Here is a 57671-nt window from a genome sequence, read left to right as displayed (position 1 = left end):
CAAAAACAATTTCTAATATACATACGTTTCAAAAGTTGTTAAACGATGTGAAGGACAAGGCAAATATTCAAAAGTGGGAAGTAGAGCAATCTCCAGATGGATATAAAGCTACATCCTATAAAAAGTTTGCTTCTCATGAAGAACGAGTAGTAGTAACTTGGAGTAAAGAAAATACTAAAGAAAACACTTTCATTATCTTTGAAGTAAGTGGGGCGAAATGGGACCCGAAGTATGTTCAAAAAGTAAATAAAATTTTTAGTGAAAAACCTATAATTTACACTTGTGTTCAAGGTGTACTGAATGATAAGATTGAAGGTGTTTTGCAAAATAAAACCAATCAGGTTTTGAAAGATCTTTCAGCAAGAGCGATCGAACAAGTAGAAGAAAGAGCATTTGTGTCAGTCTCCGCATACAATAAAAAGTGGGATGACGCTCTTTCAACAAATAGAGAGAAAATAAATGTGCAAATAGCAATACGTTCTACAGACAACAAAGATACAATTGTGGTTGGCACACCGATCATAACTTCTGAGTATTGAGTGAATAGATACTGAAAAAAGGACACGGAGGGGAATAATTTGGAAAAGATCATCGTCCGTGGCGGAAAGCGGTTAAACGGCACAGTGCGTGTTGAGGGCGCAAAAAATGCTGTATTACCTATAATCGCTGCAGCCCTATTAGCGAGTGATGGAAAGAATGTACTATCTGAAGTACCAGTTTTGTCTGATGTATACACAATTAATGAGGTATTACGTCATTTAAATGCTGAAGTCGTATTTGAAAATAATCAAGTAACAATCGATTCTTCTAAAGAACTAAACATTGAAGCACCATTTGAATATGTACGTAAAATGCGTGCATCTGTTCAAGTAATGGGACCATTATTAGCACGTAACGGTCGTGCTCGTATTGCACTTCCTGGTGGATGTGCAATCGGTTCACGTCCAATTGACCAACATTTAAAAGGCTTCGAAGCAATGGGAGCAAAAGTACAGGTTGGTAACGGTTTTGTTGAGGCATATGTTGAGGGAGAACTAAAAGGAGCTAAAATCTACTTAGACTTCCCAAGCGTAGGCGCGACAGAAAACATTATGTCTGCAGCTACATTAGCAAAAGGGACAACAATTCTTGAAAACGCAGCGAAAGAACCAGAAATCGTTGACTTAGCTAACTTCTTAAATGCGATGGGAGCGAAAGTACGCGGAGCTGGAACTGGAACGATTCGTATCGAAGGCGTTGATAAATTATATGGTGCAAACCACTCTATTATTCCTGACCGTATTGAAGCGGGAACATTCATGGTTGCAGCAGCAATTACTGGTGGAGACATCTTAATTGAAAATGCTGTACCTGAACATTTACGCTCAATTACAGCGAAAATGGAAGAAATGGGTGTTAAAATTATTGAGGAAAACGAAGGTGTACGTGTTATCGGCCCAGATAAGTTAAAAGCGGTTGATATTAAAACTATGCCTCACCCAGGTTTCCCAACAGACATGCAATCACAAATGATGGCATTATTACTACAAGCTGATGGAACAAGCATGATTACAGAAACGGTATTCGAAAACCGCTTTATGCACGTTGAAGAATTCCGTCGTATGAATGCTGATATTAAAATTGAAGGTCGTTCTGTTATTATGAACGGTCCAAACAGCTTACAAGGTGCTGAAGTAGGCGCAACTGATTTACGTGCTGCAGCTGCATTAATCTTAGCTGGTTTAGTATCAGAAGGTTATACTCGTGTAACTGAGTTAAAACATCTTGACCGTGGTTATGTAGATTTCCATAAGAAATTAGCTGCATTAGGTGCAACTATTGAACGTGTAAACGAAAAAGTAGAAGAAGTGAAAGAACAAGAAGTTTCTGATCTTCACGCTTAATTGAAATAGTCTCTATGTCTTTTGACATAGGGGCTATTTTTTTTGGGTTATTACTGTTATAGTCAATAAATTCTATACTTATGCACGTACCAGTAAAAATATTTAGAAAATTTCCGTTTTATGCTCTTCCCCTTAAGTGTGTTCTAAAAGAAAGAGTTGTTCCATAAGAATGAATGGAGTAAAGCTTTTATATTGGGGGAAAAATAGGATGAAATTTTCAAAGCCACTTTTTATTACAGTAGCGCTCTTAATAGCGCTCGTTATCATTGTACCTGCAGCTCTTGTTATCCCATTTGCGAAAGCAAAAGTAGGGGAAGAAACGGCCTCTAAAACTCCTCCAGCGATAGAAAGTATACCAGCTCCAGGAAAAGTAGATACAGCGGTTCAAGTTGCTGTATATCGTGAGAAACAAAAGAAGGTAGAATCATTACCTATGGAGGAGTATGTGACAGGTGTAGTAGCTTCTGAGATGAATGCCAGTTTTGAAATAGAGGCACTAAAGGCACAGGCATTAGCAGCAAGAACATTTGTAGTACAACGTATGCTAAGTGGAGGAAAGAAAAATAATGCAGACGTGACAGATACGGTGAAAGATCAAGTGTACAAAAGCAAAGATGAATTGAAGAAGCAATGGGGCAATAACTACGAAAATAATTTGAAGAAAATCGAAGAAGCTGTTTCGAAAACAGCAGGACAAGTTTTAACGTATGATGGAAAACCAATTTCAGCATCCTTCTTTTCAACGAGTAATGGTCGAACAGAAAATGCAGCTGACTATTGGGGAAATGATTATCCGTACTTGAAAAGTGTAGATAGTCCGTGGGATCAAGCCTCACCAAAGTTTACGAGCGAGCAAACATTTACAGTAGCTGATTTTCAAAAACGTCTCGGTGTGAAAGTGCTAGCAGACGGGAAGGTTGGAAACATTAAAGACCTTACGGAAGGAAAGCGTGTAAAGGATGTAGCTTTTCAAGGAAAAACATTAACAGGAAAAGAAGTTCGTGAAAAGTTAGATTTACGTTCTTCTGATTTCACGTGGAAACAACAAGGAGATAAAATCACCGTTACGACGAAAGGCTTCGGTCACGGCGTTGGTATGAGTCAATACGGGGCGAACGGCATGGCAGCGGAAGGAAAGAAATATACAGATATCGTCGCTCATTACTATAAAGGCGTTGAAATAAAGACGATGAATGATTATGAAGGAAAATTGATGGTGAAGAAATAGGTGTCAGAACTCTGGCACCTATTTTTTTCTGTTTAAAATATCATAATTTTCCATTAACTGTTTGATATAATAGGATAAAAAGGCATTTGGGGGAAATGAAATGGCGTTACTAGAGTTGAAACAATTAGGGAAGGCGAACCAGTTACCGGCAATTGAGCTAGAGGTGGAGAAGGGACAATGTATTGTTTTGCAATGCAATAATCATACAGCTAAAGTGTTACACCGCATCATTATTGGTGAAGAAGAGGCGTCGACTGGCAATGTACTGTTTGAAGGGGAAGCAATTGGAAAGAAAAATTATTCCCGCATCGGTTTTTGTTTTTTGAATGATGAGGCATATGATCGTTTGAAGGTGAAAGAATACTTCAAATTTTTATTAGGGCTTTATGAATCAAAGATAAGTATAGGAGAAGTTGTGCAGTCTGTTGGTCTCCTAGATAAACTAAACGTTAAAATAGAAAAATTATCATTTTCAGAGAAACGCCGTCTTCATATCGGGCGAGTGATGATTCATAATCCGGATTTAGTTATTTTGGAAGAGCCAGAGCAAAATGTAGATATAGAGAGTACGGTTATTATTCGAAAAGCAATCATGAAAATGAAAGAACAAGGAAAGGCGATTTTTATTACGTCATCTTTCCTATCGGATGCCCTTTCGTTAACGGAAGATGTATATATACTAAACAATGATGGTGTGAAAAAAGTAGAAATTGAACAAGAGGAAGCAGAAAAAGTCGATGAAGAGAAGGTCGTTAAAATAATTCCGCAAATGAAGTTAGAAAGAATACCTGCGAAAGTGAACGATAAAATCATTTTACTTGATCCGATGGAAATCCATTTCATTGAAACACAAAACGGAGTGACACATATTCACGTTCGTGAAGGGGATTTTGTATGTGCATTAACATTAAGTGAACTAGAAGCGAGATTAACAGGTTTTGGTTTCTTTAGATGTCATCGCTCGTATCTTGTGAATTTACAAAGAGTGCGAGAAGTGATTACTTGGACTCGTAACAGTTTTAGCTTAATTTTAGACGACGAAAGAAAAAGTTCAATTCCACTTTCAAAAGGACGAATGGATGAATTAAAAGGCGTGATTGGGCTATAAAAAGTGCTCCAATAAGCTCAACATGCGATTCATTCACCGGTAAAAATACTCCTTTTACCGGTATTTTACTGCGTAAACCCTTTGTTTTTCATATGATTGAGTCAAGAAAAGCGAAACAAACGAACGAAAAGCGCTAAAGCGACTTTCATCTATAAAGAAGAAAAAAAAAGGGGATGAAGAAATGACATTGGCAATTGAAATGAAAGATGTAATGAAAAGTTTCAGTGGAAAAACGGCACTTCGAAATGTAAATATTGAGGTGAAGCAAGGAGAGATATTTGGATTCCTCGGACCGAGTGGATCTGGTAAGACGACAACAGTAAAAATTTTAACTTCTCAATTGCTTCATAGTGTTGGAACGGTAAGAGTATTAGGGAAAGATATTACAGGACCAAGTAGCATCGATTACAAACGAATTGGTATTTTAACAGATAACAGCGGCTTATATGAAAGACTTAGTATTTATGATAACTTACTATTATTTTGTGACTTATACGATTGTAAAAAAGAACGAATCAATGAAGTACTAGCACAAGTAAATTTATTAGATGATAAAAAAACACCAGTAAAGAAACTATCAAAGGGAATGAAGCAACGCGTCACACTGGCAAGAGCAATCCTTCATAAACCAGATATCCTCTTCTTAGACGAACCAACATCTGCACTCGATCCAGTAAACGTACAAAACATTCATAAAATCTTAAAAGACTTAAATGAAGAAGGAACGACGATTTTCTTAACGACTCACAACATGGATGAAGCAGAAACGCTTTGTAACCGTATTGGCTTCCTTTGTGGCGGAGAAATTGTAGCGCTGGATACGCCAGAGAACCTACGCTTACAATACGCTAAGGATCAAATACAGGTCGTATTAAAAGATAAACAAAAAGCAGTAGTGCAAAAAGATGAATTAGGTGCAAAACGTATTTCAGAATGGATGAACAAAGGAGAATTACTATCCATTCATTCAAACGAACCAACGCTAGGTGATATCTTTATTGAAGTTACTGGGAGGGGATTATAATGACTTTTTCAATGAGACGTGTATCAGCTATTTTTAGAAAAGAAGTACAAGATTTTAAGACAAATTCACAAGTGTTGTTAATGGCATTTTTACCAATTATACTTTCATTTTTGTTTAGCAGATTTGGAGTGGGAAAGGAAATGTTAGGCATTACTACTATAACGGCCTTCCTATTTGTCGCAGGCTTTGTTCAATCTATGGTAATTGCAGAAGAAAAAGAAAAACATACACTGCGTGTGTTGATGTTATCCCCAGCATCTTCTGTTGAAGTTCTTCTTGGAAAGAGTTTATTAACATCGGGTCTGACGATGGTCATTTGTATTGCAAATTTATTCATTTTAGATCAGTTAAATATTAATCTTCCATTGGTAGGATTGGTATTCTTATGTGGAACTATTTTGTTTATCGTGCTTGGAACAATGATTGGATTACTTGCATCTTCTGTACCACAAACATCTTTAATTGGTATGCCTATTTTAATGACGATGTATTTAGCTGTACAATTTGAGCCGATGGTTGAAAATAAAGTAATTAAGACACTAATTGAGTATCTTCCAACATCTCATATTGTAAAAGCAATCAAAAGCTTAGTAGATGGAGCTGGGTTTAGTAGTATTAGTGGGCATGTATTAAATGTTGGAGTGTGGCTTATTATTGCGCTTATTGCGTGTTTAATCGTATATAAGAAGAAACAAATGGACTAAAAACTGAGCCGAAACGCTCAGTTTTTTCTTTTTTCTATCATTTCCTCGGAAATTTTACAGTTCTTATACATATTTTTACAAATTTTGTCGAAAAGTAATTAGTTATACGTTGTATAGGATACGTGAATATTGTTCAAAATGATTGCTGAGGTGATGATGGAATGCGAGGAAGAAATAATAAAAAGTCGCAAAAGGTAGTACATTTATTTCAAAAAAGATGGGTGTTTCCGGCACTATACATTGCTTGTGCAGCGGTAATCTTAATGGTTGCGCTATGGTTCCAAGGAGCTAATCCGAAGAAGACTCCAAACCACGATCAAGCAACACCGTATACACAATCGGAAGATCCAGCAGTACCAGTAACGAAATCTTCAGAAGTAGTGAAAATGCCAGCTGCCGCGAATGCGGAAGTAGTCGTACAAAAGAAATTCTATGAAGATGCAGCAACTGAGGCGGAACAAGAAAAAGCACTTGTCTTTTATAACAACACATATTCCCCAAACAAAGGAATTGACATTGCTGCGAAGAATGGAAAAGAATTCAATGTTGCCGCTGCTTTAAGTGGTACAGTAACGAAAGCTGAAAAAGATTCACTTCTTGGTTATGTTGTAACAGTTGATAGTGGAAATGGTGTAGCGGTATCTTATCAAAGCTTAGGCAGTGTGAAAGTAGAAAAAGGTGCAAGAGTTGCACAAGGTGAAGTATTAGGAACATCCGGTCTAAGTGCAATGAATAAAGAGGCAGGCTCTCACGTTCACTTTGAAGTACGTAAAGACAATGTGGCTGTGAACCCTGAACGTTACTTAAATAAATCAGTAACAGAAATTAAAGCTGATGCAGGTGCTGCAAAGGCTACGAATGCTTCTGGTAAAAAAGCTGAAGACAAATCTCAAAAAGAAGAGAAGTCAACGAGCACGAAACCAGAAAATAAAACAGAAGACAAGTCTCAAAAAGAAGAGAAATCAACAAGCGGTTCAACTAGTGACAAAAAAGAAGAACCGAAGAAAGAAGAAAAATCAACAAACGGTTCTACAGAATCATCTAACGATTCTTCTTCACAAGAATAATAAAGTGAAAAAATCAGTTCTCATCAAGAGAATTGATTTTTTTATTTTTATATAAAAATAATCAATTTCGAGAAAAAAGTTGTAAAAACAAGGAAAAATGACGAGATTCTCGAATATATATTACAAAAGGGAGGGGATACTGTGTCATTTTTGTTTGTTCTGTCGACTGCTATTATTTTATTGTTTGTTTTATTCACTTTATATTATTATATTGCCGGTAAGAAAGAGGTTCCCCACCATCAGTTGTTAGAAGAAGAATTGGAACGAGAAGAATGACGCCTTTTATACAAGGTGTCATTTTTTTTTTGCCATAATAGTCAGTTTTAACGTATTTCTCACAAAAAAACGTAATTTTTCTTAACTTAGTCCGCAAAAATAGTGAACATGTAGCATATATCAGTAGTGCGGGCAATACAATGGTATAAACCAAAGCAAAGAGAGTGTTTGAGGTGAGAAATCGTGAATCATTTCATTATAAATCCAAGAATGTTTAACGCTTACAAACAGCACTCACACTTACTTCTTAGTCATATGCAGCGAGGCTCATTTCACCCTTCTCACATCCAAATTAGGGAGGCGAGTGGTGTGCACGATTACATCAAAGAGAGAACTATCAAGATTGGTAAGTATATCGTGGAGACAAGAAAGACAGTGCGTGTCATTGCAAAGGAATTTGGGGTATCAAAGAGTACAGTCCATAAAGATTTAACAGAACGTCTACCAGAGATTAATCCAGAGCTCGCAAATGAAGTAAAAGAAATTCTTGATTATCATAAGTCTATTCGTCATTTAAGAGGTGGAGAAGCAACAAAACAAAAGTATAGAAAAGAAGATGTAGAGAAGCCTGTACGTCAATAATGTTACAGTAGCAAACATTCCGTTCACATTCGGTAATATTTTTCAGAAGAATTCTTTTTGCGAATATTACGTTTCTGTTAAATTTATGATAAAATCAGAAATTAGGTGAAAAGAATTCGGGTGTAACCTGATTTTGAATATCGAGGAGGAAAAAACGGGAATGTTTGCGCGAGATATCGGAATTGACCTAGGTACGGCTAACGTATTAATTCATGTTAAAGGTAAGGGTATTGTATTAAATGAGCCATCTGTTGTGGCCATTGATCGTAATAGTGGTAAAGTATTAGCAGTCGGTGAAGAAGCGAGAAGTATGGTGGGACGTACGCCTGGTAATATTGTAGCAATTCGTCCACTTAAAGATGGTGTAATCGCAGATTTCGAAATTACAGAAGCAATGTTAAAGTATTTCATTAACAAATTGGACGTAAAGAGCTTCTTTTCAAAACCTCGTATTTTAATTTGTTGTCCAACAAATATTACATCAGTAGAACAAAAAGCAATTCGTGAAGCTGCTGAACGTTCAGGTGGTAAAACAGTATTTTTAGAAGAAGAACCAAAAGTAGCCGCAGTTGGTGCTGGTATGGAAATCTTCCAACCAAGCGGTAACATGGTTGTTGATATTGGTGGAGGTACAACAGATATCGCTGTACTATCTATGGGTGATATTGTTACCTCTTCCTCTATCAAAATGGCTGGCGATAAGTTTGATATGGAGATCTTAAACTATATTAAACGTAAGTATAAGCTATTAATCGGAGAACGTACTTCAGAAGATATTAAAATTAAAGTTGGTACAGTATTCCCAGGTGCACGTAGCGAAGAACTTGAAATTCGCGGACGTGACATGGTAACAGGCTTACCACGTACAATTACAGTATGCTCTGAAGAAATTACAGAAGCATTAAAAGAAAATGCAGCTGTTATTGTACAAGCTGCAAAAGGCGTATTAGAGCGCACACCACCAGAATTATCTGCAGATATCATCGATCGCGGTGTTATTCTAACAGGCGGTGGAGCTTTATTACACGGTATTGATATGCTTCTAGCAGAAGAACTAAAAGTACCAGTATTAATTGCTGAAAACCCAATGCACTGCGTTGCGGTTGGTACAGGTATTATGTTAGAGAATATCGACAGATTACCAAAGCGTGCTCTGAGATAATTTGAAAGAACTAAGGCTAATGCCTTAGTTCTTTTTTTCGTTTTTATATTTTTTTATTTTGTTTTTTTGCGAAAATGGAAGGAAAATAGAGAAATATGAAGGAAACAGGTAAAATATTCATATATATGGTTAAATTTAATATTTCCTTAATTGAAAACGTTTATAATATAATGAGTCGAATACGACATTAAGGCAAATAATGTTTCAATACATATTGCCTTTCCCTAATTTGGGCATACACTCTTTTCCACCTCCGTGTCAGTTGCAAAAATGTGCAACTATTTTAATGGAATAGAGTGTGTGCATTTTTTTTAAGGAAGTTGTGCTAAATATAAAATGTTACTTTGTAATGACAAACAATAAACAAAATGGGATAATAGCAATATGTCCAAGTGGTAAGACCAATATTACAAAAGGGGCGATTGTTACATGCTAAATATAGAACAAATTAAAGAAATCATTCCTCACCGCTATCCATTTTTACTTGTTGATAAAATATTAGAAGTAGATGAAGGCAAAAGAGCGGTTGGGATTAAAAATGTATCCGCAAACGAAGAATTCTTTAACGGACATTTCCCTGACTATGCAGTTATGCCTGGTGTACTTATTGTAGAAGCATTAGCACAAGTCGGAGCAGTTGCAGTATTAAAGAAAGAAGAAAACCGCGGAAGACTTGCTTTCTTTGCAGGTATCGACAATTGCCGTTTCAAAAAACAAGTACGCCCAGGTGATCAGCTTCGTCTAGAAGTAGAAATGACACGCGTACGCGGCCCGATTGGAAAAGGAAAAGCAATCGCAACAGTAGATGGTGAAGTTGCATGTGAGGCAGAAATTACATTTGCGATTGGTGATAAAAAAGAATAGATAGTACTAAAAAATCTCCTTGTAAAAAGACAAGGAGATTTTTTTAATTTCTGCTATATAACGATGAAACGATAATATACAAACTAATCAGAAAATTACTTGTAAATAGATGGCAATTACCATATACTTACTTTATTGTTTATCTAGAAAACAGGATAAGTGATAAAGGTAATAAAGAAATAAGGGCATTGTCATATTGTTAAGGTACTTAAATAAGACAAAGTAGAATGTTATTGATTATGATGAAATGTGGGGAAATCAGCAAGAATATTAATTAGACGTATGAAATCGAGCATAAGAGAGAGAAAAGGGAAATGTCGCATTTCACAAAAGGAGATTATGAATATGTTCGGGAGAAAGAAAAGAAAACCATTACGACAATTAATTACACATAAAGAGCCTAAATCGCGTATTACAGAACAATACCGTAACATTCGTACAAACATTGAGTTTACATCTGTAGATAATCATGTTCGTTCTATTATTGTTACTTCAGCAGATCCAGGTGATGGGAAAACAACAACAATCGCAAACTTAGCAGTTGTTTTCGGACAACAAGGAAAGAAAGTTTTATTAATTGGAGCTGACTTGCGTAAGCCGACGATACAAAACTTATTTGCCATTCATAGTTCAAATGGGTTAACGAACTTATTATCAGGACAAGCAAAACTTATGCAATGCATTCAAAAAACAGATATAGAGAACGTATACTTAATGGCAGCAGGTCCAATCCCTCCAAACCCAGCAGAACTATTAGGGAGCCGGGCAATGGACGAGTCGTTGCTAGAAGCATATAACATGTTTGATATTATATTAATCGACACGCCACCTGTCCTTGCGGTTACAGATGCACAAATACTTGCGAATAAATGTGATGGAATCGTACTCGTTGTACGAAGTGAAAAGACGGAAAAAGATAAAATCGTAAAAGCGAAACAAATATTAGATAAAGCATCAGGCAAACTACTAGGTGTTGTTTTGAACGATAAAAGAGAAGAAAAAGAACAGTATGGTTATTACTAAAATAGGAAAAAGCCAACAAGGAAATACTTGTTGGCTTTTTCCTCATTTTGAAATTTATTTCTCAAGTTACATAGCATAAAAAACATGATAAAATAAAAACTTTGGAAAATGATTGGAATGTGTTGTCATATTTAAGATTATTTTGTAAGATTAAACTTGTTTCTTGTGAACAAATATAGAACTGAATTATTAAAAATAAAAAATGTAAGATTTATATGTTATAATTTTTCCTATGTGTAAATTTTAGAAAGTTGGAGGAACCTATGGAAGAAACAATTAGTTTAAAAGAGTTATTTCATATCTTAAAAAAACGTTTAGCAATGATCCTCGTAATCGCCTTTGGTGCAGCTATTGTAAGTGCTATCATTAGCTTTTTCTTCATGACACCAATCTATCAATCTTCGACGCAAATTCTTGTTAACCAGAAGAAACAAGAGGGTGCAATGTTCCAAGCTGGTGAAATTCAAACGAATATTCAATTAACGAATACATATAAGGTTATTATTAAAAGTCCAGTAATCTTAGAACAAGTGAATGAAAAATTAAATTTAAATATGACATCTCAAGCGCTAACAGGAAAGATTAATGTTGCGAATGAAAAGGATTCACAAGTAATCTCTGTAACAGCTGAGGATAAAGATCCAAAACTAGCTCGTGATATTGCGAATGCAACTGCAGATGTATTTAAAGGTGAAGTTGCAAAAATTATGAACGTTGATAACGTAACAGTGCTATCTAAAGCAGAAGTTGCAGAAAATCAATCTCCAATTAAACCACGTCCAATGTTAAATGTGGCAATTGCTTTCGTTGTTGGTTTAATGGCTTCAGTTGGTCTTGCATTCTTACTAGAGTACTTAGATAACACAGTGAAAAAAGAAGAAGATGTGGAAAACTTACTTGGCTTACCAGTATTAGGAATTGTAGCTCGTATGGATGAAGAAACAATGAACGTGAAATCACACGCTCCATCATCAAGAAAAGTGAGGGGACAAACAATTGGCTCTTAATTTATTTAAAAAGAAAAAGAATCATCGTCAACGTCGTCAATTAATTGCTCATCAACAGCCGAAATCACCAATTTCAGAACAATATCGTAATATTCGAACGAATATTGAATTTGCAGCTATTGATACGAATTTACATTCATTAATGGTCACGTCTGCAAACCCAAGTGAAGGGAAAACGACAACGACAGCGAATATGGCTGTTGTGTTTGCTCAACAAGGAAAAAAAGTATTATTAATTGATGCAGATATGCGTAAACCAGCAATGCATCAAATGTTCCAAGTAGACAATATTTTTGGACTAACGAATGTATTAACAAATAGTGAACGTTTAGAGAAATGTGTGCAAACAACACTAGTTGATAATCTACACTTTTTAGCTTGTGGTCCAATCCCCCCAAACCCAGCTGAATTGTTAGGTTCAAAATCAATGAAAGAACTTCTTGGACAAGCATACAGCATGTACGATCTAGTTATTTTTGATATGCCACCAATTTTAGCTGTTACCGACGCGCAAATTATGGCAAATGTATGTGATGCTTCTATTCTTGTTGTTCGTAGTGAATCAACAGAAAAAGAAACAGCAGTAAAAGCAAAAGGATTGTTAGAATCGGCTAAAGGTAAATTGTTGGGCGTTGTTCTGAACGATCGTGAACGTGAAGAAGGCTTATATTATTATTACGGTGCAAACTAATTAAAAGAGTGAGATATGGTAGAAACATATCTCCTTTTTTCCCTTGAATATGAGCGATATCTCATATTCAAGGGAAAAAAGATCTTTATAGGAGAGAGGGAGGATGAAACAAATGATAGATTTACATTGTCACATTTTACCTGGTATCGATGATGGTGCACAGACAGTCACCGATAGTTTAGCGATGGCACAGCAAGCAGTGTCAGAAGGAATACATACAATTGTCGCAACGCCGCACCATCAAAATGGAAAATATGTAAATGAACGTACCTCAATTATTCATCATGTAAACCAACTAAATAATGAACTACAACAACATAATATTCCACTTACCATTTTACCTGGGCAAGAAGTCAGATTATATGGTGATTTATTAGAAGACTATGAAGCTGGTAAAATCGTTACTTTAAATGAAACAAATAAATATATATTCATTGAATTTCCATCGAATCACGTACCACGTTATGCCGAACAATTATTATACGAATTACGTGTAAAGGGAATGATTCCAATTATTGTTCACCCAGAACGTAATGCCGAGTTAATCGAGCGGCCAGATAAGTTATATAACATTGTAAATAAAGGTGCATTAACACAAGTAACAGCAGGTAGTTTGCTTGGGAAATTTGGTAAAAAGATTAAAAAATTCTCATTACAGCTTGTGGAACATAATTTAACACATATGATCGCATCAGATGCACATAACACGACATCAAGAGGATTTCATTTAGCAGAAAGCTATGAACTAATTGAGAAAGAATTTGGAATGAATGTTATGAGCGATTTGAAAGAGAATCCGTACTTATTAATTAGCGGCAAAGCAATTTATAAAGAAGATCCAGAACAAATTCGTCGTAAAAAATTGTTCGGTATTTTTTAAATAAAGAATTGGTGATGTCTCCTAACCGTTATCAATGGGGGCACTCGGTCGTGCTGTGGGTAGAAATTTTTATTTCGAACCTACCTTAGACGCTTGTCGTCGGGAGTATGACGTGAGGATGGGTTAGATGCCCATAGTTTATTTATGTTAGAAACTCTACTTATGGAGTTGTAAAGACGACCCTATAAGTAGGGTTTTTGTTATTGTTACATATGGATATAATAATGTATTTGGGGGTACTAGATTTGAAAAAAGTAAGAAAAGCAATTATTCCAGCTGCGGGACTGGGGACAAGGTTTTTACCAGCAACGAAAGCGATGCCAAAAGAAATGTTACCTATCGTTGATAAACCAACAATTCAATACATAGTAGAAGAAGCGATAGAATCAGGAATTGAAGATATTATTATTGTTACTGGAAAAGGTAAACGTGCCATTGAAGATCATTTTGATCATTCCTTCGAATTAGAACAAAACCTTTTAGAAAAAGGTAAGTATGAAATGCTTGAAAAGGTACAAGCTTCTTCAAAAATTAACATTCATTACATAAGACAAAAGGAACCAAAAGGTTTAGGACACGCAGTATGGTGTGCACGTAAATTTATTGGAAATGAACCATTTGCGGTATTACTTGGTGATGATATTGTGCAAGCAGAAACGCCATGTTTGCGTCAATTAATGGATCAATATGAAGATACACAGTCGTCAGTTATTGGTGTACAAACAGTACCTGAAAATGAAACACATCGTTACGGTATTATCGATCCTGTTGAACAAAGCGATCGCCGTTATCAAGTGCGTCAATTTGTTGAAAAACCAGCAGAAGGTACGGCACCATCAAATTTAGCAATTATGGGACGTTACATATTAACACCAGAAATCTTTATGCTCCTTGAAGATCAACAAACAGGTGCTGGTGGGGAAATTCAATTGACAGATGCAATTCAACGTTTAAATGAAATTCAGCGTGTGTTTGCTTATGATTTTGAAGGAACTCGTTATGATGTTGGGGAGAAGTTTGGGTTTATTAAGACGACGATTGAAATGGCACTTCAAAATGAAGAGTTAAATGAAGAGTTGATGAAGTATATGAAGGAACTTGTAAAAAAGGAAGAGGTACATTCATAAGAGAATGTCCTTTTTTATTATGGATAAGAATTATATAAAGAAGGGAACAGGTATATTGAGTTATCGAAGACGGCTCTCATTATTGATTTTATTAGATTCATTTATCGTATTAACTGCCGTGTATTTAAGTTATTGGTTTATACATCCAAATGTATTAAACAAAATTCCTATGACAGTAGTTATTAGTTCTATTACATTATTGTGTAGTCATCATGTTTTTGCAGCTATTTATAAGTTGTATAACAAGGCGTGGGAATATGCAAGTATTGGAGAATTAAAACAAATATTTAAAGCAATTACGTTATCAATTTTAGTAACAGCAATTGTTCAACAAATTATTAATCACGATATTTATGTTCGAATTTTAGCAATCGCATGGATGCTACATTTACTATTAATCGGCGGTTCTCGCTTCGTATGGCGTATGTTCCGTGATACGTATATTACAAAAGCTACTGATAAAAAACGAACATTAATTATCGGTGCTGGTTCAGCAGGAACGATGGTAGTACGTCAATTACAACATAATAAAGAAGCAGATTTATATCCAATTGCGTTTGTTGATGACGATAGGAATAAGCAAAAATTGGAAATTTATAATGTGCCGGTTGTTGGTACAACAAATCACATTCAAGAAATTGTAGAAGATAATGATATAGAACATATTATTATCGCAATCCCTTCATTAAATAGAGGGCAAATAAATGAAATCTTTGAGAAGTGTAGAAAAACGAAGGCAAAAACGCAAATTGTACCGATGCTTGAAGATCTTTTAGATGGAAAAGTTTCTGTAAATGAATTCCGTGATGTACAAGTGGAAGATTTATTAGGAAGAGAACCAATCAAATTGGATGATGCAGGAATTGGGGAAAAGATTAATGGTAAAACAATTTTAGTAACAGGTGCTGGTGGATCAATTGGATCAGAAATTTGTCGTCAAGTAATGAAATACAAACCAGCTAAAATTGTCCTTCTAGGACATGGTGAAAACAGCATTTATAATATCGAAATGGAAATGAGAGTTACATATAAAGAAGCGGTTGAAATTACAACAGAAATTGCTGATATTCAAGATCGTCATAAAATCTTTGAAATAATGAAAAAGCATCAACCGTATATCGTGTATCATGCAGCTGCACATAAGCATGTTCCTTTAATGGAGCGTAATCCAGAAGAAGCTGTTAAAAATAATATTTTTGGTACGAAAAATGTAGCTGAAGCGGCAGATACGTTTAAAGTGAATACATTTGTTATGGTTTCTACAGATAAAGCTGTAAATCCGACAAATGTAATGGGAGCTACAAAACGATTTGCAGAAATGATTGTGCAGCATATGGCATCTGTTAGTACGAATACACGTTTTGTTGCTGTTAGGTTCGGTAATGTCCTTGGGAGTAGGGGAAGTGTAATTCCTCTGTTTAAGAAACAAATTCAGAAAGGTGGACCTGTAACAGTTACTCACCCTGATATGATTCGTTACTTTATGACAATACCTGAGGCCTCGAGATTAGTTATTCAAGCTGGTACGCTAGCTAGAGGTGGAGAATTATTTGTTCTCGATATGGGAGATCCAGTGAAGATTGTTGATTTAGCCAAAAATCTTATTACACTTTCGGGTTATTCTGTTGAGGAAATTGGAATCGAATTTACTGGATTAAGACCAGGAGAGAAAATGTATGAAGAGCTATTAAATGAAGGGGAGATTCACCCTGAACAAATATTCCCTAAGATTCACATTGGAAAGGCAGTTTTAATGGATCAAGATATCTTAATGCAGTTTATGGATGATTTTGAAAAGATGAGTAGGAAGGATATTAGAGATAGATTATTAAGAATTGCTAATGATTCTTTGGAAAGTCAATTTAACTGACATTCCTAGATAGAAAGTGATGTATTTTTAGCTATAAAGATTATTGCTTAGTTTATATTTGGGAAAATATAAACTAAATTTATTTAATGAGTTTATAAACATAGGAAGGAGATGGAACGATGATATATACAAAATATATAAAAAGATTCTTAGATATATTGTTTGCATTATTATTACTACCTATTATTCTTATCGTTACATTAGTATGTGCAGTATGTATAAAGATTGAGGACGGAGGACCTATTTTTTATTTTGGCGAAAGACTGGGGAGAAATAAGGTAACTTTTAAGATGTTTAAATTACGTTCTATGAAGGTAAATGCACCAGATTTACGTAATGAAGATGGTTCAACATTTAATTCAGAGGATGATCCGAGATTGACACGTATAGGTAAGATGCTTAGAAAGACTAGCTTGGATGAGTTACCACAGTTATTTAATGTATTAAAAGGTGATATGAGTTTTATCGGCCCAAGACCAGATTTACCAGAACACCTTAATTATTACGATGAAGAAGAAGGAAGAAAGCTCGATGTCCTTCCAGGAATTAGTGGGTATAATCAAGCATATTATAGAAATTCAACTGAGTGGAAGCAGAGGTTAAAGCACGATGTTTATTATGTAGATAATATTTCTTTTATACTCGATTTAAAAATAGGATTTAAAACTGTTACAGGAATAGTAATGCGCAAAGGAATCTATTCAAATGTAGGTGATGTAAATGTTAAAAGGGAAAATAAATAGTATAGAAAGCATATATAATGAAACATATGAAGCTTTTAAACTAAGTTGGGATACAGAGTATTTTGGAATGTCATCAGCTAGGGTAATATTGAAGGATGCAATTTTGAATGAAGAAGAACTATCGATATTTTTAGATAGTTATAATTTTATAACTATTACTAACTTGAATAATAATCCCAAAAATAATCAATGGCTAGGGAAATATAAAAATGCCTTTCTTGTGGATGTTAATATTCAATTTGTTAAACGTGTATCGAACAAGTCAGCAGATAAAGGGGATATTACGGAAGTCCATGAGGACTATCCTTATAATGAAAGTATTATAAAGATAGCTCAAGAGGCATTTAAACATTCTAGATTTTTTAATGATGAATTTCTTCCTTTGAATAAGGCAAGGGATGTATATAAACATTGGGTGGAAAGTGCTTTTAATAAATTGGGACGTTATTTTGTTACAGTTAAAAGAAATGGAAAAATTGCTGGGTTCTTACTTTTTTCAATAAATGATATTAATTCTTTTGCCACTATTGAGCTAATTGCAGTTGATATGGAATTTAGAGGAGAAAAAATTGGGAAAACTTTAATAAGTGGAATGGAAAAATATTTAGCTGGTAATAATATTGAGCTTATAAAAGTAGGTACACAGGTTAATAACATTAGTGCTATAAATTTTTATAATAGTTACGGTTTTAAAAATACAAATTGTAGTTCTGTTTATCATTATTGGCCAAAAAAATAAAAAATGGTTAGGATGTTGAAAATGTCAAATGATTTATGCCTTGATAGAAGAGAAAAATTCTTAGCGTATTGTTTACCTGATATTACGGAATCAGAGATTAGTGAGGTTATTAATGCTTTAGAATCTGGTTGGTTAGCAAAAGGACCTCGTACCATTGAATTTGAGAAGCGCTTTGCTGAATATGTGGGAGCAAAGTATGCGGTGGGAATGAATTCTTGCACCGCTGCGTTACATATTGCGCTTCTGGCTGCAGGTGTTGGGCCTGGGGACGAAGTTATAACTACCCCTATGACCTTTGCAGCCTCTGCTAATACTATTATCCACACAGGTGCAACTCCTGTTTTTGTTGATATTGATCCAGAAACTGGTTGTATCGATCCAGATAAAATTGAAGAGAAAATAACCTCTAAAACGAAGGCAATTGTACCGGTTCATTATGCAGGACAGGCTTGTGAACTAGATAGAATTTATGAAATAGCAAATAAGCATAATTTATTTGTATCTGAGGATGCAGCACACGCCATTTATACACGTTATAAAGGGAAACGGATTGGAAATTCCCCTCAAGGAGCTGTAGCGTATAGTTTCTATGCTACAAAAAATCTTGCTACAGGAGAGGGAGGTATGCTTGTTACGGATGACGAAGAAATTGCTAATAAAGCACGTATATTAGTTACTCATGGAATGAGTAAGAACGCTTGGAATAGATATGCTAAAGGTGGTTCTTGGATGTATGATATAGAAGAACCTGGTTATAAATACAATATGTTTGATCTTCAAGCTGCGTTAGGAATTATACAGTTAGATAGACTTGAGGGAATGCAGAATCGTCGTGAACAGATTGCGGAAAAATATAATGAGGCATTTAAAGAGATAGCTACTATTGAACTACCAAAGGTTACAGAAGGAACTACAACTCACGCATGGCATCTTTACATGATTAAAATAGTCCCAGAAAAACTCAAAATCGACCGTAATCAATTTATCATAGAGTTAAATGAGCGTAATATAGGTACTAGTGTACACTTTATTCCGGTACATTTAATGACCGCCTATCGTAATCGATTTGGATATAAAAATGGTGAATTCCCAAGTGCGGAAAAGTGGTTTGACAGAATTATATCATTACCACTATATCCTACTATGAATGATAGTGATGTTAATGATGTTATAAAGGCTGTTAAAGATATTATAGAATTATACGGGGTGTGACTTTTTTGAAAAAAGCATTATTAGTATCAACAGTAAGTAGGCAATTTACTCTATTTGATCAAGATAATATAAATATATTACAAGAACTAGGATATGAGGTGCATTGTGCAGCTAATTTTAATGATGCCACTATAGCACTAGATAAACTTAATATTATTAGACACCATATCGATATTCAAAGGTCTCCATTTTCATTAGTAAATATTAAAGCTGGATATCAATTAATGAAGTTAATGAGGAAGGGGAATTTTGATTTAGTACATTGCCATGCCCCTATGGGTGGCTTATTGGGAAGAATATGTGCAATGTTAACAAAGACAAAACCAGTTTTGTATACAGCACATGGATTTCATTTTTATCAGGGTGCACCCACTATTAATAATTTAGTCTACAAAGGTATTGAACGTTTTGCCGCTTCTTGTACAGATGGTTTATTAACTATGAATGAAGAGGATTACAATGCAGCTAAACGTTTTCGTCTTCGAAAAGAGGGTAGAGTGTATTATATACCTGGTGTGGGTGTTGATACCGTAGCTATAAATGAGGTAAAAGTAGAACGTTCTTTAAAAAGGAAAGAAATTAATGTTCCAGAAGATGCATTTCTAATGTTATCAATTGGGGAGTTAATAGAAAGAAAAAATCATAAGCAGGCAATAAAGGTTTTAGCAGAGCTAAAGAAGGAAGGATATGACCAGATTTATTATGCAATCTGCGGACGAGGTGCATTAATAGATGAACTAAGAGAGTTATGCGATAGGTCAGGTGTTGCGGATCGTGTAATATTTTTAGGGTATCGTACTGATATTACAGAAATCTTAAAAGTATCAGATTTATTTGTTTTTACTTCCTTTCAAGAAGGCTTACCTAAATCAGTTATGGAAGCGATGGCGGCAGGTTTGCCAATTGTCGCTACCAAGATAAGAGGTAATATTGATTTAATAGATAATGGTAAGAATGGTTTCCTAGTAGAGTGTAACGATTTAAAAGGAACAGAAGAGGCAATAAAGAAAATATATTTAGATAAAGAAGCTCAAATGGCTTTTTCAAAAAATAGTTTAAATAAAATTAAAGAGCATGATACTAAGGTAGTAAAAGATATTATGTTGCGAATTTATAGTGATTTTGAAATTAATGGTTAAATTAAGGTGGATCTAGAGGTGAAGAAGAATTGAGGATAGTTTTTTTAAGGTCCAATCCAGTTAATCCTGATCCAAGAGTGGAAAAAGAAGTAAACACTCTAATAGGTTTAGGACACAAGGCAAGTATACTAGCTTGGAATAGAACAGTTAATAAAGATGAGGACTTGAAAAATGGGGAGTTACATCTTCAAAACGGCTCGGTACCGATTCGTTATTTTAATATTAAGGCAACATTTGGGGGTGGGATAAAAAATATATTCTCACTCATTTTATTTCTTATTTGTCAGATTGTATGGTTGATTAAACATCGTAAGAATTATGATGTTATACATGCTTGTGATTTTGATACGGTAATACCGGCGTATATTTGTGCAAGGTTGTTTCGTAAGAAGTATGTATATGACATCTTTGACTATTATGTAGAGGCATATCATGTACCCTCGTTCTTAAAAAATACAGTTGAAAAATTGGATATATGTATGATAAATAATTCTAATGCAGTAATTATTGCTAATGAAAATCGATTACAGCAGATAGCAAAAAGTACGCCAGAAAATTTATATATAGTCCATAATTCTCCAGACGTTAAATTTAACTTGTCAGTAGAAACAGATGTTATTATAAAACCATCTAATAGGCTTAAATTTGTATATGTAGGTATCCTTGGAAAGGGCAGGATGCTTGAGGAGATAATCGATATGTTTGGACATCATCCTGAGTGGGAATTACATATAGGCGGATTCGGAGAATTAGAATCTTATGTAATAGATAGAGCGCATGAAAATGCCAACATATTCTTTTATGGGAAAATTCCTTATGCAAAAACTTTAAAGTTAGAATCGGAGTGTGATGTACTATTTGCCGTCTATGATCCTAGTGTACCAAATCATAGATATTCATCCCCTAATAAACTTTATGAAGCATTGATGCTTGGAAAGCCAATAATTGTTGCAGAAGGAACTGGTATAGATGAGTTAGTTAAACAAAATGATATAGGTAAGGTCGTAAAATATAATAAATTCTCTTTTGAACAAGCGTGTGAACAAATAGAAAGAGAATTTGCTAAGAAGGAAGAAATAGCTCGAAAAGCAAGAATACTATATGAGAACGAATACTCGTGGGATATAATGGAAAAACGTTTGGGTGATTTGTACGATAATCTCTAAAGAGATTATAAGGAGTTAAAATTGAGCTTTTTAGATGAATATATTTAAAAACTTTTGAGGTGTTTTTTGTGAATATACTATTAGTAACTACATGCTATCCGCCTATTAATGTTTCAGGAAGTATTAGAGCTCTATATTATGCCAATTATATGTTAGAACTTGGCCATAATGTTAGCGTACTTACAGTAGATGTACCAAGTGATATGTCTAATTATGATGAAACTTTATTTAATAAGATTAGTAAGGGAATAGATGTTACAAGATGTGATATGGGTTTTTTATACAAAAAGTTTTATGCGAAAAAGAGTAGTGATGAAAAGGTAAGTTTTGTGAAAAGTGAAAAAAATACAAGTGATTCTGCTACAAGACTAAAAAAGTTAATTAAGGACAATGTGGCTATACCTGATAGTTATTATATGTGGTCTAAAAATGCTGTGAGGAAAGGAAAAGAGATTATAGTTAAAAAAAACATTGATTATGTCTTATCAATGCATGAGACACCATCTTCTCATTTGGTAGCATATAGACTTAAGAAAAACTTTCCTCAGTTGAAATGGGTTGCGTATTGGAGTGATCCATGGGTAACAGATCCCAACAGACAGGATTATAGTGTATTTAGAAAATATATTGAGGGTAGGTTGGAAAAAAAGGTGGTTGAGACCGCAGACAAACATTTGTTCACAACTGAAAATACTCAAAAAGAATACATTAATAATTATAAATTAAAGACAGAAGACACTGATATTGTATATCGTGGATTTGATCCTAAAATGTATAAATTAAATGAGTCGGATAAAAAACCAAAGTATATTGACAATTATAAATTGAATATTATACATGCTGGGGAAATTTTCACTAAACTTAGGGACATTAATCCTTTCATTGAATCTATAGCATATTTACAGGAACATCATAAGGATATATATAAGAAAATAAATGTTATATTTTTAGGCGGGATAGATAATTTTGAAAGAGTTAGTAGTAAAATTAATAAATTAGACTGTATTCAAATATTGCCTCGTACAGGTTTTGAAGAAGCGATCAAATATATTAATTATAGTCAATTATTATTATTATTTGGTAATAAAGGGAGTAATCAAATACCTGGAAAAGCATATGATTATTTAGGAGCTAATAAGTGTATTTTAACGATTTTAGGAGATGCAAATGACCCTGTAAGAGCTATGATGAATCATGCAAAGAGTGGTCCAATACTCCTAAACAAAGAAGAAGAAATCACAAAAACACTTTTAAATTTATATGCTATTTATCAAAGTGATAAAAATCTCAGTGGAATTTTGAGTAAAAGTAATTCAAAATTTGAATGGAAAAATGTTGTTGAAGATTTGTTAAAAAAAATTTCTGGGTAAAGTTAATGAAATAGATTGGATGTTAGGAATTTATGTGGAAATTAATAGGAACGGTCTTTTGTATCATACTGATTATAGTAATAGTAGTATTTGAAGCTAGAAGGCCTAAAAAAAATATAAATAATCGTTTTGATTTATTATCGGGTATCAATGTAATTTATGTGTTTTGTTATGGAATTATACCCATATGCCTTCTGAATTTAGATTTTAGCATGTTATCTAATCATATTTTAGATAGTTTAGATATGGAAAAAGAAAATTTTTTATTTGCTTCTGTTTTAAGTATTATAGGCTATGTTTCAATTTTAGTTGGATATTATTATAAGAATATTGTATGTAAATTAACTAGGAAACCTATAAAATACAATGATTCCTTATATAATCAATCTAAATCTTATAATGTATCTAAATTTTCAATGGTAGTTTTTACAATTTTGATTTTTGCAATTGGTTCTATCAGCCTTATTCAATATGTGAATAATCTTGGTGGATTTTCACAAGCCATTAGAGTGGCGGAAGTACTGAGAATGTACACAGATACAAATAAATTTTCTAATCCCTATGCTGTAATGTTAATGCCCTTAATTATAGCGAGTTGTACCATGTTTTATGTATTAAATAAATTAGAGCATAGTCTTTTAGCTAAGATAATATATCAGACGATGTTCATTGTTACGTTTACTATGTCTATATACTATTATTTACTAAATGCAGGAAGGTTACCTTTATTTATTTTTTTATCAAGCTTCATAATATTAGGTTACATAATGAAAGAGAAAAAAAGTATAAAAGCAAACTTATCGATAATTATCGTAGTTCTACTTGGAGTTTTTATCTTGCAAAATTTAGATGATTTATTTTCTTATTTAGCATTTGATACGGTTAACAAAGAAGATGCTTCCGCGCTAGATAAATTCAAGAAAAATATACTCGAATTCTCTTTTCCATATGTTAACTTGGTTAAAGTTCATAGTTTTACTTATCCAGATGGAACATTTAGGTATTTTGTGGATTATTTTACATGGCTGGTTAATATCATACCGACATCAATATTAAATGTTTTTGGGGCAGATAAAGTAATGAGCTCACATCTTTTAAATACAGCCAATTATAATTTAGTTAATATTGCTGGAATTCCTGTTGATTTAGTTTCTTTAGGCTATTATCAATTTTCAGTCCCAGGTGTAGTTATTACCTGTAGTTTATTTGGAGTTATTGCTACTTCATTAGAGGATTTTCTGCAGAAATTTACTCATCCAGCATTTATGTTGATTAAAATTAGAATAATGTATTTGTGTATATTTTGTGTAATGTATGCAGATCCAGATGTTATAGCTAGAGGAAGATTAGATGTAACAATAATAATTTTATTCTTAGTATTATTTTCAAGAGTTAGTTCAAATAAAGAAAAGAATGGAAAGTTTATTAAGCGATAAACTAGGTAACTAAGAGGAAGACAGAGGAGAATTAATATGGATAATGGATTTAAAAGTATAATATTATTTGTGAGTAAGGCATTTACAGTTATGGTTAATATAGTATCTATGATGATTATATCCAGATTCTTACCTTTGGAAATGTATTCGAATTATAGAGAGATTAATACAGTACTAACATTAGTTATTTCTGTCGCTTCTCTTGGATTACCTTCTTCTATACTTTATTTTATGTCTTCGAATAAAAGACATGTATATTTACCTAATTTTTTTATGGCCATGTTGTTTATATTAATGTTATTACTACCCATTTCTATAATCTCATTGTTTTATTTTAATTATAACTTTAATACTTTTTTATTTACCGATTATTGGGTCTTTTTTATCTTGCTATTTTTATTTAGTTTTGTTGGAGCATGTATAGAAAACTTGTTTATTGCATTTAATACTTTTAAATTACTATTAATCAACTCGCTTATTCCAAACTTGGTATTTATATGTAGTTTGTTTTATACTTGCTATTATAAACAAACCTTAGTTTCGTTATTACTATGCCTAATATCGAGAGAATTCATAAGAATTCTTATATTGTTATATTTCGCTAAAGTTATAAAAGTGGAATTGAAGCACTTTAGTATGGAAAAGACCATGAAAATACTTACTTTTGGTATACCTATTGGTGCAGCAGCTTTAATTGGTGCTATAAATACTAATTTGGATAAATTAATTATTGGGAAGTTTTTCACAGAAAAAGAATTCGCTGTTATTGCTACTGCTTCATATGAGATACCAATTCTAGGTTTGATTGGAGTATCATTGTTTAATATATTAATTCCATCTTTAAAGGATAAGTATGATAATAACAGATATTCAGAGTTAATTGAGTTATGGTATAGGGCTGGAAAAGTAATGATAACAGTAGTTATTCCTATTGTAGTGGCATTGATAGTCTTTGCCAATGAGATTGTAACACTGATTTTTTCTAGCAAGTATATAGATGCGGTAAACTTATTTAGGGTATATCAAGTAAATGCTCTATCCAGAATTTATTATTACGGTTCATTATTTTTAGCATTAGGATTAAGTCGCCTATATACAAGGAATGCTATAATAAATTTAATTAATAATCTTATATTGAATATTGTGTGTATCAAAGTATTTGGAATGAAAGGTGCTGCAGTAGCAAATGTAATTAGTGCTCAACTCTTAATTTTTATTCAAACGTCACAGCTAAAGAAAGTATTAAAGGTAAAAAGTACAGAGCTATTTCCAATTATTGAGTTTATAAAAGGAACAGTATTGACGTTTATGATTACTATATGTATATACGTAATCTATAAATATATATTTGATTTTAATATATACATCGGCTTAGTATTTATGATTATTGCTATGGTATTATCGATTCTGATGTTGAGTAAGGTCATCACAAATGAAATACTAATTTACCTAAATATGAAATTGAATTTGAGGGATAAGTTATATGGGTTATTTAAAAAAGACTCTAAAAAGATGGTTAACAAAGAGTAGCTTTTGTAATGATTATTTTAAAATTGTAGATAATAAAATTCCAGTTACATTTAAGCAATTTATTTTCTTTAAAGTATTTAATAAAAATAAAAGAGTATATTGGCCGGTTCATAAAAATTCTATAGTTTATGGTAATGTTACAGTTGGTATCAATAGCTCTGTTGGAGCTACTCCTGGTTGTTATATACAGGGAATGGGTGAGATAGTTATAGGGAATTATACACTCTTGGCTCCTAATGTAGGTATTATAAGTTCTAACCATGCTATGAGTGATTATAGAAAGCATAAGAAAAGTAAAGTTGTTATAGGTAATTATTGCTGGATTGGTATGAATTCTGTAATATTACCTGGCGTTATTCTAGGAGATCATACTATAGTTGGGGCTGGCGCAGTTGTTACAAAGAGTTTCGAAGAGGGAAGTTGTATAATTGGAGGAAATCCTGCCAGGGTAATAAGAAAATTAAGTAAAGAGGAAATCATAGATTATAGGGATGAACATGAATTTTACGGTTTTATTCCTAAAGAAAAGTTTGAAGAATATAAGCAAAGAAATGTGACAGTTACTAATTAAAATAAGGAATTAAAGGTGATGTTAGTATGAATAAAAAGATTTGTGTTATTGGGCTAGGATATATTGGGTTACCTACTTCGGCTATATTTGCAAAAGCTGGATATAATGTTATGGGGATAGATGTTAACCCTACTACTGTAGAAATGATCAATAAGGGGAAAATACACATTGAAGAGATTGGTCTAGGTGAACTGGTAGAGGAAGTGGTGAAAGAAGGAAAACTTAAGGCTAGTATGGAACCAGCCTGTGCAGATGCCTATATTATTGCTGTTCCAACTCCACATAATAATGATAATACAGCGAATCTAGATTATGTAGTGGAAGCAATAAATTCTATTTTACCATTTCTAACAAAAGGAAATGTTGTTATTGTAGAATCGACTATCCCTCCAAGGACTATTGATGATATAGTTGCGCCAATTTTACAAGCGCAGGGTTGGGTGATTGGTGAGGATATCTATTTAGCTCATTGTCCAGAACGTGTTCTACCTGGTCGTATTTTAATAGAGCTTGTGGAGAACACTAGAATAGTAGGAGGAATTAATCAAAAATCAACTGAAAAAGCAGTGGAACTATATAAAGGCTTTGTAAAAGGGAAAATTATTGAAACTAATGCGTTGACAGCGGAGATGTCCAAACTTATGGAAAATACATTCAGGGATGTAAATATTGCGTTGGCAAATGAGTTAGTAAAGATTTCTGAAAGGCTTGGTGTTAATGCTTTAGATGTAATTAATTTAGCTAATCATCACCCACGTGTTAATTTGCACTTCCCTGGCCCGGGTGTGGGAGGACATTGTCTGGCAGTAGACCCATATTTTATCATTGAAAAGGCTCCTGAACAGTCAATTTTAATTTCAGATGCTAGGAAAATCAATAATTCAATGCCGTATTTTGTAATAGAACAACTTCAAAAAATAGTTCCAAATAAGGATGCTAAGATTGCTGTATTGGGTATTACTTACAAAGGAAATATTGATGATGTTCGTGAAAGCCCAGCTATGGATATTGTAAGCTTATTGCAAGAACAAGGTTACAAGGTAAATGTTCATGATCCTCATGTGAAACAGGAACAAGTTGAGTTTAAATTACATAGCTTTGAGGACTCAATAGGAGATGCAGAATGTATTTTAGTATTGACCGATCATAGTGAATTTAAGAATTTGAATGAAATTAGTATTTTAAAAGAAATGAAGAACCCGGTAATTTTCGATACACGTAATTGTACAGATGTAAAAGATATAAATATCCGATACTATAATTTTAATAATTTACATTCTGTAGAAGTATTACAGCCAGTTCAGGTATAGGCCATAGATAATATATAGTTTATAATTTTTGTTTTAACTTTTTATATTTTTCAGGTGGGCTTTGTAGAAAGAAGGGTAGAAGATGAAAAGGAAAATCATATTTGGGATATTGGGAATAATAGGAGTAATGATTATAGGTGGCGGAGTATATGCCTATAATGTGTACTCAAAAGTCTCAAAAACATTAGATGAAGTTCATAAACCATTAAAGCGTGATGAAGGTAATAAACAAGAAGAGAAAATCAGTAAATCAGCACCAGTTTCAATCCTATTATTAGGGGCTGATGAACGCGGTGAAGACAAAGGACGTTCAGATTCTTTAATGGTCATCACATTAAACCCCAAAAATAATTCAATGAAAACAGTAAGTATCCCTCGTGATACATATACAGAAATCGTTGGAAAAGGGAAAAGTGATAAAATCAACCATGCGTATGCATTTGGTGGTGTAGATATGTCTGTCGCAACGGTAGAAAAATTCTTAAATGTACCTATCAATTACTATATTGAAGTGAATATGGAAGGATTTAAAGATATCGTAGATGCAGTAGGCGGTGTAGATGTTAATAATGATTTGGAATTTTCACTTGATGGGCAGCATTTCCAAAAAGGAAGTATTCATCTAACGGGTGACCAAGCGCTAGCATATACGCGTATGCGCTATGAGGATCCAAGAGGTGACTTCGGACGTCAAATGCGTCAGCGCCAAGTGATGCAAGCTGTTATTAAGAAAGGCGCAACTTTCTCTTCTTTAACAAGTTATGGTGATGTGTTAACAGCAATTCAAAAAAATGTGAAGACAAACTTAACGCAAGATCAAATGTTTGATATGCAAAAGAATTATAAAAATTGTCTGGAAAACAGTGAAGATATTCAAATCCCAGGCGACGGTCACAAAGCCGCTGATGGTATTTGGTACTACTATGTCCCAGAGGCAGCAAAACAAGATTTAACGAATAAGTTAAGAGCGCATCTTGAAGTGACTAAATAATATGTAATAACCCAACTCCTTTGGAAGGAGTTGGGTTTATTTTTGCATGGATTTATATTAGTATTATATATTGTGAGATTAATAGATGAGGTGAATCGATGAATAAGAAAGCGGTACTTGTCCTTGTTATTTTTGTATTGTTTGTCGCTTCGATTGTGAGCGGTAAATTGTACTGGAATAAGAAGATTGCGAATGCAACAGGACAAACGGGTGAAGTAACGAAAACAAAGGCTGAAGTGAAAGATAGCGGGGCAAAGAAAGAAGAGAAGAAAGAAGAGAAGAAAGAAGAGAAAAAACAAGATGCGAAGTCATCTTTTAATGAGGCATATGCGAAGAACTTGCCAGATGCAGTGAAAGAGAAGTTAAAGAAAGGTGCCCAGGATAAAAAGGCAGTAAACCTTATTATTGTTGGTGATGAAGCTTCTTCATCTGAAAAAGGTGCTTGGGCAGCTAAGTTAACGACTAATTTAGAAACTGCTTACGGTAAAGGTTTATGGAATGTGACTGTAAAGGAATATAAGGGTGAAAGCACAGAAGAGCTAATCGCAAATAAGCGTGATAAAGAGATTGCGAAAGAGAATCCAGATGTGATTTTATTTGAGCCACCATTTATTACTGATAACGGTAAAACTGGTAATGGAAACTCTGTAGCAAATACACAGAAGTTCGTTCAAGCACTTTCTACTAGTGCAAAGGGTGCTACGATTATGATTCAACCATCAAATCCAGTGTATGGTGCGAAAAATTATCCGAAAGCGATTGAAGCGTTAAAACAATTTGCAACGCAAAATAATTATACATATATTGATCATTGGGGAGCATGGCCAGATGCATCGACAAAGGCTATCCTACCATATTTAAAAGAAGAGTTTGGTTTCCCAACTGCTAAAGGTTATGAAGTTTGGGCACAATATGTAACTGATTATTTTGTAGCTAAGTAATGAAGGAGAGATAAAAGGTGTACGAGTTCTCGTATACCTTGTCCTTTTATAATTAAGAGATTTGAAAATAGTAGGAGGAAAACAATGAACTCAATCCTAATCTGCGGCGGAGCCGGGTACATCGGTTCTCACGCTGTGAAAAAATTAGTAGACGAAGGTTTATCTGTAGTAGTAGTAGATAACTTACAAACTGGTCATGAAGATGCAATTACGGAAGGCGCGAAGTTTTATAATGGCGACCTTCGTGATAAAGCATTTTTAAGAGATGTTTTTACACAAGAAAATATTGAGGCTGTTATGCATTTTGCAGCTGATTCTTTAGTTGGAGTTAGTATGGAAAAGCCTCTTCAATATTATAATAACAATGTGTATGGTGCACTTTGTTTATTAGAGGTAATGGATGAGTTTAAGGTAGATAAGTTCATTTTCTCTTCTACTGCGGCAACGTATGGTGAGGTAGATGTGGATCTTATTACTGAGGAAACGATGACAAATCCTACGAATACGTACGGAGAGACGAAGTTAGCAATCGAGAAGATGCTTCATTGGTATAGCCAAGCTTCTAATTTACGTTATAAGATTTTCAGATACTTTAACGTGGCTGGTGCAACTCCAAATGGTATTATTGGGGAAGATCACCGTCCAGAAACACATTTAATTCCTCTTGTGCTGCAAGTGGCTTTAGGTCAACGTGAGAAGATTATGATGTTTGGTGATGATTATAATACACCAGACGGTACTTGTATCCGTGATTATATTCATGTTGAAGATTTAGTAGCGGCTCATTTCTTAGGGCTTAAAGACTTGCAGAACGGCGGAGAGAGTGATTTCTATAACTTAGGAAATGGCAATGGTTTCAGTGTAAAAGAAATCGTTGATGCAGTTCGAGAAGTTACAAATCATGAAATTCCTGCTGAGGTAGCACCGCGCCGTGCGGGCGATCCAGCACGTTTAGTTGCTTCTTCTAAGAAAGCGAAAGAGAAGCTAGGATGGGATCCTAAGTATGTAAATGTTAAGACAATCATTGAACATGCTTGGAATTGGCATCAAAAGCAACCGAATGGATATGCTAAATAAATATAATAAGTGAAAGAGAGGGTATCGTCGACAAAATATGTTCGACAATACCCTCTCTTTTTTTGTACGATTTTTGCTATACTAAACTGTACTATAATACATGATGGAAGGAGGAGAATGATGAAAATACTTGTGGTTGATGATGAATCGAGTATTCGTAATTTGATTCGGATGCAGTTGGAGATGGAAGGTTATGAAGTATTGGCAGCGGCTGATGGGCGAGAAGCTTTAGAGCGATGGAATGAAGGGCCGGATGTATTGATTTTGGATGTTATGCTTCCGGATACGGATGGGTATGAGTTGCTTCGTTTGTTCCGTGAGAGGGATAGGGATATTCCGGTGCTTATGTTAACGGCAAAGAGTCAGATGAATGATAAGTTGCTTGGCTTGCAGCTTGGTGCTGATGATTATGTGACGAAGCCGTTTAATTATGCGGAGCTTATTCTTCGGGTTAAGAATATGGCGCGGCGTGTAAAGAAGACGGAGGTAGCTGTAAGTCATGAAGTAATTGAGGCTGGAGAGATAGTGATTTGTCCCAAGGAAAGAAAGGTACATGTGAGTGGAAAAGAGATTCAGTTAACGTACCGAGAGTTTAATTTATGTCAGTTGTTTGTTTCAAATCCGCAGCGTGTGTTTATGAGGGATGAGTTGCTTGAGAAAGTATGGGGATTTGAGTATATCGGAAATACGAGAGCAGTTGATATTATGGTGCAGAGACTTCGCAAGAAGCTTGGGACGAGCGGAGAATATATTAAGACAATTTATGGCGTTGGCTATAAACTGGATTGTTAAGTGGTGATGGTATGTCTTTAAAGCGAAATATGGTGTTCGGAATAGTTGGGCTGTTAATTCCGATTTTTGTTCTTTTATATGCAGTTGTTTATATTACGTTAGAAAAGAATATGTATCATAACGCAGCAGATTCTTTAGAAAAGTTAAGTGTAGAAGCACAAATTTACACGATGAATTATTTAGAGAAGGAAGCAGAAGTGGATACGCTTGGTCCTAATTCACTTTTAATTGCGTCGTATTTAGCGAAGCGTATGGATGTCCGTGTACAGATGATCGGGAAGAATGGCGATGTTGTTGCAGATACACAAAAAGGAGCATTGCTTCACCGTAACATCGACATTGAGAGTTCCTTGAAGGGAAAGAAGTCTTATGTTTTTGAGGAGGCGGATCCCGCTCCCATTCTTTTGTTTTCAAGCCCGGTTTATTATGGAAACGATGTCATTGGAAGTATTCGTTTTATAAATGAGTTAACGGGTGAGAAGGAAGTTTTAACAAATGTGAGCTGGACTTTCTTAATGACGTCTCTTTGCCTAGTAGCTACCGGTATTTTCTTTGCGATTCGTTTGGCGAAGTCTCTTCATAAACCAATTGATCAGTTGAGACAAATGGCACAGCGGCTCGCGAATGGTGATTATAAGAGTAAGATTGAGTTAAATGAGTACGTGGAAATCGCTCAGCTTTCAGCATCTTTTAACGCGATGGCCGATGGAATTGAACTGCATATTAAGCAATTGCAGGAGGAGAAAGAGAAGCAGAAAGATTTCCTAGACCGCATTACGCATGAGCTAAAAACACCGCTAACGGCAATTATCGGTTATGTTGATTTAATTCCGAAGTTACAATCGAAAGAAGATGTACAGGAAAGTCTTCGTTATGTGGCGGTGGAAAGTGAGCGTTTATTATCACTTGTAGAGGAACTGCTTAAGTCTTCGAAATATGGGACGAGTACGTTTGAAGTGTCTCCTACAGTTGTGAATATAAAGGAATTGGCAGAAGAAGCAGTTTCAATTGTGAAACCTCGTCTAAATCAGTTTGAAATTGAAGTGATAAATGAGTTAACAGATGTACATGTTGTTGCAGATTTTGATAAGACGAAGCAAATTTTTTTAAATGTGCTTGATAATGCAATTAAGTACAGTGATGCTTCGCACATTCGTATGAATGTAATTGTAAATGAGCAGGAGGCGAAGGTTTTTGTTCATGATGATGGGATCGGTATAGATGAAGTGGTGCTTGCAGAGTGGAATGAGTCTCCGAAAGGAAAGGCACTTCCTTCTAGTTACGGGAATGGTTATGGTTTGTATATTTGTCAGGAGATTATGAATAAGCAGGGCGGAAGCATGCGGATTGAGAGTAGTGAAGAAATAGGTACTACAATATTCATTACATTTTTGCTTCCGAGAAGGATGGAAGACATAAAAAACTTGAAAGCGGTTAAATGATACATTTATGAAACAATTATGCGGTATTTTCGAAACAACGTTTTTTTATCTTGGAGGTAGGCAGAAATGAAAAGGCTATCATTTCAAATTCTTATGTTTGTCATTTGTATGATTGTTTCTCTTGTTTTGTTTTATGTTATGGAGAAGCAAATCTATAATCGAATTAACATTGTAAATGATAAACAAGCCGTTTTACAAAGGGTGAATGAATCTCTTCCAATTGAAGTGAAAGTAAGACATGAAAAGTGGGGAGAAATTGTTGTAACGGATGAAGTTCGTTTGCATACGATTGTTTCATTCTTTGACCGAATTCGAATAGAGCCTGAGGGCGTTAAGAGCCAAGAACAAGTATTTACTGGAGAAGTAACGTACTTGAATGGACATAAGCGTACTTTTGCAGTAGGTGACTTGTTCCAGTATGGGGAAAATGTATACGGAAAGAATGGCATGGATCCGATGATTTCAGCACTTCAAACGTATTTATTAAGCCTGTATTACACGCCAGAGCGTATTAGTGATTTCTTTGCTTCAGCAAAGGACGTCGTAGTACGTCAAGGCGATGTAGTACGTACTATCAATCTTACGCACATACTTGATTCTATTCGATACGCAAAGCAAATTACAGATTACGGAGAAATTCAGAAGTTATTACAATCGCAGAATGAACCGATTGCTTATATTACAGCTTATAAAACAGGTAAGCGTGTAAAAAATGATCGTGAAGATATTCTTACGATTTCTGTGTATCCATCGTACTTTGTTGTGCAATATCTCGGTGATAATAACGGAAATGTCATGTATATGAAAGGCTCTCTAGCAGAGTTATTCGTAAAGGAGAATGCGTCATGAGAAAGATAGCCTTTTTCTTCTTTTTGCTAGTAATTGGAGGAGCGATGTCTAGTTGCTCTCGAGATACAACCTCTATTAAATATAGTAAAAATGGTCTCCCTATTTTGGATGATCGTCATATTGTTGCGTATGTAGCGGCTCGTGAGGAAGTTGGTGAAGCGTTACTTTCATCATTTTGTAAACCGCGCGGATGTACGTATGAATTTATTCGTCTTTCAACAGAAGAACTTCTTCGTAGAGTGGAAGAAGAAGCTGGAAATCCGAAGGCGGATATTATTATTGGCGGTACAGTAGATGCGCATCAAATGATGAAGCAAAAAAATCTTTCTATTCCTGTGATAAGCCAACATGCAAATCGTATTTCGAAAACCGTTAAAGATAAAGATGGTTATTGGTACGGTTATGAAGTGGAGAAGCTGGCAATTGCGATTAATAAAGAGCGGTGGAACGAGGAAATAGCGCCGCTCGGTCTCTCGTATCCATTAAGATGGAAAGATTTATTGAATCCAGTATATAAGGGAAAGATTGTCATGCCCGATCCAAATGTTTCAGGTACAGCATATACGTTTTTCCAATCACTTATTGATACATTAGGTGAAGAGGAAGCGAAGGAATATGTGAAGAATCTGGCAGAACAAGTGGGAGAAGTAACAGTGAATGGTTACATCCCAGCAGAACTTGTTGCGAGTGGTGAATATATGATAGGCATCAACTTTATGGGAGATCAGAGAATGCTTCAAAAACAAGGCTTTCCGATTTTAAGTAACGAACCTGAGCAAACAGGGTTATCCGTTAATGCAATTTCTAAACTAAAACGTGCACCGAGTGGTATTATTGCGGATTTATTTATTGATTATTGTTTATCAGAAGAAGCGGGTCACATTTTAGAAAAAGTGTCGTTTGGCGTACCAACGATGTTTGCGAAGAATGAGAAAGAAATAGAAGGACAGCCGGTTAGAAGGACGAATCAAAATATATCAAATAGCGGAATAATCGAGATATGGAATAGACAGCGTCTCTCTCTGAAGTGAGAAAAGGAGACGAAAATATATGTTTAAATGGCTCAAGCCAGCACCTGCAATTGAAAGATTGCCAGCGGATATGATCGACCGTGTATATCGATTACTACGTATTCGTGTGTTAATCGGGATTTCAGTTGGATATGCTGCTTATTATTTAGTTCGTAGTAACTTTAATTTATCTACTACGTATTTAGTAGATGAGTTCGGATTTAGCACTACACAAATTGGATTATTAGGTGCAGTAATGGCTGTTGTTTACGGACTTAGTAAATTCTTTATGGGTAATTTATCGGATAAGGCATTTGCTCAACGATTTATTGCAGTAGGTTTATTTTTATCTGGGCTTGTTAATATTTGTTTCGGTTATGCATCTTCCTTTGGGATGATTTTAACATTACTTGTTCTAAACGGTATTGTACAAGGTATGGGAGCACCACCTTGTAGTATTGTTATGACGAAATGGTTCTCGAAGAAAGAACGTGGGACGAAAACAGGTCTTTGGAATATTTCACATAACGTTGGTGGATTACTTGTTCCACCATTCATTGGAATTGGTGTAGGTATCTTCGGTGAAAGTCATTGGCAAGGTGGCGTATTTATTTTCCCAGCGATTATCGCAATGGTAATTGCAGTTCTTGTTTGGATTAATGCGAAAGATACGCCAGAATCTGAAGGTCTTCCTCCAATTGATGAGTATCGTAATGACTATGAAAATCTTGAAAAAGCAGATAATGCTAACAAGATGTCTCCAAAAGAAATTTTAATGAAATATGTAGTAAAAAATAAATTTGTTTGGTTCTTATGTATTGCAAATGCATTTGTTTATTTAATTCGTTTCGGTGTTATTAACTGGGTACCGATTTACTTAACTACAGTTAAAGGTTTTACGAAAACAGAAGCACATGCAGCATATTCAATATTTGAAGCAGCAGCGATTCCAAGTTCTTTAATTGTCGGTTTTTTAAGTGATAAATTGTTCAAAGGAAAACGTATGCCATTATGTGTTATTAGTATGGCTGGAGTTGTTGTTGGTACAATTGTATATTGGCAAGCAACTAGTATACTTGTTGTAAGTATTGCAGTTTCTGTAATTGGTTGTTTAATTTATGTACCACAGTTCTTAATCGGTTTAAGTGCAATGGAATTAGTACCGAAATTTGCAGTAGGTACAACAGTTGGTATGTGTGGTCTGTTCGGTTATGTTGGAGGTAGTTTCGTAGCAAACGCAGCAATTGGTATTATTGTTGATCGTTCTGGCTGGGATGGTTGCTTCATGTTACTGTTAGCAGGCGGCATATTAGCAACGATATTCTTACTGATTGTTCAAATGGGACATGAGAGAAAAGCTTCTAAGGTAGCATAATATTTTATTTGAAAAGGCTATCCAATTGTGCGTGATTGGATAGCTTTTATATTAGAAAAAACAAACAGTATGTAAAATTGCAATTTAATATATAAATGATTTTTGTTAATTAATATAATTTTTTTAGATTTAATAAACCAATTACGTACATAGTTAGACCGAAAAATCCGCCAGCGCAACCCCAAAGCACAACATCAAATAAAGAAATAGAGATTTCTTCTGAACCTACATAGGGAAGGATATAATTCATAAAAACAAACATTTGAAAGCCCCAAAGCACACCTGCTTTTAAGCCAGCTTTTCTTAATTTTTTCTTGTGTTGTAAATATTCTTCTTTTGTTGCACATTCAGTATCACTTAAACCTTTTTTCTTGAATTTAAAGGCTAAGTAATTAGCGTAAATCATATTAGATAGAAAAATGAATATTGTCCCTATAGATATTGTGTGATTCATAGTATCAACAAGTAACATAATAAGCATTACCAACATATTTAACCACCACAAACCAATTCCAGCTACAGATAACTCTTTATTGATTTCTTGTTTTTGGTATTCATCTCTCTCACTTAGTGTTCCAACAAAACTATTATAAACTCTTTCTTTCCATTCAATTTTCATCATTTAATCTCCCTCCCAAAATAGACTATTTAAATCTGTTTTTAGTGCTTTTGCTAATTCGATACATAAGGCTAAAGAGGGATTATATTTATTGTTTTCAATTAAATTTATTGTCTGTCTCGCCACGTTAACTTTTTTAGCTAACTCTAGTTGCGATAGCCCTTCAGATTTTCGATATTGTTTAACGTTATTCAAATATAACCCTCCCATTGATGGTTGTAGACCTCGTGTACCGAAATGTCATTTATATGTGACATTTTATAATTGAATAGATAAAATGTCAAATGTATATGACAAAATAGCGATGGTGCAATTAGGAAAATGATTTTAATGATTCATTTTGGTAAGAAATATGTTAATAAAGAATGGCTTCCATTCAATTAAAATTGCTCTTTTTCCTTTCCTTAAATCTATCTTAAAAGATATAATGTCATATTTCTAATCATTGGAATTTTTGTTACAATATAAATGGATGTGTAAAACTTTGTAAAAAGATTGTAATAATATACAATTTATTTTCAGAAAGTTTTATACAATTATGGTATTTATTAAACTATTAATTTATAAAGGGAGAGAGAATATGTTACCAAATACGGTTCGTACTCCAAACAAGAAGAAGAAATGGATTATTATTGGGGTTATTGCACTAATTGTTATTGTAGCGGCAATTAATATTTTTGTTATGCAAGGTAAGAAGAAGGGTGCATCAACAAATGCTGATGCTGTAAGTTTTGAGAAAGTGACAGAGCGTAAGCTGAATAATACAAAGTTAATTTCTGGTCAGGTGAAGCCTGGTAATATTGAAAGCTTCTATGCAGATCCGGCCAAAGGAAAAGTGAAAGATATTGAGGTAAAAGAAGGGCAAGAGGTAGAAAAAGGTACGAAGTTATTCTCTTATGACAATGAAGAGATTAACCTTCAAATGAAGCAAGCTGAGCTTGATCAGAAGATGGCGGATATGCGTTATGATCAAGGGAAAAAGAAGATTGATTCGTTAAAGAAAGAAATTAAGAAGGCGAAAGATAGCGGAGCTGGAAAAGAAGTAACAGATCCGATGGACGAGCAAGTAAACGAGTTAGAGATAGCTCAAAAGACAACTGATCTTGAGAAAGAAAAAGGAAAGTTGCAGAAAGAAGAGTTAAGTAAGAAGCAGAAAGAGCTTACGATTTATAGTAATTTCGCTGGTGTTGTTCAAAAGTTAGATAAAGATGCGACACAAAGTTCATCTCAAGCGTTAGGTGGTCAAGGAAAAGCGTTTTTACAAGTAGCTTCTAAAGATCCATTCCAAGTTCAAGGTACGTTAACTGAGCTTCAGAAGTCACAAATTCAAAAGGATCAAACATTCACTGTAACAGCGAAAGCAAATAATAAGAAGAAGTGGACTGGTAAGATTACAGAGGTAAGCGAATTCCCAACAAGTGCAGAGATGGCGCAAGCTGGCGGCATGGGTGAAGCAACTCAAAATATGTCCCAATATACATATAAAGCTAGCCTTGATAGTCAAGATGGTTTATCTCCAGGTTATCACGTTTCCCTGCAAGTAAACTTAGAGAATAAGACGATGATTGCTGTTCCAAGTAAAAGCATTGTAGAAAAAGGCGATGATGCATTTGTTTATGTTGAGGATAAAGGGAAGCTTCGTAAACAAAATGTGAAAAAAGGTTCTACTGATGGAGACTGGACAGAGGTTGTAGAAGGCGTAACAGTGGGGCAAAAGGTGGTTAAAAATCCTTCCGACGATGTGTATGACGGAATGGAAGTGAAAGAGAAATGATTACGTTAAATAATATTGCTAAAACGTATTATCAAGGAAAATTGGCGGTGCCGATTTTGCATGGTATTAGTTTAACGATTCAGAGTGGTGAGTTCGTTTCGATTATGGGACCGTCTGGTTCTGGTAAGTCAACGCTTATGAACATTATCGGTTGTTTAGATCGTCCAACAGAAGGCGAATATGTGCTGAATGACGTGAATATCTTAACAGCAGACGAGTCAAAGCTTGCTTTAATTCGTAATGAATATATTGGCTTTGTATTCCAGCATTTTAATTTACTGCCTCGTCTTTCCGCAGTGGAAAATGTTGAGCTTCCGCTCGTATACGGTGGCGTGAAGAAAGCGGAGCGTCGCAAGCGTGCTTTGGAGGCGTTAGGTAAAGTTGGATTGGCGGATCGCGTGCATCATTTACCAAATGAGTTATCCGGTGGACAGAAGCAGCGTGTAGCGATTGCAAGAGCGATTGCAAATAATCCAACGTTCATTATGGCTGATGAACCGACTGGTGCACTTGATACGAAGTCTGGTGAGCAAGTTATGGATATTTTCACGAAGCTTAATGCAGAAGGTACGACGATTGTTATGGTTACGCATGAAGAGGAAGTAGCAGCGTATTCTTCCCGCCGCATTGTACTACGAGATGGGAAAGTTACAGAAGATAGAAGGTGTGCGGTATGAGTTTACTAGATAGTATAAAAATTGCCCTATCTTCTATTTTAGCTCATAAACTACGTTCAGCTCTTACGATGCTCGGTATTATTATCGGGGTAGGTTCGATTATTACTGTCGTTGCAATTGGGCAAGGCGGGGAAGCTGCATTGAAATCGCAGTTTGTTGGGGCAGGTAATCAAACGGTTCCGATTCATTATAGTGCAGATATAAACGATCCTTTCGGTATGGGAATGGTAGAAGCACCGAAGATAACTGAAGAAGACATTTTTGAAATTAAAAAAATTCCAGAAATCGCACATGTGGTAACAACAAATTCAACCATGGAACCACTTGATATTGAAGATAAAAAAGAAATGGTGAGTATTACTGGATTAGATAGTGAGTACTTTGCAGTAAATAAAGTAAAGTTGTTAAAGGGACGTTCTTTACAAGAATCAGATGTGGATCAAGGTAATAACGTTGTCATGATTAGTAAACAAATGGAAGAAAAGGTGTTTAAGGATGCCAATCCAGTCGGTAAAATTATTGAAATGAAAGGTCAACCGATGCAAATTATCGGTGTCTACAAATCAGATAATGAGTTTATGGGAATGGGACCATCAGAAGCACTAGTTCCAATTTCGTTATGGCCGACACTGTATGGGAAAGATGAAATTCAAAATATCTCTGTTCAAGCAAAAAATGTAGATAATCTAGAAAAAGCAGGTAAAAAAGCTGCAGATGTATTAAATAGTCGTAAACCGACTGATGCAACTGGTAAATATGAAGTTATGAATTTAAAAGAAATTCAAGAAGGTATTTCGAAGATGACCGGTATTATGACAATGATCATCGGTGGTATCGCTGGTATTTCATTAGTCGTTGGTGGAATTGGTGTTATGAACATCATGCTTGTATCTGTAACGGAGCGTACGCGTGAAATTGGTGTACGTAAAGCACTTGGAGCAACGCGTAGTAAAATTTTATTACAGTTTTTAATTGAAGCAGTTATGTTAACACTTCTAGGTGGTTTGATCGGAATTGGTCTTGGGTATGGCGGAGCATATATCGTTTCTACATTCGCAAAATGGCCACCACTCGTTTCATGGGAAGTTGTCGTTGGGGGCGTACTGTTCTCGATGACACTTGGTATTATTTTCGGATTAATTCCAGCGAACAAAGCTGCGAAATTAGATCCAATTGAAGCATTGCGTTATGAATAATTAATAGTGTGGTAGAACTACACATTACCGTTCTAGTGGGCGGTTCGTAGCCTCTTGCATGAGGAAGTGAACCGCCCGTTAGAACGGGTTATATAAATAGAAGGAGGCGTTATAATGGAAGCGAATATTAATACGCAAGATGTAGTTTCAAAAAAGCCATCATTATTTGGAATGATTACTTCTCCAGGTGAGCAGTTTGAGAGAATGAAGACGAGTAATGCAGTTTGGGGTGCATTTTGGCTACTGGTTTTAATAGCTGGGCTTGTTGGGGGATTTGCTGCTTATGTATATTCTCTAACACCTGAGGCAATTAACCTTAATAAGGAATTAGGTGTTACTGTTTCAGCTGCAATGACATACGGTATGGGATTTGGGGTAATTGCTATTAGTATGGCATTTGTCTTTCTACTTAGTGCCGTGGTGTATAAAGTGTTAATGGTGTTTATAAGCAATGATACTTCTTATAAAAAATTATTAGCGATTACTGTATATTCAAGTGTTATTTCATTACTTGGTTTATTAATAAATACGATTTTAGCATATATTTTAGGTGGAACGGGTCAAGAAATGTACACTGGCCTAGAACCGATTTTCGCCTCAAGTAGTGGTGTTGTAAAAGGTATTGTAAGTAAATTTGAAGTGTTTACAATCTGGGGATATGCAGTTACATGGCTAGGTCTTCAAATTACAGCAGGTTTAACTAAAAAGCAGGCAACAATTATTACTATTGTTTTCTTTGTTTTAACTCTTGGAATGGGAGCTTTACAAGGTATGTTCCAATAAGGAAATAAAATAGAAAAGGTGACTCTTCAAGAGAGTCACCTTTTTTATTTTTACCCTTACTTCAAATACCGCCAACAAAATTTCAAATACTATCTAGTATAATTTCAAATTCCATCGGTAGTATTTGAAATTACTCACAGTGAAATCTTTTCTTTATTTTTATATTGTGAAGGTACCGCGGAATACTAGAAAGGTATACCTTTTAGAAACGGGTACTGTGTGAAGCCAGCGACTTTTACAGAGGCAGTTGTTTTGTATGAAGGGATGATTGTAAATCAAATAAAGAAATTAGGTATTCGCCAAGATTATGAAGAGTATTATCAATGTGGTTTAATTGGTCTTTGGCATGCATATGAAAGATTTGATGCGGAGAAGGGGTGTTTCCCTGCATATGCACTTGTAACGGTGCGTGGTTATATATTAGAAAGATTGAAGAAAGAATCTACTGTACAAGAAAGATGTGTATGTGTAGGTGAGTATGAGGATATTTTTCATTTTGAAGATGTTGAAATAAGAGTGAAGGATTTTATGAGTGTGTTAGATGAGAAGGAGAAGTATATTATTTTTGAACGTTTTTTTGTAGGAAAGACGATGGGAGAAATCGCTTTAGAGACGGAAATGACATATTATCAAGTAAGATGGATGTATCGGCAAGCACTCGAGAAAATGCGAGATAGTGTAAGAGGATAAAAATAGCAAATAGAATGGAAGGTAAGGAAATACTACCTTCCATTCTATTTGTTATTAAGGTGATGAATCTTGCATGTTCATTTGGGATAATACATATCCAGCTTTCCATAATTGCTGACTTAACTTATGGGAACTAATTTGTATCGTTACGGTAGCTCCGTTTGAAAAATGAATTTTAGCTTGTTTAGCTTTTTGGAAAAACTCTATTGTATGAACATGTTTGAAGAAAAGCCAAATACAATTTGGAGAAGCAGGAGATTCTGTTGGGAAAGCACAAATATATTCTCTATGGTTGATCGGAATTGGGACGTTTTGTTTAAATTTAAATTTTGTTTTTACGGCATTACGTCTCCCTTGATAAGTAGAATGAATATTTGTTAGACAAGATTTCTGTATAAGTTGGAGAGCAGTCTGACAGGAGTAAAGATGGTTTCCGCTACTGTCGATGATTTTTGTACGGTAATAAGGGTGTTTACATGGTTCAAGCATCATTGTAGAACTAGAAATAAAAATGTTGTTTTCATTATCCATAATTCTATATCCTCCCTTATAATTATCATTCTGAATATAATTATATATAAATTAAGTAAATTGATTGTTAATATTCTATTTCATATTGTAAATTTTGGCTATTCGTTTACAATCAATAGGTGATAGTCTTTCTAATTTGCATCGCTTGTACATATATATGAAAATAGAAAAGAGTAGGCGGTGATATAGTATGAAGAAAAAGTATATTATTATGGCTTTAGTTGTCATTCTCCTAGTATATTTAGCAAACAGCAATCCGAGTAAAGGAGAATATACAGAATGGGCAGCGAAGCAGTTTATGAAGCGTAATGATGTGAGTAAGAAGCTAGATGAAGTTCAAAAAGAGAATGAAGAGGGTCTCCTTGGCGACTTGGCATCGGCCGGTAAAAAGTTAGCGAAAAAGTATGTTGAGCCACAAGTTGGGTTATTAATTGATCATTATACGAAGCGAAATGATTATATATTCTTCTCAACATATACGACTGAGTTTGATATAGGTGAAGAACATTATAAGTACGTATGCGTCGGTTTTTCAAAGATTTTTATTCCGATTGAAATGCCGAAGAAAAAAGACGAATCTGCAAAATGATGCAGATTCGTCTTTTTCATTTTATAGAGTAATTGGAACTTCAGATACATTTTTTTCTACAAGGCGAGCTCCCTTTTTTCTTGTATTTTCATCAATGGATGAAAATACAGATGAGGCAAGGATTGTATCCATTACTTGATTTACGACTTGTGCATCGATTGGTGTGATGGGCGTATCGATAGAAAAAACGACTGTTTTTCCATCTTCTTTCGCGAAAATTAACTCTAGTACTTGCATGTGTTATTCCCTCCTTTGTATTTATCCCGCTATTTACGGGACTCGGGTCTGCTGGTTAAATTGCGGCTAATAATCAGCGGGGATGAATAAAATCCCCACTGATCCGAGTTTTACTTTATAGTTTAGAAAGATCTGATGTGCTAACAAGTTGTACAGCGTGAAGTGGTGATGCTTGTAAGGAAGCGAGAGCATGAGCTACGTTGTGTACTTGATCTAAGCTCGCATTTGTTTTAACACGTTTAAATTGTTTGCTCTTGAAAACTGTTTTGCCGTTCTTATCTAATCCGTTGTTTAAGACAAGACGTAAAGTTAAATCCATTACGATTGTTTCAATTGCCATGTGTATCACCTCCTTTCACTTTATAAATAGGGTACAAATGTCATGTTTTGGCGTGAAATTTTTTCTTTTTTTTGGTACCCTTAAAAGATTAAGAGAGGAGAATTCTGGATAATGAATCGTAAATGGTTATTTTGGATTCCTGTATTACTATGGATGGGGCTGATTTTCTATTCTTCGGCACAACCATATAAAAAGCAGGATATGCGTTCAGATATTGAACAATATGTGAATGTTGAATTTGTGAAAGAGCATTTTTCATGGGTATCTATCGATTATGGTGGAGGAACCCCTGTTAGTATTGCGAATAAAGGTGTAGGCGGATTTATTGAGTTTTTCCTTCGTAAAGGTGCTCATTTTATGGTGTTCTTTATGCTAGGTTCATTGATTTATTACGCTTTTCATCGATCAGGTCATTCGAGGAAAAGATGTTTTATATATGCCCTTCTTTTCGTTGCAGGTTATGCAACATTTGATGAAATCCATCAATGGTATACGGGGGACCGTACACCAATGTGGCAAGATTCATTGCTTGATACGTGCGGCGGATTAACCGGGATTATAATAAGTAATTGGTTTTGGAATAGAAAAAAGAGCTAATCTCATTTTGAGATTAGCTCTTTTTGTTTTATGTTTATACACCAAGTAATTCTTTTAGTTCGTCTGTTGATAGTTCAGTCATCCAACTATCGCTTGTGATGACCGCATTGTTTAGAGATTGTTTTCTCTCTAGCATTTCATCGATTTTTTCTTCTAATGTTCCTGTAGTAATGAGTTTGTGAACATGAACAAATCGTTTTTGACCAATGCGATATGCGCGGTCCGTCGCTTGATTTTCCACAGCTGGATTCCACCAACGGTCGTAGTGAATGACATGGTTGGCAGCGGTTAAGTTTAGTCCTGTTCCGCCAGCTTTTAAAGATAAGATGAAAATGTCATACGTTCCATTTTGGAATTCCTCAATCATCTTGTCACGATCTTTTTTCGGTACACTACCGTTTAAGAAGAGGACACGCTGGCCGAATTTTTCTTCTAGCACACGTTTTAGCATGTTCCCCATGCCGATGTATTGAGTGAAGATGAGGCAACTTTCATCTTGATCCTTTATATTTTCGATGAGCTCCATTAACGTTTTTGTTTTCATGGAGCGTTCAACGACATTTTGTGGCTCTTCTTCTTTTAAATAAAGAGCAGGATGATTACAAATTTGTTTTAGCTTGTTCAGCATAAGTAATATAAAACCGCGTCTTTCAATTCCGCTTAATCCTTCGACATTTTGCAGTGTATCTTGAACAAGTTGTTCATATAAGGAAGCTTGTTCACCAGTAAGAGGACAGTAAGCTTTTTGTTCTTGTTTATCTGGTAAATTTAATGCGACTGTTTGATCTTTCTTCGTTCGGCGCAGTAAAAATGGTGAGATAAACCGTTGAACTTGTTGGATTTTTCCTTCATCACGATCTTTTTCAATCGGTGTGACGAAGCGGCGCTGGAATTGCCCTAAGCTTCCGAGATATCCATGATTAATAAAGTCGAAAATGGACCAAAGTTCAGCGAGGCGATTTTCCATCGGCGTACCAGTTAAAGCGATTTTGTGATTTGCTTGCAAGTTTCGTACTGCTTTCGACTGTTTCGTATGTGGGTTCTTAATATTTTGTGCTTCATCCAAAATAACAGCATCCCAGCATAATGAAGTCAGTTCTTCCTCATCGAGTTGAGCCAATGCATAAGATGTTAATACAACATCTGCTGATTGAAGGAAATCTTCAAATGAATTGCCCTTATCTCTATTACTTCCGTAATGTAATTGAACACGTAAATTCGGTGCGAAACGCTCAAATTCTTTTTGCCAATTTCCAAGAACAGATGTCGGTGCTACGATTAATGCAGGGCCTTTTTTGAGATTGTTTTCTTTTATATATAGTAAGTAAGAGATTGTTTGAATACTTTTCCCGAGTCCCATATCGTCAGCTAGCAATGCTCCAAATCCAAGCTTTCGTAAATATAATAACCATTCAATACCGTGTTGTTGATACGGACGAAGTGTTGCGTTTAGTGAAGTAGGGACATCTACTTTTGGAATATCTCCAATATGAAGCAGCTTCTGGAAGAGTTCTTCATAATATCCATCTAGTTCGATTTCAATATCAGTAAACGGGCTATTATCTTCTACAATTTCCGTTTCAGCCGTATTTGATAAATGTTGCTGCAGGACATCTTTCATCTCTAGTCCGTATTTATCGGCACGGTTCATGAGTTTCCTTACTTCTTCGATAAAGGCTGGATCTAGTCGCATCCATTGACCGTTTATATTAAATAGACGTTTGTTTTGTTCAACGAGTTCGAAAAATTCGCTTTCTGATAAATCAATGCCGTTTGTCGAAATGCGCCAGTCAAAATTAACGAGCGTATTCATACCGAAGAACGATTGTGTTTGTGCTGTATTTTGCTTCAACTGGACACGTAATTTCGGTTTTGTTGCTTTTAAATTTTGCCACCATGATGGTAGTAAAATTGTAATGCCAGCTGCAAGTAATTCATTGCTTGCTTCTGTTAAGAAGTTCCACGCTTCGGTTTCAAAGAGCTCATTTCGGAACGTATCTTCTTCTTTTAACCACGGTATGAGCTTACTAAAACCTTCTTGTGTTTCTGTAATCCGTTCTTCGTAATCGTGCCATCTTTTCGGTAAGGAATCGATGTTTTCATATACATATATGCGATGCGCCCCGCGCTTTGGTGTCACAATTGTTTCAAGCTTCCACATTTCAAATTCTTCTTGTGGTTCTTGCAGTCTTAGTCCGATTGTAAACGGAAGATCATCTTCAATATAACCAATTTTTCGAAGCCAATCTTCTTCATGTAGTGCTGTTTCCAATTGTCTTTTCGTAAAGTCGTAATGTTCATATAGTCTTTTGGCATCTTCCCAGCCGTCATTTGAGCGATTATCTTGTAATATGCTTTCATTAACTGCTGCTGAGAAAAGAGATGCTAATGTGTCATCTTCAATTGCTGTATTTTGAACTTTCCAAGATGGTTGTTTGGACCAATGATTCATATCTGGTACGAAGTTACCACTCGTAAAGGCATCCCATAATTCATTTGCATCTTTCGTAAGGGCTGTAATAGGTCCGTTTATTTGCATATGTGCAAATGAATTCATCGGTTTGTTTGCAATGTATTCAAATGCTTGTGCGTTTGTTAGCATAACACCTTGTTTTCCTTCGAAGGTTGCTTCTTTTAGAAACGTACCGTAGAAAGAAGTGGAGTGCCATGTGAATGCATTTCGTTTCCAACTTGTTACGGATAATGGAGTACCGCTGTCATCTTCTCCCCAAAGGAACCAACCTGGACTAACATGCTGGAGCCTAATTGTTACTTCAGTTTGATTGATCATCGATTAATTTTCCTTTCCGTAATTCCTCTTGTAGTGCACGCAAACGTGAATGGAGATTGGCGATGTGAATAATGAAAGCATCCCATTCATCGGTGCGTTTTAATCGTTTATATAATGTGCGTAATTTCTTTAAGTAACGAACTGCGCGTTTATATGATTTACGATTTCGTTCTTCAATCGCCTCTACAGCAGCAAGATGGTAAAGAGGAAGTGCCGCTTCTGGCGCTTCTTTTTCAATATCTTTCAGTGGCTCTTTTAACAGTTCAATTGCTTCAAATCCATATAGGAGATGAAGCTCTGCCCATGTACGATACTGTTTTTTCGCAAGTACGTACTGTTCATAGTTTGTGAAACTATACGGTAATAGTTCTTGTAAGATCATTTCGAAACCAGCTTGTTCATTTGTATGTGTTGCATATGTTTCATACATGATTACAAATAGGCGAACGACATCTTTTATAAAAATCGTATTTTCGTGATCTTGGATTGTTTTCTTTACTTGTTTATACGTAAAGGAAAGCCAATTTTTCGCACGATCCCACTGCATGGCACTTAATAGTTCTTCTAACCAATAGAAGTATAGACTCACAACAGAAGCAGGCTGTTTTTTTAGTAAGTCCATCGCTAGTAGATCTTCGTCATTCAAAAAGAGAAGATGGGAAGACGCTAACGCTTTGGATAGTGGATTGATTTTCGTATCGATTCGTTTTTCTTCTTCTTGTATTTTCTCTTTATTGTTTAAAAGTTCACTCCATATGTGACGATAAATGAAAAATCGCTCTTGCGTATAAGTGTCGGTAGAGAAGAATACTTCATGAACGAGACGAGCTGTTTCTTGTAAAATTATTTCAGACTCTGAAGGAATCGCTTCTGATTGTAAGTCCCGAACGATGGATTCCACTTTGTCTACAAATAGGCGAATGACATTAACAGGTTGGTGATAAGAATACGTTTTGTTTGCGTCGAATGCCTGAATTTCTTCTAATAACTTTTGAAAGCAGTAAAGTGCTGCGTGTAACCTGAATAATTCATGTATCGCAATGACACGCGGAGCTTTCCGCTCAAGTTTCGTATAGAAATCTGTAAAGATACTCATAAGAAAATACATTTGTTTATAAGTAAGCCGAGCTTGTTCTTTTTTAAATGATTCATATTCTTTTTCAAAATACGATTGCCAACTTTTATAATCGGTTTCTTCAAAAGCTGATGATTGCAATACTTGTCTTGCAGTTCGAATAGGAGGAAGGGAAGGTTTCGTATTATTTTTAAATAAAGTTAATACATCTCCTACTTGCCCGAAACTAGACGCTGCAGATAGTAATACAGCAAGCATATGCTCACATTGTGTTGGTGCGAAGCAATCACAATAACTTTCAGCGACGTTACGAATCGGAATATGAACGCTATATACGTTGCCTTCCGCATCTACAGTTCCTGATAGTGTATAACCATCAAAGTCAACGTTGTAGACAACACCACTACGATATAGGTGCCGAGCTGTAGCGACATGTTCCTGATCAGCTGTTTGCTGTGGATCTAGTCCTTGAACGAACTCATTCGCAATCATCATAATTTCATCTTTCGTAATTGAGTGTTGCAGCATAATATTCCTCCGTACACATATTTCTTTCCTTTACCATTATAAACAAAAAATGCTCAAAACAGAAAAAATGAAATTTGGATTACATAACTTGAAAATCATGGTAATATATAAAATGTTAATTTCATATATGAATATATACGTATAGGAGGAGAAATGATTTGTCAGATTTACAGACGAAGTTAGGTAGTGGAATGAATAAGTTACAAGAAGGAATAGAACAAGGGAAAATGAAGTTGCAAGTTGCACAAGAAATTGCTCAATTGAAAAAGGGAATGCAAGTGCAAATGCAGAAAAAAGCAGAGGTTCTATTAGAGGTTGGACAGCAAGTGTACGTTCAATTAAGAGGAAATGGAGTAAATGAAGCGAGTTTAAAAGAAATGATTGCTCCAGTTCAAGAATTTGATGTAGCTATTTATCAAGCAAGAAAACGCATTGTTGAATTGCAAAAACAACAAGGTGAAAAAGCTACATGTGAATGTGGTGGACCTTTATCAATAAATGATAAGTTTTGTGGTTCGTGTGGAAAGCCTAACCCAATGTTAGCAGTAGAAAATGAAGGTGAAACGGTAAATTGTATTTCATGTAATGAGCATATCGATAAAAACTCTACTTACTGTCCAGTTTGTGGAATTAAGCAAAGTGGGGAGTGAATTAAATGTATTGTCGCACATGTGGAAAACAACATGGTGAAGAAGTAAATTATTGTCCAAATGAAGGTAGTATGGAGATTGCAGGAGCTATAGATGCAATAACATTAGAAAAAGATACTGCAAAATACTGCAAAGGTTGTGGCAATGAAAATGCTCAAAAAAATTTATATTGTCAAAGGTGTGGGTATTCTTTATTTGTTGCGAAGAAAAAAGAACAATCTGTAAAATTGCCTACAATGGATGGAGCTCCTAAAGTTGAATTTAAAGCAGATAAAGCCGCTTTACAAAAAGGTTTTATTGGTGGGGCTGTTGCAAGTATTCTCATGTTAATTGCTGGTTGGATTGGTAGTTTATTATTTGCTTCTATGTTAAGTGAGATGTTTAGCAAATTTGCGAAAGAATTAGAAATGTTGCCGAATTTTTATTCGAGTGCAACTTCTACGATGTTAAGTTATCATTTACTGGGTTTTACAGCTAACGACGATAGTGGATTGATATTTTCTTTATCTTGGCATACTCCATTTACATTACTATTAATCATTCCATTTATTATTTTCGCTGGTACAGGAATTTGGTTAGGGAAGCAGCATGTTGCGAAAACGATTAAAGATCAAATTTTTATGGCATCAACAGTTGGTATTATTTATGGCGTCTTTTTATTCATTATAAGTTTTATAGCATCACAATCTTTTGCAATTCCATTCTCAGAAGCAGGTAAGATTACGGTTGGCTATTCAGCGATTAAGAGTTTATTGAGTGGTTTTGTATGTGGGACATTATTTACCTTATTAGGATTTATTGCTCATACAAGCAAAAACAATATGGCAGCAGCATTTCAAGAGTTAATGCCATATGGAGCGTCTGTTTATTACGGTGTTTCAGCTATGATAAAAGGACTTTTAGTAACAGCAGTAGCGGTTTGTATTATGGCGTTAGTAAGTAAGGAAGATGGTATTGAACCATTAAAAGAAATAACAACTTTAAAATCAGAAAGTACATTATTAGCATTAGAGTTAACACCTCAATTATGGAGTATGGCTCATTTTGCGCCGTTAGAAGTATCAAGTCCAGCACTTAGTAAGGAATTTACTGGAATTGGTAAGAAATCAAAAGCATATGAGAGCACACTATCGTTTTCATTTATATCAGGCGTCTCTGTAAATGGCGTAGAGCTCAGAGAGATATTGATTTCAAAAGGAGCAAATGAGGAAAGCCTTGCAGAATTTGATAAAGTGAATAACGTATTCCATTATGGTTTATTACTGCTTATTATTCCATTGTTCTTTATGTTTAGAGCGGGAAGAAAGTTAGCTAAATTACCGACTGCCAATATATATATTACATTAGCGGTATGCAGTGGTTCTTACACAATTATGATGATTATAATGAATATGATTTCTAAGTTCCAAATTAATGTTTCAGGAACTGTAACAGGTTTATTTGGAACAAGTGGAACGGTATTATCTATGCAAAATTCATTTATATATTTAACTTTGTTTAGCTTGATTGTGACATATGTAGCAGCATTTGCTGGAATGAAATTAGCTAAAAAATAGGAGGAGAGCACGTTGAAGTTTTGTGGAACATGTAAAAAGAACGTTGCAGACCATTTAAACTTTTGTCCTGAGTGTGGGAGTAAAGTAGAAGTAATCGTTGATAACACTGCTGCTTCATATACAGAATTACAAAGTGAGACAAAACCAGTGAAAAGTAAGAGGAATTTATTTTTAATCATTGGTTTTGCTATTATTGTTATTTTATTATTTGGGGCATATAAATTTGGAGCATATAAGTTTTCAAAAGAAAAGCAAGTAAATGTAATGATTGAAGCATTCCAAAAGAAAGATATTAACGCAATTGATGAGTTTGTGAAAGCAAATGATTCAAGTTTAAAGATTAAGACAGAGGATATTAAAGCGTACATGCGTTATTTAAAAGAGAATCCTTCTTACAACAAACAATTGTTGTCTTATTTACAGAAAGAGACAGTAGATCAAAAGTTAACAAAAGATAAACCTGCATTTAAAGACGGGGAAATAGTAGAAGAGGGAAAAGAGTGGTTCTTATATCCAAAGTATAAGTTCAGCATGAAATCTTATTATATGAATGTAAGTACAACTGCAAAGAATGCAGAAATATATGTGAATGACAAAAAAGAAACAGAGCTTTCTAGTGATAAAAATTCGAAAGAGTTGGGGCCATACTTCCCAGGTACATATGTTGTAAAGGCAACGGCGAAGACAGAACTTACTGAATTAGAAACAGAGAAAGAAGTAGATTTAGCGGATGAGCAGAGTGAGAAAGTGAAAATTGATTTATCGCTTGAAGGCAAGTATGTAAGCATTTCTTCTGATGAAAGTGATGCAACTGTATTTGTGAACGGGAAAAAACGTGGAAAATTAAGTTATGGAAGTTATAAGCTTGGTCCTGTATCCACAGATGAAACAGTAGAAGTACATTTAGAGAAAACTACTGATTTTGGTGTGATGAAATCTGAAAGTATTAAAATTGGAGACCAAAGCACGTATTACTTAAAATTCCCGAAAGAAACATCAAATTCAGCAGTGGGCGAATTTGTAAAAAATCATATTTATGATAACGTACGTGCAATTTCATTAAATGATTTTAGTTTAATTGAAAATAATTATGATAAGAGCGGGAAATCGTATAAGGAAGACCGTGATTATATACAGTATTTACACAAAAAAGGAATTACAGAAGACTTATTAACGATGGAAGTTCGTAATGTAGAGCGTCAAAGTGATACGAAATATAAAGTAACGACATATGAAGAGTATCACATTCGTTACGGTGATGGATCTGTGAAGTTCAAAAGTTTTAATAACGAACATATTGTAACTGTGAATGGAAATGGAAAGATGTTGTATCATTCTCTTGGTGCAAATAATACGTTGAAATCAGAAGATGTATCTGGTCCAACTCGTTAATATGAAAGAGGCTGTTCAATATTTGAACAGCCTCTTTATTTTGTAGCTAAATCGATATTTCGTGTAACCGTTGATATATCGTAAGTTATGATAGATATAATTGAAAAATCGTTGATATATTGCGATTTATGATAGATATATTCGGAAAATCGTTGATATATTTTTTTTAATTATGAGTGCGTTTCCTTTAATATCGATTGTACATACGAATCATGTAATATTTGCTCTATAATTGGCAACATATTTTGTTCAAATGGAATGTCGATAGGAAATGGTTTTTGAGAGCCTGGTTTTATTCCATATTGCACAATTTTGTAATGTGTATTGTTTTCAGACTTGAGCACAATTAACTTATAGCGATTATCATCGCCAGCGAGTGAGAAATCAATAGAAGTAGCGTTATATGTTACTTCATCTTTATATATGTACGGTTTTGGCGTACCAATCCAGTCTACTTTTGCTTGTACATTCATGGGCATAGCCTCCTTATGTGTATTATAAATAAATAAAAGCCAGCTCTCAATAAAGAGAACCGGCTTGTAATTTAGCAGTCATTGGTTATTTTAAAATTTTCACTTTAACAGTTTTGCGTCCCCATTTTTGAGCAGCACTATCTGATCCAAGTAAGATATCGATACGGTTACCTTTAATTGCACCACCAGTATCTCCAGCGATAGCTTCTCCGTAACCTTCTACCCATACTTTAGATCCTAATGGGATTACTTTCGGGTCAACAGCGATCATTTTCATGTTTGGATTCGCAGTTAAATCATGACCCATTGCAGTTAATACACGGCCGCCATATGTGCCACCGTTTTCGCTCGGGTGAGCTGTATATGCTGTAGCTACAACTGTTAACTCACGACCACCAGATGGTGTGCTAGTTTCAGCAGCTTTCACAGCAGGCTTAGCAGCTGGTTTTGCTTGTGCTGCAGGTGCTTGAGCCTTAGCTGGTGCTTCAGCTTTAGCAGGAACAGTCGTTTCTTGTTTCTCAATTACAGGTGCTGTACCTGTTAAGAAAGGAACATGAACATAAGCTGTTTTCCCGTTATATTCAAATTGTAACCACTCATTTTGTACTTGGTTCGTTGTTTCGATTACATCGTCTTTCTTCAACTTTCCAAGAATTTCTGAGTTTGTGTTCGCTTCAGCACGTACGTTTAATACGTTAGCTGTTACGTAGTAGATGCTTTTTGTGAACTCTGCACTTACGAATGCGTCTTTACCGTCTAAAGTAACTTTTGACCATCCGTTCTCTGTATTTTGAACATCTATCTTATTACCGTTTAGTAATTTACCGACAACTTTTGATTCCATAGTAGGGTTTTCGCGTACGTTTAGTACGTCTGTTGTTACAACAGTTTCTGCATTAGCAGATGATGTGAAAATCCCAAGACCAAAAACTGCTGCTGTTGCTATTCCAATTAATTTTTTCATGATAGCCTCCATTGCGTTTGTTTTCGTGTCCTCATTATAGCAACAGATTTTTTCGGATTTAGGGAAAACACACAATTACAAACCATTCGTAATAAGTCGTTAACATCCTGTAATATAACAAAAAATATAGGAAAGCGTTTTTCATTCTATATGACTCATAGGTTTCTAGTTATATTCAAAATATTTAATACAACATATTTTTTTCGTCGTAAATAAAAATATTACAGGAATGTTACATGATGTTTACTAAACGATTACATTCCTTGAGTATTTTACCGTTTTATGGGTAATATAGTTATATAAACATAAACATTTTGTTTGTGAATCTATAAACACGTGCTATATACTAGTAAAAAAACCGCATAATTGTTACAAAACGAAAGGGTTGCAAGGAAGAACTTTGCCCTTTTTTACATATGTAACACATCCTTTTTTAGGAAAATACATTCCTATCCGCGTTTTTCTCACACAATTTGACAGCAGTATTTCTAACTTGTAGCTCTTGCAGAGTGAAAAGGTTATACGAAAGGTAAGGCTGTCCATAAGAATTCGAATTGGTGAAGGTGAAAGTAAGAAAATCACCGCAAAATTATAGTTTTCTATCCGATTTTACATATCGGAATTTATGTTATTTACAAAAACGAAACCTACGAAGGGGGATTTGATGAGGAAACTGACAAAAACATTCATCGTTTCATTAACATTATGTATTGCATTTACAATTTGGGGGATTATTCCCGAATCTATTATTGGAAAAGGTAGCTTAGGAAATGTAACAACCGCAATTCAAACGGCATTAGTTAGTAAGTTTGGATGGTTTTATATTATTTCCGTTTCTATTATTTTAGGTGTATCTATCTTTTTAATTGTTTCGAAATACGGTTCTATTCGTTTAGGTAAAGATGATGACGAACCTGATTATAGTTATATGACATGGTTTGCTATGTTATTTAGTGCTGGTATGGGTATTGGCTTAGTTTTCTGGGGCGTTGCCGAACCATTAAACCATTTATACGCACCTCCGTTTGGGGATAGTGCAACTGAGGAAAGTGCGCGCCTTGCACTGCGTTTTTCATTTTTCCATTGGGGATTACATCCTTGGGGACTATATGCGTTTGTAGCGTTATGTATTGCTTACTTTACCTTTAGAAAAGGAAAAGCAAGTACGATTAGTGCGACAGTAGGCCCGTTATTTAAGGGCGGGGAACACGGGCGTATTGCTCATTCATTTGATGTGTTAGCTGTTTTCGCAACTGTGTTTGGTGTTGCAACATCATTAGGTCTCGGTGCAAAACAAATTGCAGGTGGTGTTAGTTATTTAACATCTATCCCGAACTCATTAACGACTCAGTTAGTTATTATTGCAATCGTAACAGTATTATTTATGTTATCTGCGCAAACAGGTCTTGATAAAGGAATTAAATATTTAAGTAATACGAATATTATTTTTGCGTTTGCACTTATGATTATTGTATTATTTGCGGGTCCAACAAACTTTATTATGAATTACTTCACTTCAACAATCGGTTCTTATATTCAGGAATTACCAAGCATGAGCTTCCGTTTAAGTCCATTAGACGAAGGTGGAAACCAATGGATTCAATCGTGGACAATTTTCTATTGGGCATGGTGGATTGCATGGTCACCATTCGTAGGTACGTTTATTGCTCGTGTTTCACGAGGTCGTACGATTCGTGAGTTTGTTATCGGTGTGTTACTTGTGCCGACCGTAATTGGTGCACTTTGGTTCTCTGTGTTCGGCGGTACTGGTATTCATATGGAGCTGTTTGGTGATGCACATATCTTCGACAAAGTGAAAGAAATGGGAACAGAAGTAGGATTATTCGCTATGTTCGATCAGATGGGCAGCTTTGGATCAGCTTTATCGGTTTTAGGTATTTTACTTATTGCAACATTCTTTATTACATCTGCAGACTCTGCAACATTCGTTTTAGGGATGTTAACGACACATGGTAGTTTAAACCCACCAAATCGTATTAAAATGATTTGGGGTATCGTTCTAGCCGCGATAGCTTCTACGCTATTATATATTGGCGGATTAGAAGCCTTACAAACGGCAGCTATCATTGCAGCATTCCCGTTCGTCTTTGTTATTTTCTTTATGATGGCAGCATTATTTAAAGAGTTACAAAAAGAAGGACGTATGAAGCGTCATTAATAATAGAAGGAAAAGAGCTGATTTCATATCAGCTCTTTTTTTATCCCTCTATTTGCTGAGCAGTAAGAACCCCACCTCAAAATTCAGCAAAAGCAAATAAGTCGAGCTGCTTGTAAAAGCCCGATTGGTGATGGCTAATGAAAGTTTCACTTTATATAGAAGGAATTTGAAATGCGGGTAGGGGAAATAAAATACTTTACCATATAAGTAGTATGCCTTTTATACGAAGAAAAAACGATAGGTTTCGACAATATTCGATACCTTACGAATTCTATTCGTATTTTTGTCAAAAATATGTCGGAAATGTGTTGTCACGTTTATATATATGTGCTATATTATTTCCTGTAAGCGATTTCAAATAGTTTTAAAGCGCATTCAAGGGGGACATCTAGAATAATGAAACGTTACGAAAGAAAGTGGAAGCATATTTGTTTGAAACGTGTGGCACATCGTAGTGTCCAAGAAAGCACGGAACCTAAGACTGAAACGCGCAAAGAACAGCAAGAGAAGCAATTGGTTCTACAAAAATAGCAATCACTTTTTCGTATATAAATGAAGGTCGATCGTTCGTTGGGGGATGGACGTGAAATTACTTTCAGCTAAGGGGTATTGTCTGATATATAATTTATACGGCAATAAATAAGCACAGAGCATACGGCGCTCTGTGCTTATTTTTATTTATCTTTTTTAAATCGAACTGTCTTATCCCAGCCAATGACCTGTTTCTTGCTCTTCGCACGTAAGTATAAGATTAAGCTGCGAATAAATAAGTACGTAAAGAGCTGTGCGTACGTAAAGTACATAATAACGCTAATAAAAATATTAGTCGGTGTAAAGGTTCGTTCGACACTCTGGGCACTAAATAATTGAGAAACATATGTAATATATGCGACATACCACATAAATAGTAGCGGAATGCTATATTGAATTTGGAATATCCCGAGTAGCCCAATTACAAACCAAACGTTCGAAATGATTAGGAATAGCCAAAATACAACATACACTAGAACTTGTTGTAAGGAATGGACGAGAAGTTTTCCTTTAAAGAAACTTAATGATGAGAACATTTTTTCTAAAATGTATAAATTCCCTTGGAGCCAACGTGTACGTTGTTTAATAAGGATTTTTAAATGCTCTGGTTCTTGTTCCCAAGTAACTGATTCTGGGACGATTGGTAAGAGATAACCTTTTTGTGTAATTCGTAATGTTAATTCGGCATCTTCTGCAATTGCATAAGGGTCATAGCCACCAAGCTCTTCTAGTGCAGAGCGACGAAGAAGCATGTTTGTTCCTGTCAGTGAGCCTGTTTGGAATAGTAACCAGCGTCCAGATTGCATAAGGAGCTGGAAGATTTGAAATTCTAGCGAAATCATTCGCGTCAGCCAGTTTCTTTTTTCGTTTACTGTACGAACATGTCCAACAGCCCCAACAGCATCTTCAGTTGTTTCAGCGTGCTCTACAAGCATTCGCAGTGCGTGTGGTTCAGGTTGGTTATCTGCATCGTACACACAGAAGTATTCACCATCTGAAATACTAAGGCCGTAGTTTAATACGCGTGATTTACCCTTCGGTTCACCGGACGGAACACGAATGTGACGAATGTGGGCATAAGCTTTGTCGAAATCATCGCCGATTTCAGGTGTTTCATCTTGAGAGTTATCATTTAATAGATAAATGGTTAGCTTTCCTGGATATTCAATCTTCGCCATTGCCTCTAAAGTATCTTTAATAACGACCCCTTCATTATGAGCAGGGATGAAAATATCAACGCTCGGATAATGTTCTAGCGTACGATCTTTTCGTTTACTATTTCGGTGAATTAAGCCCGCGATTGTTAAGAA

At 35.1% G+C, this 57671-nt stretch carries 56 protein-coding genes (2 of these 56 cut by a window edge); 46 read left to right on the top strand and 10 right to left on the bottom strand.

The genetic code is table 11. The annotated features are described in order from the left end of the window. The 35 genes from AC1Q51_RS17090 to AC1Q51_RS16920 form a co-directional block, all read left to right on the top strand. Window positions 1–539, top strand: the 3' portion of a protein-coding gene (locus AC1Q51_RS17090) for a YwmB family TATA-box binding protein (RefSeq protein ID WP_000767913.1). 166 nt of this gene lie to the left of the window's left edge; the window shows 539 of its 705 coding nt (coding positions 167–705); its start codon lies beyond the left edge, outside the window; its stop codon occupies window positions 537–539. A 39-nt stretch (window positions 540–578) separates the two neighbouring features. Further along, complete coding sequence (murA, locus tag AC1Q51_RS17085; protein ID WP_000411275.1) at window positions 579–1883, top strand: UDP-N-acetylglucosamine 1-carboxyvinyltransferase; 1305 nt, start codon at window positions 579–581, stop codon at window positions 1881–1883. A gap of 208 nt (window positions 1884–2091) precedes the next feature. Further along, a complete protein-coding gene (spoIID, locus tag AC1Q51_RS17080; RefSeq protein WP_090978532.1) occupies window positions 2092–3111 on the top strand; it encodes a stage II sporulation protein D in 1020 nt (339 codons plus the stop codon). 100 nt (window positions 3112–3211) lie between these two features. Beyond that, window positions 3212–4219, top strand: a complete 1008-nt coding sequence (locus AC1Q51_RS17075; protein WP_098392113.1) for a LytTR family transcriptional regulator DNA-binding domain-containing protein — start codon at window positions 3212–3214, stop codon at window positions 4217–4219. Between the two features lie 181 nt (window positions 4220–4400). Beyond that, entirely contained in the window at window positions 4401–5243 is an 843-nt protein-coding gene (locus AC1Q51_RS17070; RefSeq protein ID WP_492331615.1) for an ABC transporter ATP-binding protein, read from the top strand. After that, window positions 5243–5947: an ABC transporter permease gene (locus AC1Q51_RS17065; protein WP_053563321.1), complete on the top strand. Its 705-nt coding sequence runs from the start codon at window positions 5243–5245 to the stop codon at window positions 5945–5947. The genes AC1Q51_RS17070 and AC1Q51_RS17065 overlap by 1 nt, the downstream gene beginning before the upstream one ends. Before the next feature lie 161 nt (window positions 5948–6108). Continuing rightward, on the top strand, window positions 6109–7014 hold the full coding sequence (gene spoIIQ / locus AC1Q51_RS17060; protein WP_089172023.1) for a stage II sporulation protein SpoIIQ: 906 nt from the start codon (window positions 6109–6111) through the stop codon (window positions 7012–7014). Window positions 7015–7155: 141 nt separating this feature from the next. Then, complete coding sequence (locus AC1Q51_RS17055; RefSeq protein ID WP_000008903.1) at window positions 7156–7290, top strand: hypothetical protein; 135 nt, start codon at window positions 7156–7158, stop codon at window positions 7288–7290. A gap of 309 nt (window positions 7291–7599) precedes the next feature. Next, a complete protein-coding gene (spoIIID, locus tag AC1Q51_RS17050; protein ID WP_000544012.1) occupies window positions 7600–7872 on the top strand; it encodes a sporulation transcriptional regulator SpoIIID in 273 nt (90 codons plus the stop codon). 160 nt (window positions 7873–8032) lie between these two features. Further along, the gene (locus AC1Q51_RS17045; RefSeq protein ID WP_000457978.1) at window positions 8033–9034 is read left to right on the top strand and encodes a rod shape-determining protein; all 1002 of its coding nucleotides are present in this window, start codon (window positions 8033–8035) and stop codon (window positions 9032–9034) included. Between the two features lie 429 nt (window positions 9035–9463). Then, the gene (fabZ, locus tag AC1Q51_RS17040; RefSeq protein ID WP_000931959.1) at window positions 9464–9898 is read left to right on the top strand and encodes a 3-hydroxyacyl-ACP dehydratase FabZ; all 435 of its coding nucleotides are present in this window, start codon (window positions 9464–9466) and stop codon (window positions 9896–9898) included. A gap of 345 nt (window positions 9899–10243) precedes the next feature. After that, window positions 10244–10921, top strand: coding sequence for a CpsD/CapB family tyrosine-protein kinase (locus AC1Q51_RS17035; RefSeq protein WP_353775123.1), 678 nt, complete (start codon window positions 10244–10246; stop codon window positions 10919–10921). 263 nt (window positions 10922–11184) lie between these two features. Beyond that, complete coding sequence (locus tag AC1Q51_RS17030) at window positions 11185–11928, top strand: YveK family protein (protein ID WP_088349223.1); 744 nt, start codon at window positions 11185–11187, stop codon at window positions 11926–11928. After that, a complete protein-coding gene (locus AC1Q51_RS17025) occupies window positions 11918–12619 on the top strand; it encodes a CpsD/CapB family tyrosine-protein kinase (RefSeq protein ID WP_097877289.1) in 702 nt (233 codons plus the stop codon). The genes AC1Q51_RS17030 and AC1Q51_RS17025 overlap by 11 nt, the downstream gene beginning before the upstream one ends. 112 nt (window positions 12620–12731) lie before the next feature. Further along, window positions 12732–13499 carry a tyrosine-protein phosphatase gene (locus AC1Q51_RS17020; protein ID WP_097913160.1) on the top strand — a complete coding sequence of 256 codons (768 nt, stop codon included), beginning with the start codon at window positions 12732–12734 and terminating at the stop codon, window positions 13497–13499. Between the two features lie 245 nt (window positions 13500–13744). Beyond that, a complete protein-coding gene (bpsC, locus tag AC1Q51_RS17015) occupies window positions 13745–14626 on the top strand; it encodes a UTP--glucose-1-phosphate uridylyltransferase BpsC (RefSeq protein WP_353773058.1) in 882 nt (293 codons plus the stop codon). A 55-nt stretch (window positions 14627–14681) separates the two neighbouring features. Further along, the gene (locus tag AC1Q51_RS17010; protein ID WP_353773057.1) at window positions 14682–16496 is read left to right on the top strand and encodes a polysaccharide biosynthesis protein; all 1815 of its coding nucleotides are present in this window, start codon (window positions 14682–14684) and stop codon (window positions 16494–16496) included. Between the two features lie 122 nt (window positions 16497–16618). Then, window positions 16619–17239, top strand: a complete 621-nt coding sequence (locus AC1Q51_RS17005; protein WP_200458748.1) for a sugar transferase — start codon at window positions 16619–16621, stop codon at window positions 17237–17239. Then, window positions 17217–17978: a GNAT family N-acetyltransferase gene (locus tag AC1Q51_RS17000; protein ID WP_458894903.1), complete on the top strand. Its 762-nt coding sequence runs from the start codon at window positions 17217–17219 to the stop codon at window positions 17976–17978. Before AC1Q51_RS17005 ends, AC1Q51_RS17000 begins: the two co-directional genes overlap by 23 nt. A gap of 12 nt (window positions 17979–17990) precedes the next feature. After that, window positions 17991–19190, top strand: a complete 1200-nt coding sequence (locus AC1Q51_RS16995; protein WP_458894926.1) for a DegT/DnrJ/EryC1/StrS family aminotransferase — start codon at window positions 17991–17993, stop codon at window positions 19188–19190. A 5-nt stretch (window positions 19191–19195) separates the two neighbouring features. After that, window positions 19196–20329 (top strand): glycosyltransferase family 4 protein, encoded by a 1134-nt coding sequence (locus tag AC1Q51_RS16990; protein WP_353775450.1) that lies wholly within the window; start codon window positions 19196–19198, stop codon window positions 20327–20329. Between the two features lie 29 nt (window positions 20330–20358). Continuing rightward, the gene (locus AC1Q51_RS16985) at window positions 20359–21495 is read left to right on the top strand and encodes a glycosyltransferase family 4 protein (protein ID WP_353775448.1); all 1137 of its coding nucleotides are present in this window, start codon (window positions 20359–20361) and stop codon (window positions 21493–21495) included. Between the two features lie 68 nt (window positions 21496–21563). Next, window positions 21564–22865: a glycosyltransferase family protein gene (locus tag AC1Q51_RS16980; RefSeq protein WP_492331614.1), complete on the top strand. Its 1302-nt coding sequence runs from the start codon at window positions 21564–21566 to the stop codon at window positions 22863–22865. 32 nt (window positions 22866–22897) lie between these two features. Next, window positions 22898–24301, top strand: a complete 1404-nt coding sequence (locus tag AC1Q51_RS16975; protein WP_458894901.1) for an O-antigen polymerase — start codon at window positions 22898–22900, stop codon at window positions 24299–24301. A gap of 36 nt (window positions 24302–24337) precedes the next feature. Next, the gene (locus tag AC1Q51_RS16970; RefSeq protein WP_458894900.1) at window positions 24338–25831 is read left to right on the top strand and encodes a lipopolysaccharide biosynthesis protein; all 1494 of its coding nucleotides are present in this window, start codon (window positions 24338–24340) and stop codon (window positions 25829–25831) included. Further along, on the top strand, window positions 25785–26402 hold the full coding sequence (locus tag AC1Q51_RS16965; protein WP_492331613.1) for an acyltransferase: 618 nt from the start codon (window positions 25785–25787) through the stop codon (window positions 26400–26402). The genes AC1Q51_RS16970 and AC1Q51_RS16965 overlap by 47 nt, the downstream gene beginning before the upstream one ends. A 26-nt stretch (window positions 26403–26428) precedes the next feature. Next, entirely contained in the window at window positions 26429–27712 is a 1284-nt protein-coding gene (locus AC1Q51_RS16960; RefSeq protein ID WP_353775462.1) for a nucleotide sugar dehydrogenase, read from the top strand. 82 nt (window positions 27713–27794) lie between these two features. Continuing rightward, on the top strand, window positions 27795–28703 hold the full coding sequence (gene tagU, locus AC1Q51_RS16955) for a polyisoprenyl-teichoic acid--peptidoglycan teichoic acid transferase TagU (RefSeq protein WP_353773761.1): 909 nt from the start codon (window positions 27795–27797) through the stop codon (window positions 28701–28703). A 98-nt stretch (window positions 28704–28801) separates the two neighbouring features. Beyond that, window positions 28802–29644 (top strand): SGNH/GDSL hydrolase family protein, encoded by an 843-nt coding sequence (locus AC1Q51_RS16950; RefSeq protein ID WP_492331612.1) that lies wholly within the window; start codon window positions 28802–28804, stop codon window positions 29642–29644. An 84-nt stretch (window positions 29645–29728) separates the two neighbouring features. Beyond that, a complete protein-coding gene (galE, locus tag AC1Q51_RS16945; protein ID WP_078994063.1) occupies window positions 29729–30721 on the top strand; it encodes a UDP-glucose 4-epimerase GalE in 993 nt (330 codons plus the stop codon). A 120-nt stretch (window positions 30722–30841) separates the two neighbouring features. Further along, entirely contained in the window at window positions 30842–31513 is a 672-nt protein-coding gene (locus AC1Q51_RS16940) for a response regulator transcription factor (protein WP_098835616.1), read from the top strand. 11 nt (window positions 31514–31524) lie between these two features. Next, a complete protein-coding gene (locus AC1Q51_RS16935) occupies window positions 31525–32955 on the top strand; it encodes a HAMP domain-containing sensor histidine kinase (protein WP_063549099.1) in 1431 nt (476 codons plus the stop codon). A 66-nt stretch (window positions 32956–33021) separates the two neighbouring features. Further along, window positions 33022–33804 (top strand): DUF3919 family protein, encoded by a 783-nt coding sequence (locus AC1Q51_RS16930; protein WP_000826618.1) that lies wholly within the window; start codon window positions 33022–33024, stop codon window positions 33802–33804. After that, window positions 33801–34835 carry an ABC transporter substrate-binding protein gene (locus tag AC1Q51_RS16925; protein ID WP_001225641.1) on the top strand — a complete coding sequence of 345 codons (1035 nt, stop codon included), beginning with the start codon at window positions 33801–33803 and terminating at the stop codon, window positions 34833–34835. Before AC1Q51_RS16930 ends, AC1Q51_RS16925 begins: the two co-directional genes overlap by 4 nt. 19 nt (window positions 34836–34854) lie before the next feature. After that, window positions 34855–36189 carry an MFS transporter gene (locus tag AC1Q51_RS16920; RefSeq protein WP_000477584.1) on the top strand — a complete coding sequence of 445 codons (1335 nt, stop codon included), beginning with the start codon at window positions 34855–34857 and terminating at the stop codon, window positions 36187–36189. A gap of 109 nt (window positions 36190–36298) precedes the next feature. Here AC1Q51_RS16920 and AC1Q51_RS16915 read toward each other — a convergent pair whose 3' ends face one another. Together AC1Q51_RS16915 and AC1Q51_RS16910 are read right to left on the bottom strand one after the other, a co-directional pair. After that, complete coding sequence (locus AC1Q51_RS16915) at window positions 36299–36811, bottom strand: DUF3278 domain-containing protein (RefSeq protein ID WP_000975589.1); 513 nt, start codon at window positions 36809–36811, stop codon at window positions 36299–36301. Continuing rightward, on the bottom strand, window positions 36812–37003 hold the full coding sequence (locus tag AC1Q51_RS16910) for a helix-turn-helix transcriptional regulator (RefSeq protein WP_001067016.1): 192 nt from the start codon (window positions 37001–37003) through the stop codon (window positions 36812–36814). It abuts the gene before it with no gap. A gap of 385 nt (window positions 37004–37388) precedes the next feature. Here AC1Q51_RS16910 and AC1Q51_RS16905 point away from each other — a divergent pair, with 385 nt between their 5' ends. The 5 genes from AC1Q51_RS16905 (at window position 37389) to AC1Q51_RS16885 (ending at window position 41928) form a co-directional block, all read left to right on the top strand. After that, on the top strand, window positions 37389–38582 hold the full coding sequence (locus tag AC1Q51_RS16905) for an efflux RND transporter periplasmic adaptor subunit (RefSeq protein ID WP_340944671.1): 1194 nt from the start codon (window positions 37389–37391) through the stop codon (window positions 38580–38582). Next, window positions 38579–39259 carry an ABC transporter ATP-binding protein gene (locus AC1Q51_RS16900; RefSeq protein WP_000631630.1) on the top strand — a complete coding sequence of 227 codons (681 nt, stop codon included), beginning with the start codon at window positions 38579–38581 and terminating at the stop codon, window positions 39257–39259. Before AC1Q51_RS16905 ends, AC1Q51_RS16900 begins: the two co-directional genes overlap by 4 nt. Continuing rightward, complete coding sequence (locus AC1Q51_RS16895) at window positions 39256–40455, top strand: ABC transporter permease (protein ID WP_053563340.1); 1200 nt, start codon at window positions 39256–39258, stop codon at window positions 40453–40455. The genes AC1Q51_RS16900 and AC1Q51_RS16895 overlap by 4 nt, the downstream gene beginning before the upstream one ends. Window positions 40456–40569: 114 nt before the next feature. Next, window positions 40570–41238 (top strand): YknW family membrane protein, encoded by a 669-nt coding sequence (yknW, locus tag AC1Q51_RS16890; RefSeq protein WP_061660879.1) that lies wholly within the window; start codon window positions 40570–40572, stop codon window positions 41236–41238. Between the two features lie 219 nt (window positions 41239–41457). Then, the gene (locus tag AC1Q51_RS16885; protein ID WP_071713997.1) at window positions 41458–41928 is read left to right on the top strand and encodes a sigma-70 family RNA polymerase sigma factor; all 471 of its coding nucleotides are present in this window, start codon (window positions 41458–41460) and stop codon (window positions 41926–41928) included. 54 nt (window positions 41929–41982) lie between these two features. Here the strand turns inward: AC1Q51_RS16885 and AC1Q51_RS16880 are convergent, their stop codons facing one another. Continuing rightward, the gene (locus tag AC1Q51_RS16880) at window positions 41983–42459 is read right to left on the bottom strand and encodes a competence protein ComK (RefSeq protein ID WP_029443634.1); all 477 of its coding nucleotides are present in this window, start codon (window positions 42457–42459) and stop codon (window positions 41983–41985) included. Between the two features lie 190 nt (window positions 42460–42649). On the opposite strand from AC1Q51_RS16880, the gene AC1Q51_RS16875 reads away from it, so the two are divergent. After that, complete coding sequence (locus AC1Q51_RS16875; RefSeq protein WP_000731400.1) at window positions 42650–43048, top strand: DUF4359 domain-containing protein; 399 nt, start codon at window positions 42650–42652, stop codon at window positions 43046–43048. Window positions 43049–43069: 21 nt separating this feature from the next. On the opposite strand, the gene AC1Q51_RS16870 is transcribed toward AC1Q51_RS16875, so the two are convergent. Together AC1Q51_RS16870 and AC1Q51_RS16865 are read right to left on the bottom strand one after the other, a co-directional pair. After that, window positions 43070–43285, bottom strand: a complete 216-nt coding sequence (locus tag AC1Q51_RS16870) for a DUF2922 domain-containing protein (RefSeq protein WP_001197593.1) — start codon at window positions 43283–43285, stop codon at window positions 43070–43072. 115 nt (window positions 43286–43400) lie between these two features. After that, window positions 43401–43625, bottom strand: a complete 225-nt coding sequence (locus AC1Q51_RS16865) for a DUF1659 domain-containing protein (RefSeq protein WP_000963861.1) — start codon at window positions 43623–43625, stop codon at window positions 43401–43403. Between the two features lie 111 nt (window positions 43626–43736). On the opposite strand from AC1Q51_RS16865, the gene AC1Q51_RS16860 reads away from it, so the two are divergent. After that, window positions 43737–44222, top strand: coding sequence for a VanZ family protein (locus tag AC1Q51_RS16860; RefSeq protein ID WP_023523524.1), 486 nt, complete (start codon window positions 43737–43739; stop codon window positions 44220–44222). A gap of 34 nt (window positions 44223–44256) precedes the next feature. Here the strand turns inward: AC1Q51_RS16860 and AC1Q51_RS16855 are convergent, their stop codons facing one another. Further along, the gene (locus tag AC1Q51_RS16855; protein ID WP_492331611.1) at window positions 44257–47013 is read right to left on the bottom strand and encodes a DEAD/DEAH box helicase; all 2757 of its coding nucleotides are present in this window, start codon (window positions 47011–47013) and stop codon (window positions 44257–44259) included. Then, the gene (locus tag AC1Q51_RS16850; protein WP_000939149.1) at window positions 46997–48616 is read right to left on the bottom strand and encodes an SWIM zinc finger family protein; all 1620 of its coding nucleotides are present in this window, start codon (window positions 48614–48616) and stop codon (window positions 46997–46999) included. The genes AC1Q51_RS16855 and AC1Q51_RS16850 overlap by 17 nt, the downstream gene beginning before the upstream one ends. A 158-nt stretch (window positions 48617–48774) precedes the next feature. Here AC1Q51_RS16850 and AC1Q51_RS16845 point away from each other — a divergent pair, with 158 nt between their 5' ends. From AC1Q51_RS16845 to AC1Q51_RS16835, 3 genes are read left to right on the top strand one after another with little or no spacing between them, the layout of a single operon-like run. After that, window positions 48775–49266 carry a zinc ribbon domain-containing protein gene (locus AC1Q51_RS16845; RefSeq protein ID WP_001281749.1) on the top strand — a complete coding sequence of 164 codons (492 nt, stop codon included), beginning with the start codon at window positions 48775–48777 and terminating at the stop codon, window positions 49264–49266. Between the two features lie 5 nt (window positions 49267–49271). Then, complete coding sequence (locus AC1Q51_RS16840; protein ID WP_492331610.1) at window positions 49272–50822, top strand: zinc ribbon domain-containing protein; 1551 nt, start codon at window positions 49272–49274, stop codon at window positions 50820–50822. 12 nt (window positions 50823–50834) lie between these two features. Next, window positions 50835–52214 carry a zinc ribbon domain-containing protein gene (locus tag AC1Q51_RS16835; protein ID WP_090978561.1) on the top strand — a complete coding sequence of 460 codons (1380 nt, stop codon included), beginning with the start codon at window positions 50835–50837 and terminating at the stop codon, window positions 52212–52214. Window positions 52215–52384: 170 nt separating this feature from the next. Here the strand turns inward: AC1Q51_RS16835 and AC1Q51_RS16830 are convergent, their stop codons facing one another. Then, complete coding sequence (locus AC1Q51_RS16830; protein ID WP_088025154.1) at window positions 52385–52687, bottom strand: DUF3910 family protein; 303 nt, start codon at window positions 52685–52687, stop codon at window positions 52385–52387. 85 nt (window positions 52688–52772) lie between these two features. Then, window positions 52773–53651, bottom strand: coding sequence for a cell wall-binding protein EntA (locus AC1Q51_RS16825; RefSeq protein ID WP_098508387.1), 879 nt, complete (start codon window positions 53649–53651; stop codon window positions 52773–52775). A 664-nt stretch (window positions 53652–54315) separates the two neighbouring features. Here AC1Q51_RS16825 and opuD point away from each other — a divergent pair. Further along, window positions 54316–55830, top strand: a complete 1515-nt coding sequence (gene opuD, locus AC1Q51_RS16820; RefSeq protein WP_001229103.1) for a glycine betaine transporter OpuD — start codon at window positions 54316–54318, stop codon at window positions 55828–55830. Between the two features lie 674 nt (window positions 55831–56504). Here opuD and AC1Q51_RS16815 read toward each other — a convergent pair. After that, on the bottom strand, window positions 56505–57671 hold the 3' portion of the coding sequence (locus AC1Q51_RS16815; RefSeq protein WP_000988755.1) for a glycosyltransferase family 2 protein. 135 nt of this gene lie beyond the right edge of the window; 1167 of the gene's 1302 nt are visible here — the last part of the coding sequence; its start codon lies off the right edge, out of view — the gene reads right to left on this strand; it ends in the stop codon at window positions 56505–56507.

This window comes from Bacillus sp. MT94 (assembly GCF_058792475.1).
This window is presented reverse-complemented; position numbering and strand designations above follow the sequence as displayed.

Coding starts and splice junctions, on each gene's coding strand:
- AC1Q51_RS16865 (WP_000963861.1), bottom strand. CDS start 43,625: ATGGCAATTGAAACAATCGTAATGGATTTAACTTTACGTCTTGTCTTA.
- AC1Q51_RS16970 (WP_458894900.1), top strand. CDS start 24,338: ATGGATAATGGATTTAAAAGTATAATATTATTTGTGAGTAAGGCATTT.
- AC1Q51_RS16930 (WP_000826618.1), top strand. CDS start 33,022: ATGAAAAGGCTATCATTTCAAATTCTTATGTTTGTCATTTGTATGATT.
- AC1Q51_RS17075 (WP_098392113.1), top strand. CDS start 3,212: ATGGCGTTACTAGAGTTGAAACAATTAGGGAAGGCGAACCAGTTACCG.
- AC1Q51_RS16950 (WP_492331612.1), top strand. CDS start 28,802: ATGAATAAGAAAGCGGTACTTGTCCTTGTTATTTTTGTATTGTTTGTC.
- AC1Q51_RS17000 (WP_458894903.1), top strand. CDS start 17,217: ATGTTAAAAGGGAAAATAAATAGTATAGAAAGCATATATAATGAAACA.
- AC1Q51_RS16965 (WP_492331613.1), top strand. CDS start 25,785: ATGGGTTATTTAAAAAAGACTCTAAAAAGATGGTTAACAAAGAGTAGC.
- AC1Q51_RS16850 (WP_000939149.1), bottom strand. CDS start 48,616: ATGCTGCAACACTCAATTACGAAAGATGAAATTATGATGATTGCGAAT.
- AC1Q51_RS17065 (WP_053563321.1), top strand. CDS start 5,243: ATGACTTTTTCAATGAGACGTGTATCAGCTATTTTTAGAAAAGAAGTA.
- AC1Q51_RS16875 (WP_000731400.1), top strand. CDS start 42,650: ATGAAGAAAAAGTATATTATTATGGCTTTAGTTGTCATTCTCCTAGTA.
- yknW (WP_061660879.1), top strand. CDS start 40,570: ATGGAAGCGAATATTAATACGCAAGATGTAGTTTCAAAAAAGCCATCA.
- AC1Q51_RS16960 (WP_353775462.1), top strand. CDS start 26,429: ATGAATAAAAAGATTTGTGTTATTGGGCTAGGATATATTGGGTTACCT.
- AC1Q51_RS16915 (WP_000975589.1), bottom strand. CDS start 36,811: ATGATGAAAATTGAATGGAAAGAAAGAGTTTATAATAGTTTTGTTGGA.
- fabZ (WP_000931959.1), top strand. CDS start 9,464: ATGCTAAATATAGAACAAATTAAAGAAATCATTCCTCACCGCTATCCA.
- AC1Q51_RS17045 (WP_000457978.1), top strand. CDS start 8,033: ATGTTTGCGCGAGATATCGGAATTGACCTAGGTACGGCTAACGTATTA.
- AC1Q51_RS16825 (WP_098508387.1), bottom strand. CDS start 53,651: ATGAAAAAATTAATTGGAATAGCAACAGCAGCAGTTTTTGGTCTTGGG.
- AC1Q51_RS16905 (WP_340944671.1), top strand. CDS start 37,389: ATGTTACCAAATACGGTTCGTACTCCAAACAAGAAGAAGAAATGGATT.
- AC1Q51_RS16920 (WP_000477584.1), top strand. CDS start 34,855: ATGTTTAAATGGCTCAAGCCAGCACCTGCAATTGAAAGATTGCCAGCG.
- AC1Q51_RS16975 (WP_458894901.1), top strand. CDS start 22,898: ATGTGGAAATTAATAGGAACGGTCTTTTGTATCATACTGATTATAGTA.
- AC1Q51_RS17070 (WP_492331615.1), top strand. CDS start 4,401: ATGACATTGGCAATTGAAATGAAAGATGTAATGAAAAGTTTCAGTGGA.
- AC1Q51_RS16840 (WP_492331610.1), top strand. CDS start 49,272: ATGTATTGTCGCACATGTGGAAAACAACATGGTGAAGAAGTAAATTAT.
- spoIID (WP_090978532.1), top strand. CDS start 2,092: ATGAAATTTTCAAAGCCACTTTTTATTACAGTAGCGCTCTTAATAGCG.
- AC1Q51_RS17020 (WP_097913160.1), top strand. CDS start 12,732: ATGATAGATTTACATTGTCACATTTTACCTGGTATCGATGATGGTGCA.
- AC1Q51_RS16830 (WP_088025154.1), bottom strand. CDS start 52,687: ATGAATGTACAAGCAAAAGTAGACTGGATTGGTACGCCAAAACCGTAC.
- AC1Q51_RS16935 (WP_063549099.1), top strand. CDS start 31,525: ATGTCTTTAAAGCGAAATATGGTGTTCGGAATAGTTGGGCTGTTAATT.
- galE (WP_078994063.1), top strand. CDS start 29,729: ATGAACTCAATCCTAATCTGCGGCGGAGCCGGGTACATCGGTTCTCAC.
- AC1Q51_RS16940 (WP_098835616.1), top strand. CDS start 30,842: ATGAAAATACTTGTGGTTGATGATGAATCGAGTATTCGTAATTTGATT.
- tagU (WP_353773761.1), top strand. CDS start 27,795: ATGAAAAGGAAAATCATATTTGGGATATTGGGAATAATAGGAGTAATG.
- AC1Q51_RS16995 (WP_458894926.1), top strand. CDS start 17,991: ATGTTGAAAATGTCAAATGATTTATGCCTTGATAGAAGAGAAAAATTC.
- AC1Q51_RS16870 (WP_001197593.1), bottom strand. CDS start 43,285: ATGCAAGTACTAGAGTTAATTTTCGCGAAAGAAGATGGAAAAACAGTC.
- AC1Q51_RS16880 (WP_029443634.1), bottom strand. CDS start 42,459: ATGGATAATGAAAACAACATTTTTATTTCTAGTTCTACAATGATGCTT.
- AC1Q51_RS16855 (WP_492331611.1), bottom strand. CDS start 47,013: ATGATCAATCAAACTGAAGTAACAATTAGGCTCCAGCATGTTAGTCCA.
- AC1Q51_RS16900 (WP_000631630.1), top strand. CDS start 38,579: ATGATTACGTTAAATAATATTGCTAAAACGTATTATCAAGGAAAATTG.
- opuD (WP_001229103.1), top strand. CDS start 54,316: ATGAGGAAACTGACAAAAACATTCATCGTTTCATTAACATTATGTATT.
- AC1Q51_RS16860 (WP_023523524.1), top strand. CDS start 43,737: ATGAATCGTAAATGGTTATTTTGGATTCCTGTATTACTATGGATGGGG.
- AC1Q51_RS17030 (WP_088349223.1), top strand. CDS start 11,185: ATGGAAGAAACAATTAGTTTAAAAGAGTTATTTCATATCTTAAAAAAA.
- AC1Q51_RS17035 (WP_353775123.1), top strand. CDS start 10,244: ATGTTCGGGAGAAAGAAAAGAAAACCATTACGACAATTAATTACACAT.
- AC1Q51_RS16895 (WP_053563340.1), top strand. CDS start 39,256: ATGAGTTTACTAGATAGTATAAAAATTGCCCTATCTTCTATTTTAGCT.
- spoIIQ (WP_089172023.1), top strand. CDS start 6,109: ATGCGAGGAAGAAATAATAAAAAGTCGCAAAAGGTAGTACATTTATTT.
- AC1Q51_RS16925 (WP_001225641.1), top strand. CDS start 33,801: ATGAGAAAGATAGCCTTTTTCTTCTTTTTGCTAGTAATTGGAGGAGCG.